General features: G+C 43.3%; 41 protein-coding genes, 1 tRNA gene and 3 pseudogenes (2 of these 45 cut by a window edge). 20 read left to right on the forward strand and 25 right to left on the reverse strand.

Annotated features, from left to right (window positions below):
* Positions 1–950: the final stretch of an amino acid permease gene (locus JCM15548_RS01625; protein ID WP_062122148.1), read on the forward strand. The gene continues 1,201 nt to the left of window position 1, outside the view; the window shows 950 of its 2,151 coding nt (coding positions 1,202–2,151); its start codon lies off the left edge, out of view; its stop codon occupies positions 948–950.
* A 28-nt stretch (positions 951–978) separates the two neighbouring features.
* Here the strand turns inward: JCM15548_RS01625 and JCM15548_RS01630 are convergent, their stop codons facing one another.
* The 4 genes and pseudogenes from JCM15548_RS01630 to JCM15548_RS26070 form a co-directional block, all read right to left on the reverse strand.
* Positions 979–2,490: a hybrid sensor histidine kinase/response regulator transcription factor gene (locus tag JCM15548_RS01630; protein ID WP_083984911.1), complete on the reverse strand. Its 1,512-nt coding sequence runs from the start codon at positions 2,488–2,490 to the stop codon at positions 979–981.
* Positions 2,385–4,670, reverse strand: coding sequence for a ligand-binding sensor domain-containing protein (locus JCM15548_RS01635; RefSeq protein ID WP_062122150.1), 2,286 nt, complete (start codon positions 4,668–4,670; stop codon positions 2,385–2,387). The genes JCM15548_RS01630 and JCM15548_RS01635 overlap by 106 nt, the downstream gene beginning before the upstream one ends.
* A 137-nt stretch (positions 4,671–4,807) precedes the next feature.
* Positions 4,808–7,048, reverse strand: coding sequence for a T9SS type A sorting domain-containing protein (locus tag JCM15548_RS22575; protein ID WP_369403664.1), 2,241 nt, complete (start codon positions 7,046–7,048; stop codon positions 4,808–4,810).
* A 113-nt stretch (positions 7,049–7,161) separates the two neighbouring features.
* Positions 7,162–9,285, reverse strand: a pseudogene (locus tag JCM15548_RS26070) (rhamnogalacturonan lyase family protein); the annotation flags it as partial.
* A gap of 261 nt (positions 9,286–9,546) precedes the next feature.
* On the opposite strand from JCM15548_RS26070, the gene JCM15548_RS01645 reads away from it, so the two are divergent.
* Together JCM15548_RS01645 and pstS are read left to right on the forward strand one after the other, a co-directional pair.
* Positions 9,547–10,068, forward strand: coding sequence for a YfiR family protein (locus JCM15548_RS01645; RefSeq protein WP_062122151.1), 522 nt, complete (start codon positions 9,547–9,549; stop codon positions 10,066–10,068).
* A 167-nt stretch (positions 10,069–10,235) separates the two neighbouring features.
* A complete protein-coding gene (pstS, locus tag JCM15548_RS01650) occupies positions 10,236–11,366 on the forward strand; it encodes a phosphate ABC transporter substrate-binding protein PstS (RefSeq protein ID WP_062122152.1) in 1,131 nt (376 codons plus the stop codon).
* 33 nt (positions 11,367–11,399) lie between these two features.
* Here the strand turns inward: pstS and JCM15548_RS01655 are convergent, their stop codons facing one another.
* The 5 genes from JCM15548_RS01655 to JCM15548_RS01675 all read right to left on the reverse strand — a co-directional run bounded on the left by JCM15548_RS01655 (position 11,400) and on the right by JCM15548_RS01675 (position 20,415).
* Complete coding sequence (locus JCM15548_RS01655) at positions 11,400–11,885, reverse strand: hypothetical protein (RefSeq protein ID WP_062122153.1); 486 nt, start codon at positions 11,883–11,885, stop codon at positions 11,400–11,402.
* A 2-nt stretch (positions 11,886–11,887) separates the two neighbouring features.
* Positions 11,888–12,448, reverse strand: coding sequence for a Panacea domain-containing protein (locus tag JCM15548_RS01660; RefSeq protein WP_062122154.1), 561 nt, complete (start codon positions 12,446–12,448; stop codon positions 11,888–11,890).
* Positions 12,449–12,650: 202 nt separating this feature from the next.
* Complete coding sequence (locus JCM15548_RS01665; RefSeq protein WP_062122155.1) at positions 12,651–12,911, reverse strand: HigA family addiction module antitoxin; 261 nt, start codon at positions 12,909–12,911, stop codon at positions 12,651–12,653.
* A complete protein-coding gene (locus JCM15548_RS01670) occupies positions 12,912–15,164 on the reverse strand; it encodes a cohesin domain-containing protein (RefSeq protein ID WP_062122156.1) in 2,253 nt (750 codons plus the stop codon). It lies immediately after the preceding gene.
* A 139-nt stretch (positions 15,165–15,303) separates the two neighbouring features.
* Positions 15,304–20,415, reverse strand: a complete 5,112-nt coding sequence (locus tag JCM15548_RS01675; protein WP_062122157.1) for a T9SS type A sorting domain-containing protein — start codon at positions 20,413–20,415, stop codon at positions 15,304–15,306.
* 171 nt (positions 20,416–20,586) lie between these two features.
* On the opposite strand from JCM15548_RS01675, the gene JCM15548_RS01680 reads away from it, so the two are divergent.
* From JCM15548_RS01680 to JCM15548_RS01710, 7 genes are all read left to right on the forward strand, one after another.
* Positions 20,587–21,699 carry a helix-turn-helix domain-containing protein gene (locus tag JCM15548_RS01680; protein ID WP_157482309.1) on the forward strand — a complete coding sequence of 371 codons (1,113 nt, stop codon included), beginning with the start codon at positions 20,587–20,589 and terminating at the stop codon, positions 21,697–21,699.
* A gap of 304 nt (positions 21,700–22,003) precedes the next feature.
* Positions 22,004–23,239: a site-specific integrase gene (locus JCM15548_RS01685; protein WP_062122159.1), complete on the forward strand. Its 1,236-nt coding sequence runs from the start codon at positions 22,004–22,006 to the stop codon at positions 23,237–23,239.
* 87 nt (positions 23,240–23,326) lie between these two features.
* Positions 23,327–24,172, forward strand: a complete 846-nt coding sequence (locus tag JCM15548_RS01690; RefSeq protein WP_157482311.1) for a hypothetical protein — start codon at positions 23,327–23,329, stop codon at positions 24,170–24,172.
* 94 nt (positions 24,173–24,266) lie between these two features.
* Positions 24,267–24,617, forward strand: coding sequence for a helix-turn-helix domain-containing protein (locus JCM15548_RS01695; protein WP_062122161.1), 351 nt, complete (start codon positions 24,267–24,269; stop codon positions 24,615–24,617).
* The gene (locus JCM15548_RS01700) at positions 24,614–26,071 is read left to right on the forward strand and encodes a YfjI family protein (protein ID WP_062122162.1); all 1,458 of its coding nucleotides are present in this window, start codon (positions 24,614–24,616) and stop codon (positions 26,069–26,071) included. Before JCM15548_RS01695 ends, JCM15548_RS01700 begins: the two co-directional genes overlap by 4 nt.
* Before the next feature lie 97 nt (positions 26,072–26,168).
* Positions 26,169–27,497, forward strand: a complete 1,329-nt coding sequence (locus tag JCM15548_RS01705; protein WP_175577321.1) for a DUF6371 domain-containing protein — start codon at positions 26,169–26,171, stop codon at positions 27,495–27,497.
* A 126-nt stretch (positions 27,498–27,623) separates the two neighbouring features.
* Positions 27,624–28,073: a hypothetical protein gene (locus JCM15548_RS01710; protein ID WP_062122163.1), complete on the forward strand. Its 450-nt coding sequence runs from the start codon at positions 27,624–27,626 to the stop codon at positions 28,071–28,073.
* An 869-nt stretch (positions 28,074–28,942) separates the two neighbouring features.
* Here JCM15548_RS01710 and JCM15548_RS01720 read toward each other — a convergent pair.
* From JCM15548_RS01720 to JCM15548_RS01725, 3 genes and pseudogenes are all read right to left on the reverse strand, one after another.
* A complete protein-coding gene (locus JCM15548_RS01720) occupies positions 28,943–29,254 on the reverse strand; it encodes a hypothetical protein (RefSeq protein WP_157482314.1) in 312 nt (103 codons plus the stop codon).
* A 144-nt stretch (positions 29,255–29,398) separates the two neighbouring features.
* A pseudogene (locus JCM15548_RS26075) lies at positions 29,399–29,539 on the reverse strand (hypothetical protein); the annotation flags it as partial.
* Between the two features lie 172 nt (positions 29,540–29,711).
* Positions 29,712–30,017, reverse strand: a complete 306-nt coding sequence (locus tag JCM15548_RS01725) for an ADP-ribosylglycohydrolase family protein (protein ID WP_157482315.1) — start codon at positions 30,015–30,017, stop codon at positions 29,712–29,714.
* 397 nt (positions 30,018–30,414) lie between these two features.
* Here JCM15548_RS01725 and JCM15548_RS01730 point away from each other — a divergent pair, with 397 nt between their 5' ends.
* From JCM15548_RS01730 to JCM15548_RS01755, 6 genes and pseudogenes are all read left to right on the forward strand, one after another.
* A complete protein-coding gene (locus JCM15548_RS01730) occupies positions 30,415–30,975 on the forward strand; it encodes a hypothetical protein (protein ID WP_062122167.1) in 561 nt (186 codons plus the stop codon).
* 995 nt (positions 30,976–31,970) lie between these two features.
* Positions 31,971–32,261 (forward strand): helix-turn-helix domain-containing protein, encoded by a 291-nt coding sequence (locus JCM15548_RS01735; protein ID WP_062122168.1) that lies wholly within the window; start codon positions 31,971–31,973, stop codon positions 32,259–32,261.
* Positions 32,262–32,263: 2 nt separating this feature from the next.
* Positions 32,264–35,509 (forward strand): helicase-related protein, encoded by a 3,246-nt coding sequence (locus tag JCM15548_RS01740; RefSeq protein WP_062122169.1) that lies wholly within the window; start codon positions 32,264–32,266, stop codon positions 35,507–35,509.
* Position 35,510: 1 nt separating this feature from the next.
* The gene (locus tag JCM15548_RS01745) at positions 35,511–38,864 is read left to right on the forward strand and encodes an Eco57I restriction-modification methylase domain-containing protein (RefSeq protein WP_062122170.1); all 3,354 of its coding nucleotides are present in this window, start codon (positions 35,511–35,513) and stop codon (positions 38,862–38,864) included.
* 193 nt (positions 38,865–39,057) lie between these two features.
* A pseudogene (locus JCM15548_RS26080) lies at positions 39,058–39,162 on the forward strand (HNH endonuclease); the annotation flags it as partial.
* Positions 39,163–39,165: 3 nt separating this feature from the next.
* Entirely contained in the window at positions 39,166–41,037 is a 1,872-nt protein-coding gene (locus tag JCM15548_RS01755) for an AAA family ATPase (RefSeq protein WP_062122172.1), read from the forward strand.
* 274 nt (positions 41,038–41,311) lie between these two features.
* Here JCM15548_RS01755 and JCM15548_RS01760 read toward each other — a convergent pair.
* Positions 41,312–41,386: transfer RNA gene (locus tag JCM15548_RS01760), tRNA-Ile, on the reverse strand.
* Positions 41,387–41,462: 76 nt separating this feature from the next.
* Between JCM15548_RS01760 and JCM15548_RS01765 the strand changes: the two genes are divergently transcribed.
* The gene (locus tag JCM15548_RS01765; protein WP_062122173.1) at positions 41,463–42,074 is read left to right on the forward strand and encodes an HAD family hydrolase; all 612 of its coding nucleotides are present in this window, start codon (positions 41,463–41,465) and stop codon (positions 42,072–42,074) included.
* Between the two features lie 2 nt (positions 42,075–42,076).
* On the opposite strand, the gene JCM15548_RS01770 is transcribed toward JCM15548_RS01765, so the two are convergent.
* The 4 genes from JCM15548_RS01770 to JCM15548_RS01785 all read right to left on the reverse strand — a co-directional run bounded on the left by JCM15548_RS01770 (position 42,077) and on the right by JCM15548_RS01785 (position 47,245).
* Complete coding sequence (locus tag JCM15548_RS01770) at positions 42,077–42,511, reverse strand: SPOR domain-containing protein (RefSeq protein WP_062122174.1); 435 nt, start codon at positions 42,509–42,511, stop codon at positions 42,077–42,079.
* Positions 42,512–42,733: 222 nt separating this feature from the next.
* Positions 42,734–43,792, reverse strand: coding sequence for a hypothetical protein (locus tag JCM15548_RS01775; protein ID WP_062122175.1), 1,059 nt, complete (start codon positions 43,790–43,792; stop codon positions 42,734–42,736).
* A 38-nt stretch (positions 43,793–43,830) separates the two neighbouring features.
* Entirely contained in the window at positions 43,831–44,814 is a 984-nt protein-coding gene (locus JCM15548_RS01780; RefSeq protein WP_062122176.1) for a hypothetical protein, read from the reverse strand.
* A 145-nt stretch (positions 44,815–44,959) separates the two neighbouring features.
* Complete coding sequence (locus JCM15548_RS01785) at positions 44,960–47,245, reverse strand: inorganic phosphate transporter (RefSeq protein ID WP_062122177.1); 2,286 nt, start codon at positions 47,243–47,245, stop codon at positions 44,960–44,962.
* Positions 47,246–47,516: 271 nt separating this feature from the next.
* On the opposite strand from JCM15548_RS01785, the gene JCM15548_RS22580 reads away from it, so the two are divergent.
* From JCM15548_RS22580 to JCM15548_RS01795, 3 genes are read left to right on the forward strand one after another with little or no spacing between them, the layout of a single operon-like run.
* Entirely contained in the window at positions 47,517–47,990 is a 474-nt protein-coding gene (locus JCM15548_RS22580; RefSeq protein WP_227625330.1) for a sensor histidine kinase family protein, read from the forward strand.
* Complete coding sequence (locus tag JCM15548_RS22585; protein WP_227625331.1) at positions 47,987–48,547, forward strand: sensor histidine kinase; 561 nt, start codon at positions 47,987–47,989, stop codon at positions 48,545–48,547. The genes JCM15548_RS22580 and JCM15548_RS22585 overlap by 4 nt, the downstream gene beginning before the upstream one ends.
* A gap of 10 nt (positions 48,548–48,557) precedes the next feature.
* Positions 48,558–49,262, forward strand: coding sequence for a response regulator transcription factor (locus tag JCM15548_RS01795; protein ID WP_062122178.1), 705 nt, complete (start codon positions 48,558–48,560; stop codon positions 49,260–49,262).
* Between the two features lie 86 nt (positions 49,263–49,348).
* Here the strand turns inward: JCM15548_RS01795 and JCM15548_RS01800 are convergent, their stop codons facing one another.
* From JCM15548_RS01800 to JCM15548_RS22600, 8 genes are all read right to left on the reverse strand, one after another.
* Complete coding sequence (locus tag JCM15548_RS01800; RefSeq protein WP_227625332.1) at positions 49,349–51,421, reverse strand: TonB-dependent receptor domain-containing protein; 2,073 nt, start codon at positions 51,419–51,421, stop codon at positions 49,349–49,351.
* A complete protein-coding gene (locus JCM15548_RS22590) occupies positions 51,334–52,236 on the reverse strand; it encodes a carboxypeptidase-like regulatory domain-containing protein (protein WP_227625333.1) in 903 nt (300 codons plus the stop codon). The genes JCM15548_RS01800 and JCM15548_RS22590 overlap by 88 nt, the downstream gene beginning before the upstream one ends.
* Positions 52,237–52,409: 173 nt before the next feature.
* Positions 52,410–53,660 carry a beta-helix domain-containing protein gene (locus JCM15548_RS01805; RefSeq protein ID WP_062122179.1) on the reverse strand — a complete coding sequence of 417 codons (1,251 nt, stop codon included), beginning with the start codon at positions 53,658–53,660 and terminating at the stop codon, positions 52,410–52,412.
* A gap of 247 nt (positions 53,661–53,907) precedes the next feature.
* A complete protein-coding gene (locus JCM15548_RS01810) occupies positions 53,908–54,492 on the reverse strand; it encodes a hypothetical protein (RefSeq protein WP_062122180.1) in 585 nt (194 codons plus the stop codon).
* A gap of 171 nt (positions 54,493–54,663) precedes the next feature.
* A complete protein-coding gene (locus tag JCM15548_RS01815; RefSeq protein ID WP_227625334.1) occupies positions 54,664–55,884 on the reverse strand; it encodes a 4Fe-4S binding protein in 1,221 nt (406 codons plus the stop codon).
* A gap of 2 nt (positions 55,885–55,886) precedes the next feature.
* Positions 55,887–56,264 (reverse strand): 4Fe-4S binding protein, encoded by a 378-nt coding sequence (locus tag JCM15548_RS22595; RefSeq protein WP_227625335.1) that lies wholly within the window; start codon positions 56,262–56,264, stop codon positions 55,887–55,889.
* Between the two features lie 3 nt (positions 56,265–56,267).
* Complete coding sequence (locus tag JCM15548_RS01820; RefSeq protein ID WP_062122181.1) at positions 56,268–57,188, reverse strand: DUF362 domain-containing protein; 921 nt, start codon at positions 57,186–57,188, stop codon at positions 56,268–56,270.
* 328 nt (positions 57,189–57,516) lie between these two features.
* Positions 57,517–57,671 carry the 3' portion of a toxin-antitoxin system YwqK family antitoxin gene (locus JCM15548_RS22600; protein WP_227625336.1) on the reverse strand. The gene runs 115 nt beyond the window's last position, so only the last 155 of its 270 coding nucleotides appear in the window; the start codon falls outside the window, past its right edge — the gene reads right to left on this strand; its stop codon occupies positions 57,517–57,519.

The following is a 57,671-nucleotide window of genomic DNA, read 5'->3' on the forward strand; positions in this document are numbered from 1 at the left end:
TTATCTCCTTTGTATTAATTATTTACATGGGGTGGATGGCTATTTTGTTCAGTGCGGCCATTGTTTTGGTGGCCGTTTTGTGGTACCGATATTATGCCAGATTGAAAGTTAAACGGGAAGGGGCTATTTTTCATTGGTTTGCCCTTTTGGGCAAATACCAGTATCCGGACATAGAGAATGAGTTCATGACCATCTTAAAGGAGAAGGGGCTCCGACAAGGCGATCCTTTTGACCAGACCATCATCAATGCCCGCATTGTCAATCTGGAACGCAAAATCAACTTTGAAGCGCTGGTGGAAGAAGTTTCCGAAGTCTTTTCGACCGAGATGCATGTCGATAAAGATGTTTTGGTGAAGGAGTTTTACGCCACTTCTCCCATTGAACCTGCACTGGTTATACCCGGGGTTTCCATCTTATATGCTAAAAACGATGGGGTGGATCATCCATCCCTGCAAATCATTATATGTAAAAATGGTATTCGAAAACCGGTCAGCAAGGGGGCCATTTCTTCTGAGGATTACATTAAGGTCTTCTTTTTTCTGGTTAATTCGTCTGAAGAGTCCCGCCAGCAGTTGAGAATGCTTTCCCGGTTGATAGACATCGTGGAGCGGGATGAATTTTTGGAGGAGATGTTGAGAATTACCAGTCACCGGGAAATGAAAGAATTTCTATTGCACAATGAGCGATATATTACTGTTCAGCTTTTACCGGGAAGTGTTCAGGGTGAAACCATTGGCAAGGCGCTGAAAGAGGTCAAATATCCTACAGACGTTTTGGTGGCCCTCATCGAAAGGGGAGGAGAAACCTTTCCGCCGCACGGGAATACCATTCTGCAAGAGAACGATGTATTAACCATTATTGGTGAACCGCGGTCGATTGCTCAATTGTTCGATCGTTTTGTACGGCTCAATAAGGACAAGGACAAGGAAAACGGGAAAGCCTTGAATTAATCCCCAGGCTGTTTAGGGCAGGCGATGGCTACTCATTGCGGCGCTCTTGCAAGTATTTGGAAGGTGAGAGGCCATAAAACTTTTGAAAGCTGCGCGAAAAGTTGCCCGGCACGCTGAATCCCACCATATAGGCGACCTGAGAAACATTGTAGTCCCCTGAAAGCAACAATTCGGCGGCTTTTTGCATGCGTACCTTCAGCATAAAGGCATGGACCGTAACCCCGGTCAGCGCCTTTATTTTTTTGTACAAAAGGGTGCGACTCATTTGCAATTCTTCCGCGAGGGTTTCGCTGGTGAAATCGGTCTGATCCAGATGGGTGTCCAAGGTTTTTACCACCTTGTCAATAAATGCCTGGTCGGTCACATTATTGGTGATATTCAGCAGGTTTAGTCCGCTGTCTCTGGAAAAAATTTCTTTGAGTCTGGTGCGGTTGATGAGCAGGCTCCGGATTTGGCTCTGGATGACTTCCAGACTAAAGGGTTTAACCATGTAGGCATCTGTTCCGCGGTCGTAGCCCTCTACGGCATCGCTGTTTTCCTGCCGGGCGGTAAGCAGGATGATGGGGATGTGACTGGTGCTGATGTCGCTTTTTAATCGTTGACATAATTCCATTCCATCCATTCCTGGCATCATGACGTCACTGATGATTAAATCGGGCAGCAACTCAATGGCTTTGAGGAGGCCTTCATGGCCATCGGCCGCCATTTTTACCTGATAGGTGGCCGATAAGGCTTCGGCCAAATAGGTGCGTACATCGGCATGGTCGTCAATGACCAAAATCAGGGGTCGCTCGGATGGACTGTCTGTTTCGGTGGAAGGAGTATCCAAGGGAGTGGATGCCGGTGGTTGAATGGCCGGGAGTTCCCCATTTGGGTATTCCTGGGGCAGGTAAACGATAAAGCAGCTTCCTTTTCCTTCTTCACTTTCAACCGTCACTTTTCCGCCGTGCATGTGGACCAATTCATGCGTGAGGGCCAGGCCTATGCCCGAACTCTTTCCTTCGGCTGGTTGGGCATCCTTTTGATGGTAAAACATTTCAAATATTTTCTCTTGCTGGTCCTTGGGAATACCTATTCCGGTATCACTGACCCGGATGAGTATTCCGGAATGCGGGTCTAAACTGTTTGTTCGCATGAGCGAAAGGCTGATACGTCCACCATCCCGGGTGTATTTCAGGGCATTGGAAAGCAGATTATAAATGACGGTTTCTAATTTATCGTAATCATATTGGGCGATGAGCGACTTTTCCGCCGTTTCAAAAGCGAAGGAAATCTTTCGATTCGCCGCCTGCATCCGAAAAGCTTCCAATATTTTGGACAGGTGGTCGGCCAGATTGTTTTTGGTGAGATGGAGCTCTGCTTTTCCGGCTTCAATCTTCTTGAAATCTAGTAGTTCGTTGATGATGTGCTGCAAGCGGTGGGCACTTCTTTGAATCATTTGCAGCGACTTCTCCCCTTTGGGCAGGTACCATTTTTCTTGCAGAATGTTCTCCAGTGGGCCAAGGATGAGCGTGAGGGGCGTTCGTATTTCGTGGGCCATTTGCGTGAAAAACTTTTCTCTGAGGCGTTAAATTCCTCCAGTTTGGAGGCTTTAAGTCGCTCATAAGTGACTTCCTGCCGATATATTATGCGTAACTCTATGGTTCTGTAAATCCAGTAAAAAACCAGAAACAACAGAATAAAATACAAGCCATAAGCCCATTGGGTTTTCCACCAGGGGGGCAATATCTGTAGGGTAAGCGTGGCTGGTTGGGGGCTCCATAAACCATCCGGATTGGCCGCCATCACTTTAAATAGGTATATGCCAGCCGGCAAGTTGGAATAGGCGGCCGACCGTTTTTTAGCGTCGACATATATCCAGTCGCGGTCAAAGCCTTCCAACATATATCGGTATTGGTTGGCGGGCGGATTGGAAAAATGCAGACCGACAAAATCCAGGGTCAGTGTGCGATCATCGTAGGCCAATGTAATGGAGTCGGTTAAGTAAAGCGGTTTTTTCAAAATGACCCGCTTATTCCATCGTTGTCCCACCCCAATTTTCTGATTCATAATTTCCAGTCCGCTCAGGTAGACGATGGGTGGGTAAGGGTTCTTTTCCAAATCAGAGGTGAAAAAGGAATTGAGTCCATACACCCCACCGAAGAACAGCTCCCCACTTTCCGGATCCCGATAGCCCGCATTTTGCGAAAATTCGTTTCCCTGCAGGCCATCAAAGTAGTCGTAAGAACTGATGGTGTTGTTGGCCAAATGTATTCTCGAAAGACCTTTTTTGTGACTGACCCATACCGAACCGGCGCTGTCACAGACCACCCCCACAATTTTGCGGTCGGGCAGTCCTTCCGCCTCCCCATAACGTTTAAATGTGCCTGTTGAGGGGTTCAGTCGGTTGAGTCCGTTGGGCGTACCTATCCAGATAAAACCCTTCTCATCCTGATCCATGCAGTAAGCATAATTGCTGCTGATGGTTTCCTCATTGAGCGGATCGTGCCAATAAAATTCCGGTACAAACTGTTCTTCACCTGCCTGATTAACCCCCCGCTTTAAAAGCGTGAGCCCTCCGGCTTCCGTGGCTACCCATAGATTCCGGTATTTGTCTTCGATGATGTCTCTGACCCGGACACTCGAAAGCGGCATGTCGTTGGACAAAGGTTGAAACCGGTCTTCCTCCCGTATGTATCTCGAAATTCCCCAAAAAGTGCCAATCCACAAATCACCCTTATAGTCCTCCATAATTTCAAAGACCCAGTTGTTGGGAATCCAACTCGTGGAGCGTAGCTGGTAGTGCCGAAATTGCTTTGTTTCGGGATTGTAGGATCTTAAACCACCCTTGGTTCCGATCCAGATTAAACCAAAGCGATCCTGGTAAATTTTTCGGATCTGATCTGAGTTTTCATCGCCTGCGCGACCATCTTCGAATTTGTAATGTTCTATGGTATTTGTTTCACGGTCGATGGCATAAAACCCGTCCTCCCGCGTGCCTACCCATAAATGCCCTCTGCTATCAGTTGCGATGGCACGTATCTCACTGGGAAAGTCGATGTCGAACTTTCTGCCAATGTTGACAATGGGTTTTTGGCGGGTGTCGGCTACGTTCAAACCCCTGCTGATGGTGCCCACCCATAAAACCTCCCTGCTGTCGAGGTACAGTTCCGTGAGTAAATCGTAGCTGATCGACCAGGGATTAAGCGGATCAGGAAGATAGTGGTGGGTGCTGCTGTCACTGCGGTTGAATTGCACCAGGGCCATCTCCTCCGCCTTTATTTGCCAGCGGTATTTTGCGGTCTGGGCCACACTTTGGACAAAGGGCCGGTAGCGGTGTAAAGAATCGATGATATCGGGATGAACATCGTCCGGATGCCATCGTGAAAAGTTATCATCTTCGAAGTTATAGCGGCAAAGCAAGTAGGCGTCGGAAAATAAAACCCAAATGTCGCCTATGGTATCGGCGTACACCTGCAAAATTCGGTTGTTTATGAGGGAAGTGCTGTCGCTTTCATCCGGGTGATAAATGGTAAAATCGTAACCATCATAGCGACAAAGACCGTTCCACGTGCCAAACCACATAAACCCATAGCGGTCCTCGGCAATGCCCATGACACCGTTTTGAGCCAGACCGTCGTTGACGGTCAGGTGGTTAAAGCGTAGCACCTTTGCTTTTGTCGGAAACAGGCCTGCGGCAAAGATTAGAATGGTGGCACACAGCACAAGACTTTTTGACATTGATTTTACCCTTAAAGTAATTCCAGCCTAAAGCTAATATTTTTTTCCTTAACGGAGGTAGGGGTATTATATAGACAGAAAGGGCAAACCCGCATGAATACTGGTCTGCCCTTTGTTTAAAAAAAAGGATTGGACTTTTATTCCAAAACCACCTTGGTCTGATATAGCTTTCCTTCCACCATCACCCACACGATGTAGAGACCCTTTTCAAGGGCGCTTAAATTGAGAGGAGCCTGGGCGACTCCTGTGTAAAAGGCGGTCATCACCCGTTGACCCAGCAGGTTTTCTACCTGTACTTGGCTGTCTGCATTCACGCGTGGCAAGGTGAGCATGAAGTGACCTTTTCCCGGATTGGGATAGATGTGGAGGCTTCTGTGGGAAGCCGGCTCTTCGAAAAGCGAAGTGGCCGCCTGAACCTTCACCGTTCCCTCTGAGGCAAAACTGCTTAAATCCCACATGAGTCCCTCTCCGGGTGTTTGCGGCTCTATGGCCGCAAATTCACCTGTGATATTGGTGGCACTCGCAATTTTAAAGGACATGCCGGCTTCATAGGGGGACGTGGTGACGTTTTCCATCACCAGCGTTCCATCGGCAGCTAAAGTGCCCGAGATGAACATGCGGTCGGCTCCCTCGTTGGTGGCATTGACCCGTACCTGCAAGCGTGCCCCGGATCTCATTTGTACGTCGGATAAGCGTATGGATGAACCGGCTGATGGATTCTCAACAGGATAGTGCCCGGTGTGCAGCGACCCGCCGGATTCGATGGTGACGGTTCCCTGAATAAGGCCGTTTCCGCTCAAAAAGGCTCCATTTTTAACGATGACCCGTGAGGTCCCTGGTCCGTTGGAACTTCCGGCGACCAAAACGCCACCTTCGCTGATGGTCAATGAGCCGCTGGATTCCAGCTTCGATGCGATGGTCATGGTTCCGCTTCCGGTCTTTTGAATATTTCCCCCGGTAATGGTACCACTGAAGGTGAAGTCCTCATTACGGCTGCCTAGCATCCAGAGACTGGCTCCCCATAAGCGCCCCGAACCGGTCAGCGCACCAATTGAAACGGTTTGGGTACGCATATCTTCAAAATATCCTTCATGGTGTAAGTCAAGCACGGCATTGGCATAGCCATGCGTGCTGAAATTGCGGAATGGGTTGCCGGTCAACAGTTGAATGGTACCGCTGAAGTTGCTCCAGTTTCCTTCAAAATCCGATCGGATCCAGGGAACACTGACCCTTAGGGTACCGCTCCCTGTTAGCGTGTTGGCATAGGTGCAGCGACCATCTGTAAAAAGCGTTCCGGTTTGCCCTTCTTCCACCACCAGCGGGTAGCCCGAATAGCTATAAGAGCCTCCGCTGTCATGATCCCGCAATATGCCCCCTTCAAAAATGACTTTTTTCCCGGGCAGGGCATGTTCACTGGTTAATTGAACCGTTCCCTCTTTTAATATAAGCTCAGAGAAGGTGTTGGCCTCCCTGAAAGCCAAATCGTGCGTGCCGGTTTTTGTAAGGTGCCCGTTCCCAATTATCAGCGCATTCCATTTGGCTGGGGCAGCTGTATGAATGGTGGCGCCATTGGCCCCAATGGTCATGGCGCGCTCTGAGGTCGAAGCCTGCGCTATCCGCAGGGTGCCCCCGTTAATTTCAAGGAGCTGAGCATTGGTCGATACCCCGCCAATGGCCCCATTTCCATCAATGGCATTGGGCAGACTGTGCACTTCAAGTGTTCCTTCTTCTACCAGAATTTTTCCGGTAAAACTGTTGACATTTTGCACCGATAACACACCGCTTCCATTTTTAGTTAAGGTGGTGTTACCTGCAATGGAGCCGCTTCCGCTTATTACAAAATCCTTGGTGTGGTTAAAGTCGAGCGATGCCGGTAGCAGGACTTCGGTTAAGTTCAGGGTTTCACTTTGGGCATCATCGTTGACCAGCACCCGGTCGCCCGTCACAAAATACGTGGCTGCCCCGTTGGCCAAAAAGTTTTCCGTCAGCGCCAAATCCCAATCACTGCTGATTTGTCCCACCCAACTGATATCCGCCGGAGCACGGGCTTCGCGTATGACCAGACTGATGTTGCCATTGCTGGCTTCGAGGGAAGCAGGCAGGGCATCCATGCCCGCCAGTTCAATTTGACTCAGGTCAAATTGGGCCGTGCCTGAACAGGAAATTAACAAGTAGGTGCCGGCTGCCGGTTGAGCTTCAGTATCCAACCGAATGGTTATCACCGCTCCATCTGTGAGTGTCATATCCCCATCAACCGTTAAGGCATCATGGGTGACGGTTTCCGTTCCATTCAAATCAAACACCAGTTCGGCCTTTTCTTCCAGCATCAGGTTGTTTTGGATGGTCAGTTGTCCTGTGCTATTTTCGCCACCAACCATCAATTGGGCACCATGCCTTAAAGTCAATCCCCCTCCCAGTGTTCCATCCGCCGCCAATTGTCCGTGCCTATTCACCCAGACAGGGCTGGAGGTGAGTTGACCACTCAGGTTCATTTGGCCGTCCCAAATTTCGGTGGGACCTGAATAGTCGTGCGTACCGTTCAGACGGAAAATCCCTGAACCCTGTTTGGTCAGATTCATACTACCGGAAAGACTGGCGCTTTCTGCCTGAAGGTCCAATTCTCCGTAAGTGACCACACTGAGCGCACCCGGAGCTACGGTCTCGCTTAGGCTCACCGTTTCCTGGGCCAGTTCCTGTCCGCTAAAATGAATGTGGCTGCCATCTTCGTAGGCCAGCGCTGCGTCGTCTTTGTTCCAGTTGAGCGCGGTTTTGTCCCAGGTTCCGGTACCTTCATAGACCCATCGACCATTGGTCATGATGGGTGGTGGTGGCACAGTTATGCCCTCTGTCTCGCCTATAAAGAAGCTCGTGTGAGGAGGCTGGTTATAGCCCACATTTTGCCAGGCAATGGCCAGTCGGTATTGCCGGTCGTGCATCAAAGAGTAGATGCCGTGTTCACTGGGATCAACCGTGGTGTAGATGCGTATTTTGGATGGATCGCTTGTCCGGTAGATCAATTCCTCCCGCCAGTCGCCCAACAAATCCGCCTGCAAGGCCGGATTGCCCTTGGACCCATTGTTGGAGTGACCGCCAGGTGCGACAAAAACGGCCTGACCGGTTGTGGGTTTGGTAACGGTGGTATGGTCGAGCAGCTCACTGAGCAAATCACCATCCCAAAAGATGCGAAAGTTGACCGAAGTGGCCAATCCCAAATGATTTAAATCCTGTTTGGATGTGGCTGAATAGACGGGACTGCAACCCCATACCTGTGCCCCTGATACTTCATTGGTCACATTGGCGGCCATGCAGCGCCCACAATCACTGTTCGATATGTGACGGATGATGATACCACCGTCGGAAGCGCCGTGGAGGACCGATCCGCCTTCACCTGATTCGAGACAGCGAAAGACTTCCAATCCTTTTCGATAGGGATCAAAATCGCTCACATGCATGGCATCCCCGTGTCCCAGTCGGTAGAATACAGCCCTGTGCCATCGTCGTCGATGGTGCAGGATCCAAAAATGATTTCATCCCGTCCGTCGCCATCCGCATCTGCCACACTCAGGTTGTGATTGCCCTGTCCGGCATAGGCGCCATTTCCAGGGGTATTGCTATCGAAAACCCAGCGGAGCGTTAGCTGGTTTCCGTCAAAATCATAGGCCGCCAATACGGCACGTGTGTAGTAGCCACGCGTCATGACCAAACTTGGTTTTTCACCGTCCAGATAGGCCACGGCCGCTAAAAAGCGGTCCACCCGGTTGCCATAACCATCTCCCCAGTCACTCACATTCCCGCGGGGAGGTTGATAGGCCACGGTGCTGAGTTCTTCTCCGGTGCGACCGCTAAAAACCGTCAGGTATTCGGGACCACTGAGTATGTATCCGCCAGAATTTCGGTAATCGGCTGTATGATTGGCCAAGGCTGCCGGGCCCTTACTGATGAAGTTGCCCAATCCGTCCTTGGTGCCCGGGGCCGTTTTGCAGGCTATTTCGGCTATGCCGTCACCATCCAGATCATACACCATAAACTGGGTATAATGGGCGCCGGCCCGGATGTTTAATCCCAGGTCAATGCGCCACAACTTTACTCCTTCAAGCGTATAGCCATCCAATAGCACGGGGGCGGTATACCCCGAATGAGAATTGTCTCTGGCCAGGGCTTCCCATTTAACCACCAGGTCAAGGGCCCCATCGTCGTTGAGATGCCCGGTGCTCATATCGCCCACCGTATAGCTGTAGCTTTCATTGGCCGGGGTTGTGCCGCCGGCAGGTAAGTCCAGACCAATTTCTTGATACTGGTTGGCCCAGACACTAACCGGATCCGAAGCAGCTTCTTCTATTTCATTGACTACCGGAGCCACCGTATAGTTGCTCCCAATCGTTCCCTCTGTATCCACAAAATTGGACACCTCCAGCGGAAGGTCGTTCAGTTTTTGCCCGTTGCGATAAACATTATAAGTCGTTTGCTGCCATTCATCTCCAGGAATTCTCCAGCTCACAAAAACCCCGGAGGTGGTCTGCACAGCCACAAGACCGCGGTCGAGCTGCTCCATGGCATGCTGGGCAAATACCTGCCCTCCGATAAACACACAAATAATCAACAGTAAAGTCTTCATTGGAATCTGATTTATTGAAATTTACAGAATGTTTGCAATGATACCAATTTCGTAGTTCTTACAGGATATCATATCGTACATTCTGCCATCAATACGTTCAGGGATGTTAAAATCTGGCTGTCTCTCTCCATGTGATTCGGATACCTTGCGGAAAATCATCATCCTAAAGAATTAGTGTTTCGTTAACAATTTCTTTCCATCATTTTACCAAGGGACCTCTATTTTTACCTGCGCTAAATTTTTAAACTAAACCGACGATTTATGAAAAATCTCAACATTTTAATTTTTCTTTTCTTTTTGGCCTTCAGTGCATCTGCCTTCTCGCAAGAAGAAAGTTTAAAGGCATTTTATACAATCAACCTCATCCGCTATGTTGGTTGGAATGGCCATTCACTTGAAGGGGATTTTGTGATTGCGGTAGTTGGTAATTCCGAGGTGGCCAAGCAACTTCGGGCTTATTCCGATGGCAAGCGATTCGGACATCAGAATTATTTGATTAAGGAATACGACGAATTAGAAAAAGTTAATACTTGTCAGGTACTGTATATTGGTAAAAACACTAAAGTATCCGGAGGACAAAGATATCTGCTGGAAAAAGCCCGGGCGGTGGGCTCTCTTATCATAGCGGAATCTGATGGCATGATTAATAAAGGTGCTGCGGTGAATTTTGTTCTTAGAAATGAAGGTTTGCAGTTCGAGTTAAATGAAAGCAACGCTGGCTATGCCAATTTGCAATTCAGTTCACGATTGGCATCAATGGCTGCTGCCATCGTTTTAAACTGATGGTTGATGTATTAGTATCAATTCGTTCAACTTCTCCCAGTAAGTAACAATCAATCTATTAACCTGTTTTAAGTATGAAACGAACATGATTGCTGGGAAACACAAACAGGCATAAGTATAGCAATCATGGAGTTCCATACGACAACGAATAATTAACTTATATACGTATGAAAAATGTAAGAAAATCAACATCGTATTCTATCATAAAGGGCTTTATAGCCATCTTCTGTTTTTACCTGTTCTTTGTGGCCTTAGATAAGCCGATGGCTCAAACCCAGCCAAGAGTTGATCTTTCAGGAGCCGGTGCCTCTTTTCCGGCACCGCTGATCGCTGCCATGGCAGAGCAATATGAGATGTTAACCAAAGGGCGTGTGACTGTTCATTATGAGTCCGTTGGCTCAGGTAAAGGGATACAGCAGTTTATGGAGCAATCCGTTATGTTTGGCATGAGTGAGGCTTTTTTGTCGGACGAGAAGTCCCGGGCCGTAAAGGAAGCAAGTGGCAGTCAAGCCTTTAATTTACCCATTACCCTGGCCGATGTAGTGCCTACCTATCACTTACCCGGAACAAGAAACGGGCTGGTTTTTAACTCAGATGTTCTCGTGGATATTTATCGGGGAAAAATATCCAGGTGGAACGATGATAGAATATTGGCCCTTAATCCCCATATAAAAATCGACTCCTTACCTATAACGGTAGTCCACCGGTCAGATGGATCCGGAACCACCCATATTTGGACAAGCTATTTCACAAAAGTATCGGATGAATGGGCGGAACTTGTTGGCATGGGGACCAGCGTTAATTGGCCTGTTGGAATTGGGGGCAAAGGAAATGAAGGTGTGGCCCAGATTGTTTTGAATACGCCCGGAGCCATTGGTTATAACAGCTTGGCCTATGCTTTGCTCAATAATATCTCTTATGGGTTTGTCATTAATTCCTCCGGTCATGTTATTGAGCCAAGCTTTGTCGCCACCACCGCCGCTGCTGATATCGATTTGCCCGATGATACCCGGATAAGTTTTACCAACACCTCTTCTCCCAATGGTTATCCGATAGCCGGATTCACCTGGATGTTGGTTTATGAGCATTTAGATAAAAACAAGGCCCTCACCAATCAGGTTCAGGCGGAAGAGTTGGTCCGATTTCTTATTTGGTGTATGACCGATGGCCAGGATTTGGCAGAGATGCTGGGCTATGCCCGTTTGTCAGAGGCCGCCATAGACAAAAACAGGCAGATGATTAAGCAGCTGAAATGGAAGGGGGAATTAATTGGAGCGGAGATTTTAGGTGGATTATAAGAGCAAAAGAAGGCCGTAATTCTTGACCATTGCTTATTTGCTTCCATCATCCAAACCAAATCTTTTCAAGATTTTTGGTGTAACCGATGGAGATTCTTTTACAGCTCCAATAATAAGCTCAAGATCGTCTTTCTTTATGGGTGAGAATGAATTCTTCCAATCAAATTGTTCTTTGAATTTCTCTATTTTTATGGGTTTTATGGAGCTACAATCAACGAAACTATTATGGCGGAGAAAATCATAATCAACTGCCGAAATCGGATATTGAAGGTCTTTTAAGCTATTGGGTAAATTACGATTGACTTTTGAATTAATTAGAAGGACCCCGATGATTATATCATTATCAAATCCAATGACAACAAATAATTTATCCCTTGTGGTTTCTCCTGGATTTTTTGGAGTTACACCCTCTTCTATAGAAAGCGTCATCTTAAATACACGACCAATATCAAGCGCTTCCTTGATTTGATTTTCTCTTTTTTCGCTATTATTTAAAAGGTCTCCAAGGGCAGGACTCATAATTAACTTAAAATAGCGTCAATCTCTGATTGTTCCTTAATGTATGCTGACATTTCATCACTTACTCCAGCAGCTCTGGCAATATCTAAAATATCCATTTTTGACGCTGGTTGTAGTTTCCATGCCTTATCCCATGCATAATCATGCGATTTATCAGAAAGTTGTTTGAAAGACAGGTCTTTACTTTCTGCAATTGATTTATTCAGACAAACCACATCAGACTTAGATAATTCATCCATATCCGGGGCTTGTTTCCCATAAATAACGTAGTTTAAATCATCCTCTCCTCCAGCAATAATTGAGTTAGCCAGCTCCTTAATTTCGTCCGTTTGGAATGCATTGGCTTTACCCTGAGCCAATTTTACAGCGTCATAAATCTTTGAAGGAACAGGGCCATTCTGTAAAGCGTAAAATTCATCTTTGATTATTGGTCTGCCATATAAAGCAAGATGCTCTTTATTTGCGAAATACAATATTTTGAATGTACGCAGGATATCAACCCCCTCGAAAGCAGAAACAACATAGAGCAATGCAGCCTTTATTTTTAAAATGTCGTCATTCATAGCGAAGTGATTTCGGGGGTTACCTGTATAACATATAGGCAATCAATAGGTTTATTTTTAAACCTATTATTTTATTTTAGGTGTGCAAAAGTAATATAAAAATATTAATTCCTTTGCAGAATGCAAGTAGTCAGGCATATATTTAAGAAAACAATTTACTATCCTGTTTTTCTCTGGATGGTATCAATGAAAAAAATCTCTTCTATTTCTCTATAAATCTGGCAATGGTTTTCTCTTTCATCCGTGCTTTATCTATTTCATATTGAGATTGAAACTTCATCCAATAGGCTGCCGGAATTTCAAAAACTTCTTCAAGCAATATTGCTATATCGGCAGTAACGGGTCGCTTCCCTTTAATAATTTCATTTAAAAAGGATGCTTTTACACCGATTTCTTTTGCTAAGTCCTTTTGCTTTAAATCTGGTCTGGCTTTAAGTTCATCTTTTGACTCCTGCGCCTTCACTTATTGGTGCTTGATGGCTTTCAACACGATTTTTCTATTGCCGGCATTAATTTCTATAAAATAAACTCCGCCTGGTCCCGGTATATCCAATTGAACGGAACGCTGATTGTTAAACCGCTTTTCAGCAACACGTTGCCCGCCAATATTGATGATGTTAATGGTGAGTTGCTTATGAGCTTTTTTCAGATCCAAGAATAGTTGGCCGGTGGTTGGATTGGGATAAATCTTAAACGCTGGATTGAGGTTGTCTTCTGTGTTAATGTCGGGCCCTAATGATACCGGGATGGGTAAGACCAATATGTTGGCCACTTTAACGGATACCCCATCAATAAGCACATTGTATTCCCATTCACCGAGTTCTTCGGGTATATCGCTTATTTGGCGGGCGGTGATTTCTAAATCTGTCCATGGCATTGTTTGACCCGGCAGGCGTTTTCGTTTTTGCCACTTGCTGATGGTACCTTCTTCGCTTTCAGGAACAATCAACTCTCCTGTGCTTTCGCCTAAATAGATGGATTTATCCTGATCGGTAAAGTGCTTTCCTTCCAGGCTTCCGCTTATTGGTTCAGGAATGGGCGCACCTTCATTAATCAGCAAATGGTGAAAAAGGATGGCGCTGCGGTCGTATTCCTTGAATCCCTCCATCAGCTCCATGGAAACATAAAAGGCAGTTCCCTTGCTGCGGAATGGGGTTGATCCGGCCAGATAGAACCTAATTCTCTGGTCAGAAATCGGGGTGATTATTTTTTGCCAACCCTCCGTTAATGAACCTTCGGTTGCAATATCCAGCACTTTTATATGGGCATTGGACACAGATATTTCACCTTCTATGGATGAAACGGCCTGACGCGCTAAGGGAACAGCATCAATCAGACAGCGTGTAAGTGTTACGCTGTTAATCCTTTCAAGGGTATCTGTCGGAAAATAGACCCGCATATCCGATACGCGTATGTTCTTTAGGGTGGTAATGGCGCCTACGGCATCCTTTACGATCAGATCCATAATTCCGCCTTCGTAGGCGATTAACCGGCCGGCTTCGTTTACGCGCGCTACGCGTTGATCACTTGTGCTCCATGTGTAAGGCTCATGGCCATTGCTTGCGGTAAACATCAATGTGTCACCGGCTACCATCGTTGCACTTGCCGGGGAGATACTTAGAATGGGAAGTATTTTGGGACTGAAGCTTCCGTTGGTTGTAAACGCCGCAATAGCCTCGTTGAACACGACATTTGAGAAATTCAGCGTCGTGCTGGCAGTCGCGCCCGGCAGCACTTTGAAGCGAAGGACCACCAACTGGTCCGAACTTGCATTTAACGGTGTCGTGGAAGCAAATGCCAGATTTAGTTGTCCGCCGGGCACTTCGCCGGCACTGATGGTGCTGTGCTCCAGTAAGGTCCCGTTTGTTTTTGCTTCGATAAATTGCAATACATCCGCGCGGTAGCCCAGTGTTAATTGTCCGGACACGACATCCAGCAAGTCAAAGCCAGTGGCATTTACGGGAATGTCAAGCTCCCATCCCTGCCATTCCTGCAAATCGCCTGGAAAGGACAGGCTGAGGGCTGTTACCTTAATAAAGTTATCCGTTGTATCTCTCAGACCGGCTGCATCTTCCACGAAAACCTTAGTCGTACCGTGTCCCAGAGCTGTGACCAGACCACTTTCTGAAACAGATGCCACTTCGGGATGGGTGACTCCCCAGCTAAAGGGCGTCGTCCCACTTCCACTCAGGTTGCACTGCAGCGTTTGCCCTATGGCCAGAAAAGCAGTATTTGGTGATAGGGCGATCACCGGTTTATGGGCTATGCTAATGCTTCCATTCTGAAAGCTTGCGGTCGGCATCCCTTCGTTTAACACGCATTCGTTGGCCATAAAGTTAAGTGCGGCATTCCCCCCTGCCAAGGCCTCGAAAGTGAGGGTGATTAGGGTGCCGCTTCCTTCTATTTGGCTTGTTGAGGCTCCGGTTAATGTTACCTTGCCGACTGGCAAAGTGTTGTTTATATTGTTAAAACTTTGCAGCTTTGTGTCGTAATGTACCTCTTTAATTTCCAGCAGACTGGCATTATAGGTAAAGGCAAAGCTGTAGGCAAGCACATTTTGAGGAGACAAATCACTGTTGACCGACAAATGGACCTCAAAAGTTTCACCTGCGGTTACTTGCAATCCGGCAGACAACGAAAAAACCGGATCCTGAGCCCGAATGGCCTGTGCGGTAAAAGCCAGGCAGCAAAGTAGTATATATATGGTATGCTTCATTTTTTTTAAGTTTTGAAGATGTTGATTTTACCAACTTCCCTCTCCCCTTGTTAAGAGGGGGGAAGGAAATCATTCTTTTTCAGCCAACCTGTTTCATCCATAAACGCTTAGTTCTGTTTGTGAATTTTGCAGCTCATCATCACTTCTTCAAAAACTTCGTTCTTTTCGTGTCCTTACCATCTGTTAGTACGATATAATACAAGCCGCTTTTAAGAGAACCGACGTTGATGCTGCTCTCTGTAACGATTAGGGTGGTCAGCTTTTGTCCCATGCTGTTGAAAATGCTTAATACAGAGCCCATACGCGCACCGCTGAGGTACAGGACCTCCTTTACCGGATTGGGATAGCAAGTGAATGGGCTACCTTGAGCGGGACCATTAACAGTTGTGGGCACATGGTATCTTACGGTTCCGCTAACAACCGTTGCTGTTGCATCTTTTTCGTTGACACGGAATAAGTTTGCTGAGATGGCTGTTTCAAAAGGGCCATTTGCCTTATCTAAAAGGCGGAAGTGCACCAGGTTCCAATCGCTGCCGGCTTGTCCGTTGGTGGATGCTGCCGCTAAATAGAGGCGACCTTTTTCGTTGTCAATGCGTACGGCCTGCATAAAGTCTGAACCGGCATGAGGAGAGACTTCTATGGCTTGTAGCAGGGAGGGCTCAAAGCTCAGCTCAATATCTACGCCAACTGAGGTTGGCGTACCCTCCAAACCCAAGGGTAAATACAAATCTAAATCTTCGCCGATATCCCCTGACCCAATCGTTAAGTATGAACCGTCAGCTGAACTGCCCATTTGCGCTGATTTCAGACCTCCCGGCATGTTGGGACGAAGTCCGGCAACATATTCTAAGATTAAAGTTCCATCATAGGCCGTGACTAATCCATCGCCGCTCACATCTGCTGCCAATACCTGATGCGGTTCAAGAACGAGCGACGCTACGGCTGCTTGTAGTACCAGTGAAGCGTCATATGCCTGTAACACACCGTTAGCGCTTACATCTCCAAGCAGGGGCTGATTGAGTCCGTTTGTTCGGAATGGTTCGAAATTTACACCGGCGCTTACAGCCTGCCTGTCTCCCGATGGTGTGGCAGCAGCTACGGGGCCTTCATCGCTGGCCCACCAGCAATCTGTTGCCTGAATGGTAAAGGATTGGTTGACATTGTTTATCGCCCGCTGGCTCTGACCTACAAAGTCGCAGCTTGTGATTACCGGATTGGATGCTCCGCCGGCCTGCACGGCATTGCGGTTGGTGTAAAATGTAACCTTAGTCAACTGAGGACTTGCGTTCGTGGTGGTAACTGCTTCGTAAGCATTTTTAATAATCACATGACTTAGGATACAATCTGCATCAATGCTGGCATCGGAAAAGGCAAGGCCATTCCAATGTGAGCCGTTGGCCAAGGTAGCACTTCCATCGGCATTGGTATCGCCGCCATAATAATCGTCCCGAATAGAGGTAAATACAATGGGGCTTTCAGCTGTTCCAATGGCTTTCAGCCAACGATTTACGGTTATGCCGCGGCCGTCCAGAAATTTACATTTTACCCCCGGCTCTATGCTCAGCTCAGCGTTGACCGTGTAGTTTTCAAAAATATAAGGCGCATTCTCCATTTCACCGAAAGGTCTTGGCGCCAGTGTAACATTCTGGTTTAAGGTTTCGGCGGCTACTTTAATTCCCTTATAGGAAGTGCCGCTAAATGTGTTGCCTGCCAGCGAAGCCGGGAAGCAGAGCAGTGAAGTTTCCAGTGGATAGGTGGTATTGTTGAATAAGGAATTTTCAATCAGGGGTGCTGCTCCAATTCCGGTCATGGATACGCCACGATCCAGATTATCGAACACGACATTATTCATCACCGGAGCGGCCGCTGTAACATTCACCCCGGTACCGTTGCTTTTTAGTATCAGATGCTGAAGCGTCCCGGCTGAGCCACTTTTAAAGTCTATAAATATCCGGTTGTGCCTGGCGTATGCTTGTGTCACGGTTCCGTCCTGGTTAAAATCGAGCGGAGAGCCATAGCTGTCTTCACGTTCATCTGTGATTACGACCTTCTTCTCTGCCGTTCCGTTAATATTCAATGTGCCCAATACATTAAAACAAGGCGTTATCGTTGATGAGCCTGCGTTGCGGAATTTGAAACTTGCGCCGGCCGGTATGGTTAAGGTTGTGCCGGCGCCAATATTTAGCGTTGAAGTCAGCCAATAGCTGATGTCTTCATGACCTGCAAAGGTATATAGCGGCAGAGTTTCTGAGGTGTTGAAGGTTTCCCCCAACAGTTCGATACCCATGATGCTGACATTTGAAGCGGTATTCTCTTCATGAAGGCTTGCCGTGGCGAAAGCATTTTTCCGCACCGGAACCTGCATGTTATTGAAAGCCGTGCGTCGTATAACGGCGTTGGAGGTTCCCTCAATGGAGACCCCTTTCTCGGAACACTGCTCTATTCTGCTGTCTTCTACCAATGCATTGGCGTTTTGAAAGCGGATGCCGTTAGCTGCATAGCTCAAATCAGTATATTTGATGCTATTATCCCCTACGGTACCGTTAAAGTTGATACCAAAACTCCATCCTGCCCAATTCCCTTTGCCCGGCGTTGTGGCATTTCCGTTATTGTTGCTGTCTCCTCCCTGGGAATCGTCGTGTACAGATGTAAGGGTTATGCGCTCTTCAGCCGTTCCATTTAACTGTAAAACGCCTTTAACGGTATAACCGTAGTAACCTCCTATGTTCTTGAATATTAATCCGGGACTAACCTGCACGGTTACTCCGCTGGCTATTTCAAGATCAGAAGTGAGATATACCGCATTTGCCGGGGTGTTGCTTCCCTCTATTCCGGTCGTTTTTCCGAGTGTGGTATTGTATTCGATTTTTCTGTCTTGCAAAAAGATCCCCTGATAGGCATTGTTGATAAGTGTCACGTTGGTGAACTGCGGTTTGGCCGACCATGTCTGCACGATGGGCATGTATTCGCTCTGCTCTATGCTTACATCAACTGCCGCTCCAACAGCTTCAGGTCCGTAGTAAGCCAATCCTTGTCCGCAACTAAATATGCTTATGTTTTCAATGTTCACAGCCGAGCGCGAAAAGGTCAGCACCCCTGAGCGTGAGGTATTGTGAAGGGTTGCGGCATTGGTTAAAGGATCCACTCCCGAAGTATAGGTATAACTTGTCCTTAGACCATCGCTTCCTCCAAAACGGAAGTCCGTGTTTTTAACCTGACTAAAGACATTGTCGCAGCTGTTGTAAAAGCATATGCCACCCCACCTCCTTGCTGCAGGCGTTGTGGCATTACCGTCACCCTCAAGGTCAGCCGGTGTGCCGAAATTATCATCCCGTCTTTCAGTAAAAGTGATGCGTTCGTCAACTGTGCCGACCGCCTTGAGTCCGCCGCGTACATGAATATGCACACCGTCATTGATTTTAATGACAACTCCCGGGTCAATCTCAACGTTTACCCCTTCAATAATCTGCCAATGGTCCAGCAACAGATAGCTCAGATTGGTGTAACCTGCATCATCCACTTTAGTGATGCGACCGGAAGTTCCGGTTTTTTGTCCCATTAGGCCCAAAGCACGGTATTTGATATTTGTGCCCCAGCTGTTATTGTCCAGTACCGGGTTGGCTGATGCGTTCAAGGCCAGTGGCGTAATTTTTATGTTTTCGAAGGAGCAGTTTTGGATAAGTGGAGCAGCAGTGCCATAAGCTTTTATGCCGTAATTACTCTCATAGAATGAGCAGTTTTGCACCGTTGGTGAAACGTCAAATATTGAAAGCGTGGCTTCCGGATACACGTTTTCGCTCAAAAAATTGACCCCATGTGGACGATTTGAATAGCTGAAATTACAATATGTAAGCATTGAAGCAGCATCTGCTGTAGGATGGAATACAATACCTCCCCATTGATTCAAGGCCGGGGCAGTCGCCACCCCATTGTTGTTACTGTCGACGGGGTCGGAGTAGTTGTCATCGTGCATGGAAGTGAAGACTATGGGCAGTTCCTCTGTCCCCTCGGCCATCAATTTTCCGTGAACTTCAATTCTTCCGTTAGTATTAACACCTTTAATGACCACGCCCGGGTCGATGGTCAGTGTCATGGTTTCAGGAATTCCAATCCAGTTGTCATTGAAATACGCAATGTTGGTGGCATTATTGAAATTCAGCACCTTTAAGTTGGCGTTGGTGTTTATATGAGCGCTTCCTATTAAGTGGACCGCTTTGTTTTGTGTTCCCGAAAAATCTATCGATGAATTGATCACATTCATGTTCCCGTCAGCCCGCATGGACAGGGGATAATCTGCGCCCCCTAAAATGCTGTTTTCAAGATGAATAGTGCCACCCGCCATTACGGATAAGCTGCGTTGATTGTTTTCAAAGGTGCAATCCTTAATGGTTACACCAACGCCATCTGCGCTCACATCTAAGGCACTTTGTCCCCAGTTGTCAGAAGAAGAAGAATAGCCGGCATAGCGGATAATGCAATGCTCCATGCGGTTTTCGGTGATTGCTCCACTCATGAAACGGATGTGGCGCCAGTTGCGTACAGCAGGTGCTGTAGCATCTTGCACCCAGGTGCCGTCTGAGTCGTCTCGTGAAGAAGTGAAGATAATGGGCTCTGCATCTGTTCCCACCGCATGCAAAGAGCCGTTATTCACATAGATTCCTCCACGGGTTCCATTGAATTTGTAAACAACACCCGGTTCAATGGTTAGTTTGGCGCCATTAGCCACAGTTAAACTGTTACCATTGTTCCAGTAGGGAATGGTTAGTTGCGGCAAAGTCATACCGCTGTTCAGGGTGCTGAATTCCATATAAACAGCGTTGTATGTGATGTTGTTAAAGGAACAGGAACTGTCTATATTCATGTTTACAGCTCCTCTGATTCTTAAAGCGTGTGTGGCATATTGAAAACTGCAATTGCTCAGGTTAGCGGTAGATCCATTGTCGAAATAGATGGCGTTCCACAAACCCGGCGTAGTGCCGGTGTTTGAAGTAAACACAACGTTATTGGCGCTCAGTGTACCACCGGTTACGCCGGCGGCTATTACCATGTATCTTCCATCTGCAAATCGAACTTCAACACCACTTTCGATGGTGAGCGTGACGCCTGCACTAACAGTAATGTGATTGGTTACTATGTAGGGACTATTGGCCAGAGTCCAGGTTGTATTTGAACTGATGGTGCCCGACACTTCAGCCGCATTCAGGCTTATGAAGCCTGTCAAGACCAGGATGAGTAAAAGTGTTTTTTTCATAGCTTTGGTTTTTTGTTAATAGACGAGGTCGTATCAAAAGTAAGACTATACTCATTTGTGGGGCTTTCAAAAGGTAAAATATGCACGACAAAAGGTAAAATATCAGCGCATTTGTGATAAATTTGAAGGTCGTACATTTTTTTGGCTGGAGGTCTTGAGATATTTGTATATATGTTAAAACTAATTCTACTTTTAAGTCCTGTTTATGTTACCCTGTTTTGGTTTTTAACGCTAAACACCAATAGGGCAAAAGGGAGTGAACCCAAGTTCTTGCTCGGCAAATTTATGGGGGTGACTTGTCTGCTTTACTTTTCGCACTTGCTTTACTTTCTTCCGCTGCCCGAATTGTATCATTACGCCGATCCCTTTTATCATTTGTTTTCACTTTTGGTTTATCCGATGTACTATATCTACATTCGTCTGTTGACTGTTGATAGAGACTTTGTTTGGAAAAAGCACGCCCTGTTTTTATTGCCAGCCTTTGTATTGTTTTTGTTTTACCTGGCAGGTGTGTTGCTGATGACAAAAGAAGCGCATCTGGATTATTTGTACAATCTGTTGCTCTCAGGTGAAAAGCTAAATGGAATTTTCCTCTACCAGAAGATGGTTTATCTGACTTCCAGGGTTGTATTTATTGTGCAGGGCTTGGTATATATGTGGCTGTCAATTTCTCTGGTTAGCAGTAATAAGAATAATGTCCAGAACTATTATGCCAACACCTCAGAAGATAATTTGAATAAGATTTATTGGCTGAACATGACACTTTTTGTAACCATCATTTTTGGCGTCATTTTGTCGGCCATTGGAAAGGAGCGATTTGTTGGCAATGAAAATTGGCTTATCCTGCCTTCTGTTGTCTTTTCCGTCATGTTCTTTGTTATAGGGTGGCTGGGCAATATGCAGCGAGCGGTATTGATGGAAAGTGGAGATCTGTATCAGGCTTCTGTTAAAGAATGTGTTGAGGATGAGCATGAGTCGGATCAGCTGGCCGACATCAGGAATAAAATCGTACAAGCTTTTGAGGAGGGGAAGATTTATCTTAACAAAGACCTTACTATATGGGAGGTGTCGCGTGTTTTGGGCACAAACCGAACCTACGTTTCATCGGTCATTAATCAGGATTTCAAACAGAATTTCTCATCCTTTGTAAACAGTTATCGTGTAAAACATGCGCAAATGCTGCGCCAAAATAATCCGGACATCTGCAAGCAAGACCTGGCCGAAATGTCCGGCTTTGGCTCCCTGGCCTCCATGAAAAGGGCTTTTGATAATTTGCAGCTTTAAAGGTGGGGAAGGGCGGTGTGATAGTTGGGGATTTGGGGTGTTACAGCGGATGAAAACAACAAAGGGCTGCATTTCTGCAGCCCTTTGTTTAAGGGGTGGGCCCAGCTGGGCTTGAACCAGCGACCCCCTGATTATGAGTCATACCCCGTACTCATATCAACCAAATAACAAATTCATATAACCACACTTCTATCCCTTATTATTGTGGGCATACAGACGATTGTTATATTAGATGGTTGTTGTTTATTTTGTCTTGTTGTGTTACATTTGTGTTACAATTGTGTTACAATGAAAAATATGAGATATGAATAAGGCAACAGCAGAGATCTATCTAGATGTTTTAAGACCCCGAGAAAATGGCCAGTGTGCCGTTAAAGTTAAAATTACCCACAACAGAAAGCGAAAGTACATTGGGATAGGGATACATTTGACTAAAGCGGAATTTGAAAAGGCCATGCAGCATGCAGGGAACGGCAAGCGCAAAACATTGGAGCAGAAACAAACCTATGATGCTATTATATACCATTTGAATAAAGCTCAACAAGTCATTAATGGGCTTAAGATTTTTACGTTCGACAGTTTTGAACAGGCTTTTTTTGAAAATAGAAACATTGCCGATAGCGTTTCTTTTGCCTTTGATAAGTACATTGATTACTTAAGAAGCAACAAACGGATTTCCACAGCGGAAAGCTATAATGGAGCAAGAAATAGCCTTGAATCGTTTAAAAAGAAAATAACATTCGCGGAAATAACTCCGAATTTGCTTCGAAAATATGAAAACTGGATGCTAGAAAGTGGTAGAAGCATTACCACCGTTGGTATTTACTTGCGCAGTTTAAGGGCTATTTATAACCAGCAAGGTATTGATTCAAGCATTTATCCCTTTGGTGAAAAGGGTGGAAAGTACTCTATTCCAACAGGTAAAAATGTTAAGAAGGCGTTGACTGTTGAGGAGGTCGCCAAGATATATAATCATGAAGTTCCGGTGAATACGACAAAAGAAATGGCAAGGGATTACTGGATGTTTCTTTACCTCAGCAATGGCATGAATGTTAAAGATTTTTGTTGGCTAAAGTGGTCCAATATTGAGGGGGATATGCTTACTTACATACGAGAGAAAACCAAACGAAAAAGTGAATCCACCCATATCAAAGTTTCACTGAAACCTGAAACTCTGAAAATTATTAATAAATGGGGACAACCCTCAATGGTTAAGGATGCTTTTATCTTTCCATACATTAAGACTGAAATGACAAGTGAACAGCAATACAAAACTGTCAAGCAATTAACAAAGACCATCAATAAGTACATGAAGAAAATAGCGCATGAACTGGGCATTGACAAAGAGATAACCACCTATTTCGCACGACATAGTTTTGCAACAGTACTAAAGCGTTCAGGAGCAACAACGGAAATGATTAGCGAACTTTTAGGACACAGCTCTGTACTGGTAACAAAGAACTATTTAGACAGTTTTGAGGATGATAAAATTAAAGAACAAACCAACGTATTAACTTTAGGATTTAGCCAGGCGAATTAATTATTAAGGCTATCGGCATCGATATGTATAATATTATGAACTTAGTCCATCTGCCACATCACCCTTAAAAACAGCATTATGCTTATTATGAATACACTACAACGAATAAAAAAAGAGTTTATTTCGGACAATTGGGAGAATAGTAGTATTGCTCAGTTTAGGTTTAACCCAAGCGAAATCTGGTATCAAGTAGCAAGTTATCACTGGAAAGATGATAAGCTTAATAAAATCCATCCCGACCATGTTTTAGACACAGTGAACTTCCCCGTTATTATCAAAGGATTCACGGCATATCTGCTGCATTATTTAGGCGATGAAAATGAACAAGTAATAATCGATAGGTATTACAAGATGAGGCTGAGGGAATTCAGGGAAGCAGAGGATAAAAAACCTGGGTCATCCATGCGTAATTTGGATGCGGAATTTTATCACTTTCACATTTCACATGAAAAAGAGTTTGTGGTTTTTTCCAAACAAATTAACCCTTACATAAATAAAGACGATATTGAACTCATTCAACAATACACTGAAGCATATTTTAATTACATACAGCAGGTTTATTCACCAAAAAATAAAAAGGACAGACAACTTAGTGTGTCTGACTGGAGCATCGTTTTTTATTATCTGGATGAGGCTAGTTCACAGGAAGGTACTAAAACAGAAAGGATGATAAAGTTTATTCAAGAGAACAACGTAGTCAATATAGACGGAGATTTAACAACCTTTAATTTTCTAAATAAAGAATACCACAAAATAAAGAAACGGATTAATCTTAATGACGAAAATTCTAATAGCTCGATGAGTAATAAAAACCCACAAAATCCATTACCCCCTGAAAGAATTAAAAATATTTTGCCTTTTCTGAAAAAAAATGAAAATGCTTATGAAACTGCTGATAATGACAGACAATACTTAACCGATTTAATAGAATAAAGTTAAATAAATACCTAAAAAAACTGAGTGTTACCGGTTACGTTACCGGTTACGTGAATCTAAGTTGCAGCTATTATTTAAAAATATAATAGCTATGAAACAAACATTCACTTTTGATCAGCTCCCTCTGGCGATAGCATTGCTAACAGAAGAAGTTGGCGAATTAAAACGCCTGTTAATTGAAAAACAGGATGTACTCCCCACCGAGAAAACCGAGCAACTCCTAAATGTTCAGGGCGCAGCAAAGTTTCTAAATCTAACAGTTCCCACAATTTACAGCAAGGTAAGTAAGGGCGAATTGCCATATATGAAGCGTGGCAAACATCTCCATTTTTCCAGTAGTGAGCTGATGGCATACGTCAAGGGTGGGCGTAAAAAAACAAACGTTGAAATAGAGCAGGAAGCTGCTGCGTATTTGTCAAATAAAAAAAGGGCTGAGTTATGAAAAACAACTTTTCAAAAACCAACCCTTTACACAAATTCCAAAGTAAAGGTAGTCAAATAAATCCAACTTTTGAAGATCTTAATGATCCAGATGCCCTCAACAATCATTTGAATGTCTTCCTCGAAGCATTTGAAGCTGAGCAGAAAGCAAAAACAAACGCCTTCCCAATTGAGGTGTTTCCGAAGACCGTACAGGAGATAATTACAGCCACAAATGAAAGCTTGAAATTTCCTGTGGACTTTATAGCTGTTTCAATGTTGTACGCTGTTTCTGTCTCAATAGGGAATACCCACCGAATTGAAGTAATGAAAGGTTGGGAAGAAGGGGCTGTTCTATATATTTCAATTGTTGGTCGTGCCGGAACAAATAAAAGCCACCCGCTTCGGTTTGCATTAAAACCAATTCAGAAGCAAGACGATCTTAAATTTCAGAAATTTCAGAAAGAAATGGATGAGTACAATGCCATTGCAGCACTCAGCAAAAATGAAAGGAAAGAACAAGGCTATGACGATATGATTAAACCTGTTTGGGAGCAGTACTTAGTTAGCGACTTTACTCCAGAAGCGCTTGCAGACGTTCATAGGATAAACAGGAGAGGTCTTGGTGTATATGCTGATGAGTTAGCAAGTTGGTTTAAAAATTTCGATCGGTATAATAAAGGAAGTGAAGAACAATTTTGGTTAAGTGCCTGGAGCAGCATCTCGATTACGATAAACCGAAAAACAACTGAAAGCACTAAAATACAATCTCCTTTTATTTCTGTTATTGGAACAATTCAGCCTGGAGTGATTAATGAATTGGCAGCCAATAGAACTGAAAACGGCTTTTTAGATAGGTTGCTGTTTGTTGTTCCTGACGACTTGAAAAAAAGCTATTGGAGTGAAAAAGATTTAGACTCAAATGTAATTGAGAATTGGGAAAATATTATCTCAAGCCTTTTGAATATGCCAATGAGTCAAGACGGAGAAGGCAATCCAATGCCTATGCTTTTAAGGTTTACACCTGAAGCCAAAAAGCGTTTATCCCAATGGCAAAGACAATTAACCGACCTGAGTAATAAACCAGAAAACGAATCAGTGTGCGGTATTTTTGCAAAAATTGAAGTGTATGCTATTCGTTTGGCCTTATGTCTGGAAATGATGCGATATGCTTGTAATCAGAGTGAAAGGCAATATGTCAGTTTGGAATCGGTCGATGGGGCTATCCAGTTGGCTGAGTACTTCCAAAGATCAGCACTTAAGGTGCATGCCATTGTGTCAAATACCAACCCATTGGAGAAACTACCATCTGATAAGCAAAACCTTTACAATGCCTTGCCAGAGGCGTTTTTAACAAATGAAGGCGTAGAGGTTGCTAAAAATATGGGAGTAGCTGAAAGAACTTTTAAGCTTTTCATAAGCAATAAAGATCTATTCAACCACCTGAAAAGAGGCGAATACGAAAAACGGTTTTAATAAATGCACGTTGCACTTATAGCATGCATTGCACAAAGAAATTTAACTGATGCAACTAATGCAACTTGTGCAACGTGCAAATCCTAAATGCTAAAAAATGAATGATTATAGATATTTATTAGACAAAAGCAGTAGGAAGTTTGTTTGTCCCGACTGCAATAGGAAACGGTTTGTAAAATATATTGATACGGAAACAGGACTTTATTTACCAGATCAATACGGAAGATGCGATAAAGGAGACGGCCATTATTTTTTAAATCCTTATTCAGATGGCTATGCTAGAAATGTTGAAGAACAGAAAACGGGTAACGCAACAAATTTTATAAGCTCCTCGAGACCTCATCGGAAACCTCAACCACAACCCGAACCCGTTTATTTTGATTTTGAAACATTCAAAAAAACATTGCAGCCGGAACGTTATAAAAAAAACACCTTCATTCAGAACCTTTTACATAAAGTTGCACACCCATTTAATGCCAAGGATGTTACAAAAGTTATTGAGCTGTATCGGTTGGGAACGGTTGCGAAAGGTGATTGGATGGGAGCAATCACCCTACCTTATATTGATATAAGAGATAATGTAAGAACCATTCAAGTAAAGAGGTTTGATAATGAAAACCATACCACCCGAACAGGCAAATTGGATAAGGTTATTTTATCTGGGTTAAAAATGGAAAACAGAACACCCCCGGGATGGCTGACAAGTTATATCGAGTATGGAGACAGTCAAGGTTATTTCACCTGTTTATTTGGCGAACACCTTTTAAGCAGATACCCAAAGAATCCTGTTGCATTAGTGGAAGCACCAAAGACGGCTATATATGGAACATTGTATATAGGCTTGCCTAAAACCGATAAGGATTTATTATGGTTGGCAGTTTACAACAAAAGCAGTTTCTCCTTTGAGAAAACAAAAGTATTGGATACCCGAAATGTAATTGTGTTTCCTGACTTATCTGAAGATGGAAGTACTTTTAAGGAATGGGATACAAAAGCCAAAGAATATCAAAAGAAAATACCCAAAGCAAGGTTCTATACCTCTGACTTCCTGGAGCAGTTGGCAACAAAAGAAGACAGAGCTGCCGGCAGCGACCTTGCAGATATCTTAATAAAAAATGATTGGAGAAAATACAGAAAAAATATTCGGAAGGAGCCACAGGCTCCCACATCTATTGAAGGAACAAGAATAACCGAAGCTACTAGCTCATCGACAGTAGAAAAGAGTGTATTTAGCCATCGCGTAAATGAGAATGATGGCAGCTTTAAACTTGAAGCACACAAAGATTATACAAGAGCTCAAATATTGCAAGCCATTGCTGATATCCAGCCAGAGAAAGATTCAAAAGCCCTGTTAGCAGAAATGATAAGTGATAACCGACTTCATTGGTGCAGCACTACAGAAGTTATTTATTACATACCATTTTAGGCTCGCAGGGAATTTTGAATCTATTCTAATAATTGAAAGGGTGTTATGTTTTTCAATTTTGCCACAGTTTGGTGGGTTATTATAGGGCGAATCGATATTGTCAATTAAATATTAAAAATAACTACAATGATTACAACAGGAAGAGTAAATATGGATAAGGCAAGACGCAATGAAATCAAAGAAGTAGTTTATGCGTATCTATCAAATAAAATGAATGATGAGGAAGCTCTTCGAGCAGCCGCAGAAAAAGCTACCGTGATAATGGTAGGAGTGGAAGCTAATTCAGGAGTAAAAAACTCTAAGAAGGACATTGTGTTATACACAGCAATCTACTCAAGCATAATAAAGTTCGATCAGTATAGGGCTCAAATCAATCAGGACTTTTTTGAAGCAGTCCAGGATGATGAAATGTTTAACACGATGTTGAGATTCATTCAATTATCAACTCAAAAATTACTTCCAAAATTAAATAACATATATATCGAGTGGGTAGTGATGAAACAAGGTGTCTTTGAGCAGTATAGAGTACAAGACCTAGACCTACAGACATTAGAAGTTACAGAGATACTAAAATAAGAAATGGGACCTTTGATTGCCGGAATTGAAGATCACTTGAGGTCATTGCACCAAAACGAGAAATCCATAGACAACCCGTGCAAATTCGATTGCAACATCCTCGTGCATCCAAGTGCCTTGAGGAATATTACTTACAATACCACCTCAACAGTTGTATGTGTCTGGAAATCAACAATACCAGATTTCCTGGTATTGGTAAAAGCCGCTTATAGGTTTTTTCATTGTTTTAGTTTTAGTATAGTGTTTATAGGGCATTTTAGGCAACATATATTAATTGTCAATACTTTGTCTATACTATTTTAATGAAATGATTGCAAGTTGTTGTGAATCAATGATGTAAATTTACAGGCGAAATATAAAGGAGTAGTGTTACACGGTGTAAGTCGCAACTATTTTCCCCACTGTTGATGTAATATCCTGGCTTTTAGACAATGGCAGTGCTTCGAGAGCAATGAAGTGAACACGTGAATGTTACAGCTTCACACCCTGTATATACACCCCCCTGTTACACGTTATACAGGCTGCCTATACACAATTTGTTTGGATAAAAACCTTTATTCTGTTTCGGTTCCTTAAAATATCGGATTTAGTTATAGAAAATAATCTAGAATTTTACACTGATGGAAAAGAAGAAAAGCTTGCCATTATTAAGGAAGCAAGCATTAATGGGGTTAAGCCCACCCTGGACATGCATGGCATTTATCCAGCCTGCATACAGCATCAAACAAACTCTAGTTCAGGAGCTCTGGAAATTTCTGGTCATTGGCAATAAGTGGTATAGTTTTCGATTGAAATGTGGACTACTTCCTAATTAATATTTACAAATTGCTAAGTGTTTTACTCACAATACATGCCCAATAATCAGCGTATCAGTCCTCACCCCTAGAATAAGTCCTGCCTCCATGTTTCTGATATTTAACTTTTTGGAAATCGAATTTCAGTACTTCCGATAATCGGAATTTGTAAACCTTGCCATCGGTCGGCTCGGCTGCTAGTGTGCCGGACTTTACGTGACGGATGATTGTTCGAGCAGTGGTTCCGTGAATGTTTGCGACTGTTTTGGCATCCACCATGACATTGTAAAATCGGTCGAACACTTTCCCTTGTTCCTCCGTCACAAATTCCGCTATTACCTTGCGCAAGTCACTCTGAGATACTTTGTAAATAATTTCACATTCCATGATTTTAGATTTAAAGTTAAAATCCAGTTTCAATAATTTTCAAGTTGCTTTAAGTCCGGTTTCATCCAGGATAAACCAATTAAGATATTATTAAAGCTGTATCTTTTTTTCAAAAGACTCAATGACATCTATAAACTTCTGAGGTTAATGCTCTGCTGTTCTAGAGTTTATCTCCTTTGACATGTCCTGATAAAATGCGTAGGCAATAGCTCCGGCAATATTGGCAATGGTATCACTGTTTCTCCCTATTGATACGGCCAGGTGGATAACATCCTCATAATTGTGTCCGTGATAAAAAGCCTAGGCAGCATGGGTGATTACAGTCTTGGCATGTAAATCTATTTCATGCAGCCGGTTAAGCTGATCTATTAACACATTGGGTTCTACCATAACATCACTACCCAGAACATGTTTTTTCATGGTTTGATTTCGGTCTTTACAACTTAATGACCGAGCTCTATAAACCATTCGAGCTATTTTCCCTGCAGAAACAAACCCCCTCGCCTGTTCTGTGTGTAGTAATGGCAGATGCATCCGTAGCAGAAGAAATTGCTTCCATGCTATTAAACCAATATGCAACAGGAGGAATTCTCATTGAAGCACCACTACCATATGACTGCATTGCATCAAGAGGAGCGTAACTGTTGCTATTTTCCCAAGACATAAATAAGTATCCATAGCCAGCATCGAGATATCTAAGTGCATACTCTTTTAGCACCACTTCATATGGAGTGCCAGTCAATAACGCATCGGCAATGGCCATTGTTAAAACGGTATCATCAGTATATCTACTCGACTTCCCGAACAACCGGAAAATAATCCTTCTGGTATTGAATGATTGAAACCTTGAACCTATCACTTCCGGCGATCCCGCCAAATAATACTGGAACGTTCATAGTTTACAGGTTATCTCCAGTGGGGCCCAATATCCCTTACCCTCTCACTGCATTTCTTTCATAATGATCACCTTCCTTGAAATAGACATCATGGACAGCTGTTCAATTATTAATTGATTTCTCGATTCAAAATTTATTGATACATTTACTCCACGCGGGGGTGTATAATAATATAAAAATTCGCTAACAGCTGCATAAACGCAATTCTCGTACCTTTTGTGTAGTTTATGCTTACTTAAGCAGCAATTTCAAAAATACATGCATATGGATAAAACTGAACTTTTAAACAATTTGATTTCTGAAGGAGAAAGATTAACCTCAACAATTCAATTTGTTCCTTCTCCACCTAATATTATCAGAATGTATTCAGTTTATCATACAACAGAAGGGGAAAAATATCAAGATTGGCTGTCAACTACGCAGAGATTTATAAAAACATATTTTCCGAGTGATTTACCAGAAGTAAAAGGAGCTACACAAAAATTAAGTCCTGACAACCATCAAACAATAATTGGGATCCTGAGAGCAATAAAATTGCTTCCTGATGAACCGAAAATGAGTGAGATAAATAACCCGACAGGCACAAACATTGTAATTAACAATACACAAAAAGTAGTTTTAAATTTATTCACAGAAGCTATAAAAGATGAAATTTCTGGTAAAGATTATAAAGAATTAAAAGAAATATTGAAAAATTATGAAAAAGAACCAGACAAGGCTAAAACTAAATTAATTGAAAAATTAAAAGGATTTGGCAGTGATATTTTAACGAACATTGTTGCCAATATAATGACTAATCCTAATTTTTATAGTGGCTTATTTTAATTCAATTTCAAATGGCTATTGAAAAAGCAGACTTTTATAGTATTTTTCAAGAAGAAGGACATCCCTTTTATAATGATTTGCATAGTATAAATCAAGACCATTTTAACGAATGGATAGCTAATAAATTCCAATTGAAACTATAAATTCATTTGAGGAAGTTGCTCCATCACCTGAGATAATAGATACATTTATCGGAATTGGTTATAAACATAGATCATCTCAATGCCATTATTCTGCAAAAGCTATTGTTTCAGCCCCCTATATTTTAAGACTCGATTAGTGACAGAAAACACCAATTTTGAATATGGCACATATTAAGCGAACTTGAAGTGGCGAGAAAAAGGAATCGATGCTCAAAGACATTGAAAAGATTGGCATTATTAAGGAAGCATTAATGGGGTTAAGCCCACCCTGGAGAAACATGGCATTTATCGATTCTCCTAATATTCTTTGAAATAAGAAGTTTGAGGCCATGGGGGAAGAGTGTTTGACACTTTTCTATGAGAAGTACAATAATCAACAAATTCACAACTCCACAATGCACCTATCACCAAGGGTTATTTGATCGCAATGGCGCATGGGTAATGTAAAGATAACCGTCAATGAAAAGAAATGAACCTCCAAATTTAAACTGCTGGTCCCATACCTACAACCGTCGGTTGTTCTTTGACGATGCAAATATCGGTAGAAAAGTTTAAGGGTGCTGACCTCTGTAACGATGACCCGCTTAGTAGGGGGCCTGACCAAGAAGAACTCCGCTCAATTAGGATGGGATCAATAAAGCCAAAATCCTTCAAGTGTTGAGGGGTCAGCAGACTCCGGAATATTCAAGTAATATCTTCGCTATCTTATTGAGGAAGATATATTCACCCTTAAATCACATTTTGGTTTTGCTATTACATAGTTTAAAGAATTTGATTTTTTGTCAACGCTTGGACGACACAATCAAAAAACTTTATTAAGTTTGAAAATTAAGTCCAAATAAATACGACAAGATGAATTCTTTTGGAGAATATTTACGAAACAAACGGGAACAACTGGGACTTCCACTTAGAAAGGTTGCTGCCGAACTAGACATAGACACTTCTATCTTAAGCAAGATTGAGAGAAATGAACGAGTGGCGACTACAGAGATGTTGCCAACTTTGGCTAAGGCCTTGGAAATAAAAGATAAGGAGATAGAGGTTGAGTTCATCAAAGCGGTAATTTTATCAGACCTGGGAGAATTAAGATTTTTAAAAAATGGCTTGGAAGAAACGCTTAACAGTCTAAAAAGCCGCGAATAAAGATGAGTATAAATAGTAAAATAGACCAAACCGACTTGACCTTTTTCACAAATGAAGAAGGACATACTTTATTGAGCCGCTTTAAATCAACACTTAAAGACACACATTTTTTTGATGTATTAGTCGGCTATTTCAGGGCAAGCGGCTTTTATCAATTGTATGATGCTTTAGAGCCTATTGAAAAAATTAGAATTTTGGTTGGGTTAAGTATTGATAGGGATTCATACGATATGATGCAATACCATCAACAGAATGGAATAATCGACTTTGAATCACATCAAAGAACCAAAAAGAAATTTCAGGCAAACCTAAAAGAGGAAATTGAAAACAGTGAAGAGAATGAAAATAGACTGGAATTGGGCATTCGCAAGTTCATTGAATTTCTGCAAACCGATTGCCAAGATCCTACAATGGAAAAGGATTTTAATGGAAACGGAAAGAAATTAGAAATCCGGGCTTATCCTTCCAAAAACATTCACGCTAAAATATATATCGGAAAATTCAAGCCGGAGGACCGAGATTATGGTTTTGTTATAACTGGTTCTAGTAACTTTTCGGAATCGGGATTTGTGGCCAATCGAGAATTTAATGTGGAATTACGAACCAAAAGTGACGTGCTTTTTGCTGAAGACCAATTCAATGCACTTTGGAAAGAATCAGTTGACATTTCGGATGACTTTATTGATACTATTCAAAATAAAACTTGGCTCAACGACCAAATTTTACCATATGAATTGTATTTGAAACTCATTTATGAATACTTGGAAGAGGACATTAATTTAGCAGATGAATTTGAACCTTTCCTTCCAGATGGTTTTATGAAGCTCAAATACCAAAATCAGGCAGCTATTCAAGCAAAGAAAATTCTGGAGACCTACAATGGTGTTTTTTTGGCAGACGTAGTTGGTTTAGGAAAAACCTTTATCACAGCCTTATTGCTTCAACAACTGCAAGGACGAACATTGGTTATTTGTCCGCCCGTATTGAAAGACTACTGGAAAGATTCACTTTTCGATTTTGGAATCAGAAGGTTTGAAGTGGAATCATTAGGCAAGTTGGAGCATATCATCAAAAAAGGTTTAGAACGTTACGATTATATTGTGGTAGATGAAGCCCACCGTTTCAGAAATGAAAGTACTCAGTCCTATGCCGATTTGTTGGACATCTGCCGTGGTAAGAAAGTGATTCTGGTAACAGCCACCCCGCTCAACAATACGGTTGATGATATTTTTGCACAATTGAAATTGTTTCAAGCACCTAAAAACTCAACTATTCCCGGAATTCCTAATCTTGAAAAATACTTTGCCGGGTATAGAAATAAGTTGAATAAACTTGAGAAGACCGACCCTGAATACAAAAAGCTAATCAAAGAGGTCTCAAACGATATTCGAAACAGTATATTAAGGTATGTAATGGTTCGCAGAACCCGAGTAGATGTAATGACCTATTTCAGGAAGGATATGCAAATGCAGGGATTGACTTTCCCTGATTTGGCCAATCCGCAAAAAATAATTTACAAGTACGAAGGCGAATTGGAAACCATTTTCAACAAGACCATTAAAAATCTTCAGGAGTTTACTTATGCCCGATACACACCTCTACTTTTCTACATTGGGAACAAAGCCTTAAGTGAGTTTGAAAGACAGCAACAAAGAAACGTGGGTGGATTTATGAAGGGTATTCTGGTAAAGAGATTGGAAAGCAGTTTCCACGCTTTTCGCCAAAGTGTTGACCGATTCATTACTTCTTATGAAAAGTTTATTGAAATGTTTCACGGTGGAACGGTTTACATCAGTAAAAAGGTGGATGTCTATGACCTGATTGAAAGCGACAATATTGAGAGACTGGAAGCCTTTGTGGAGGACGAAAAAGCCCAAAAATATGATTCAAAAGATTTCAGAAAAGAATTTGTCGATAAGTTGGAATTTGACTTGGATGTTTTACGTGAAGTAAAAAAACTTTGGGCAAAAGTAGATGCCGACCCCAAGTTGGACCAGTTTATTCACGATTTAAAAAACTTTCCTGCTTTAAAGAAAAATAAGCTGGTCATCTTCACCGAATCAAGAGAGACAGGCAATTATTTGTATGAAACGCTATTGGATGAGTTTCCCGGAAAAGTTATGTTCTACTCAAGTACAGGAGGAAGACACTCCGATAAAAAGTTGAACTCAAACCACACCGTTTCTAGAGACATTATTGCATCTAATTTTGATCCCAAGCACAAGGAGAAAAGAGACGATGTAAAAATCCTGATTGCTACAGATGTACTGGCAGAAGGTATAAACCTGCACCGTTCCAATGTGCTAATCAATTATGATTTGCCCTGGAATCCGACAAGGGTTTTGCAGCGTGTAGGTCGTGTCAACCGTTTAGGGAGTAATTTTCCGAAAGTGCATATTTTCAACTTCTTCCCTACTACGCAGTCAGATGAACACCTTGGATTGGAAGTGAACATCACTAACAAAATCCAAATGTTTCACGATATTTTGGGAGAAGATGCCAAATACCTGAGTGATGGCGAAGAATTTGGCAGTCAGCAATTATTTAACACTTTGAATAGCAAAACGGCCTACACTGGTGAAGATGGTGAAGGCGATTCTGAATTGAAGTATCTGGAAATGATGCGTATAATCCGAGACGAACAACCCGATTTATTTGAAAAAATTAAAAACCTTCCTAAAAAGGCACGTTCAGGATTCAAAAAAGAAAAACTGGAAGCCGACCAATTGGTAACCTTCTTCCGAATTGGAAAACTCAAAAAGTTCTACATCAACGAAAACGGAAAGTCAAGTGAGATCACCTTTTTTGATGCTGTGAAAGAATTAGAATGTGAGCCTGATACTATACGTGCCAACATTCCAAGGGAATACTACCATTTATTGCAAACCAACAAAACTCGCTTTGAACTGGACACCTCCGTGAGGGATGAAGGATCGAAAGGTAGCAGTGGACGTTCCAATGCCAATTACATTGAAAACAGATTTAAAGACAAATCATTCAAATACTTTAAAGGATTTACCGATTCCAATGATGAGTTTATCAATGGTGTAAAAGAAATGCTGGCACAAGGGACGATAGCTAAGAAAACAGCACAGCTGATTAAAAACGAATTGGAAAAAACCATTGATCCGCTTCAAGTATTGCACATTCTTGAAAAACACATCCGTTTTGTGGCAATAGAAGGGTCAAAGAATGCCAAGAAGTTTCAAAAACGTGAAGTAATCCTTTCAGGATATATAACCAAGTAATATGGACAAGAAAACAGCTCAAATACTGATAGAAAATACGTTCAATGATTCGTTTAATGAAGAACGGTTCATGATTTTTGTGAAGAACTTATTGAATGACTTAGAACCAAAAAGCAATTTTTACAAAGGAAACTTAGTTTGGGACGACTACAAAGAGCATATCAATACTTACAAACGCATAGGGAAATACATAGATCCCGAAGGCGAAGCACTGGACGTGCTGATTGTAGAAGTGAAAAGCGTCGCCAAACTGGAACGGGCAAGAACAGCCCTGCGAAATTTTGTCATCAAGCATCTGAGCAAATTTGGGAAAGATTTCGCTTTGGTGGCCTTTTACAGTAAAGAAGACGAAGGAGCAGATTGGCGTTTTTCATTTATCAAATTAGAATACCGCTCGGAAATTGACGAAAGAAAGGGCAAAGTGAAAACCAAGAAAGAATTTACTCCTGCCAAACGGTATTCATTTTTAGTCGGCAAATACGAAAAAGCACATACCGCCAAAAATCAGTTGCTGCCTTTACTTAAAAATATTTCCAATAATCCTACATTTGAAGAGCTGGAAGCAGCGTTTAGTATTGAAAAGGTTACCGATGAATTTTTCCAACAATACAAAGACCTGTATATTAAACTATTTGAGCATTTTGAAAAGGACAGCCGGGTAAAAGCAGAACTCGATAAAGCAGGCATTGATAATGCCCGATTTACTAAAAAATTATTGGGCCAAATAGTATTCTTGTACTTCTTACAGAAAAAAGGTTGGTTGGGTATTGCTCAAAACGATCGCTGGGGAACTGGAAAAAAACGCTTCATTCAGGATTTGTTTGAACAAGCTCAGAAAGAGAAGGTTAATTTCTTTAAAGACAAATTGCAATACTTGTTTTATGAAGCTCTAGCCAAAGAACGGGACAATGTAAACTCCTACTACGAGCGCTTTGATTGCCGTATTCCCTTCCTGAATGGTGGTTTGTTTGAAGCCAATTACAATTGGAGAAGTGCTAACATTGCCATACCAGAAGCACTCTTTCGCAACGAAGAAAAAAACAGGTCAGGCGATATAGGCACAGGAGCATTAGACGTGTTCGACCGTTACAACTTTACCATCAAGGAAGATGAACCACTTGATAAGGAAGTGGCTGTTGATCCAGAAATGTTGGGTAAGGTGTTTGAAAATATGCTCGATATTTCCGAGCGTAAATTCAATGGTGCTTTTTATACCCCAAGGGAAATTGTGCATTATATGTGTCAGGAAAGCTTGATTCATTATTTGTTCAATACTTTGGAAGGGAAGGTTGATAAAACAGCTTTTGAAACTTTTATCCATGAAGGGCATTTTGCTCTGGAAAACGACGAAAGAGTTGCTGCCAAAGGTGAATCTAAAACCTACAAGTACCAACTGCCCGAAATCATCCGCCAACATGCCGACTTAATAGACCAAAAACTTAGCGACATCCGTATATGCGATCCTGCTATAGGTTCGGGAGCTTTTCCGGTGGGTTTGTTGCACGAATTGGTGAATGCTATGTTGGTGCTGAAACCGCATTTGAGTTACGACTATCTTACTAAAAAACTTAAAGGCTTTGGCTTTGAACACCGGGAAAGCGTTAACGATAGCCGCTACATTTACCGCCTGAAGCGCCATATTATACAAGAAAGCATTTATGGTGTCGATATAGATGCATCTGCCATTGATATTGCTCGCCTGCGTTTGTGGCTCTCTCTGGTGGTGGACGAAGACGACCTGGATCCCATTGAAACCCTGCCCAATCTAGATTATAAAATTGTGTGTGGCAACTCCCTAGTTGGTTTGCCCGATACCGCAATGAAAAGCTATAAGGTTGAGGAAGAGTTGGAAACCTTAAAAGAAAAGTTTTACGACATTACCGACGAAAAAGAAAAGAAAGCCTTACGCCAACAGATAAACTCCAAAATACGCGAACTGCTCGATTCTGCCGAACAGTTTGCGGGGTACAATATAGACTTTGACTTCAAGCTTTTTTTCTCTGAAGTATGGCGGGAAAAGGGTGGCTTTGATGTGGTGATTGGGAATCCGCCTTATGATGTTTATCAAGGGAATAAAAATGATGAACTTGAAGTTTTAAAGTCAATCCCATTGTTTAACAATGCAAAAGGAAGGAAATTAAATGCATTTGAGCTTTTCTTATGCTTAACTCCTACATTGTTAAGTCGAGAAGGATTTCAATCCTTAATTTTTCAAAACTCTTTCCTTGCTGACACTTCATCAAAGCTGCTTCGAAAGTATTACTTCGATCATCTTGATATTGTTTCAATTGATTCTTTTCCAGAAAGAGACGATATTAGAAGAAGGGTCTTTGAGTCTGCCAAAATGAGTGTCTGTATTTTACAAACCTTCAACAGGCAAGTTCCTGATAACACCTTTGTTTTAAGAATCTGGAAAGAGAGATGGATGGAAACTTCAACTGCAATTAATATCAAAGCCTCTGACATTTTAAAACTTGATGCTGAGTATTATTCAATCCCATCTATTTCAAAAGATGAGTATTTGATCTTAAAAAGATTCCAAAAGTTTAAAAAGATTAAAAATATTGGCCATTGTTATGAAGGAGAAATTAACCTAACTACTTGTAAGCCTTATTTAAGTGAGGATAATAATGTTGGTTTTTATCGCATGATTAAAGGTGCCTCTGTTCAAAAATGGTTTATAAAAGAAAAGATGAGTCAGGGAAAAAATGAATTTTTATCTCCAGATTATATAATAGGAAAATCAGCCAAATCAAAAGCTTTTCATTACAAGCACTCAAGACTAGTTCTTCAGGGGATTACGGGTGTAGATGAAAAATATCGACTAAAAGTAGCTGTCCTTAATGAAGGTGTGTTTTGTGGAAATAGTGCTAATTATATTCTATTTGACAATAACAAACAAAACATTTACTCAGTTGCTTGCTATTTAAATTCAGAAGTTCCAAACTGGTTTTTCAAATGCTATAGTACAAACAGTAATGTAAACGGTTATGAAGTTGATAATTTACCAATCCCTCATAATTTCCCTTTAAGTCTTGATAGCATATATAAATACCTCAATTTTATAAGCATCCTTGACTTTGACTTAATTTCCTTGAATTTCTTTCTGGAAGTAGTCAACTCGATCGTCTATGAATTGTTCTTCCCCGAAGAAATCAAATCAGCAGGCAAAGAAATCCTAAAGCATTTGGGAAATTTGAAGCCCCTCAATGATGAGATGAGCGATGAAGAAAAGCTCGCCATCATCCAAAGTGAGTTTGAGCGTTTGTACGACCCCAACCACCCCGTACGTTTTGCTATTGAAACCTTGGACAGTGTTGAGGAAATAAGGATAATTAAAGAAGCGTTGAAATAAAATTAAAAAGTATGTCATTTAACCCAAAACCAGAGTATGTGCTAGTACCAAAGATGTTAATTATCAAATATTTACACGAGTACAAAGCAGATTGTGTAACACGACCATCTTACCAAAGAAAAGTCATATGGTCTAAGGGCAAAAAACAATCTTTAATGGATAGTCTTTTCCGAAGGTACTATATACCAATCACGCAGATCATGTACTCCCTCATTCTAAAGGTGGCAAAACAAATATAGAAAATGGTGATCTTCTTTGTGTTTATCACAACCAATCGAAGGGAGCAAAAACAATATAGAAAATGAAGATTCAAAACGTTACAGTAAATAAATACAAAGCTTTTACCAAGAAAGAGAAAATTCCAATTGGAGGTTCTAATATTTTTATTTATGGAGAAAACGGCAGTGGAAAGAGTTCATTTTACTATGCGTTAAAAGACTTTTTTCAGTCAAGCGTTGAAATAGTAAAAATGTCTGAACTGAGAAATTTCAATTTGACAGACAGTGGAACTGATTGTTCAATAGAAGTTGAATTTGATGGAGGAGCAAAAAATATACTTAACGAGACAACGAAAAATACCAATATCACCCAAATTATAGACGCCAATAGACTAAAAAGCTTTTTGACCTACAAACATTTGTTGGGCGTGCATAACGTAAAAGTTACTGAAAAACTTGATGTTTTTAACCTTGTAGTAACAGGGGTCCTTAAGCATTATAAGTCTGAATTAATTACTGGTCAATATGAATTAGGGGAATTGTATCTCAATACTGTTTCAGAAAGCAAAAAAACTATAGGCAAAGGAAAGGACTTTTATACTGCGAGGCAAAAAAGTGCATCAGTTACCCAGAATGCGAAGTTGTTCAATGTGGCATTCAAAAAACTATTTGAGAAACCTGAAGAAGGTGAAACTAATCCGGATTATTTGGCACCAGAAATAAATTACTTCCTTAAAAAAATATATCCAGAGTTAAGTATAGATTTTAAGCGACAGACAATAAGAGTTGATGATAGAGGCAATTTGAATGGTGGTAAGTTGTTCTTGGACATTATTAAAGGTAATGACTCAATAGATAGCAGGTCACCACATTTTTCATTGAATGAAGCCAAGTTATCTGCAATTGCTATTAGTATTTTTCTTGGAGCAATTAAACGACAAAGTATATTTTCGCCTGACTTGAAACCGCTTTTTTTGGATGATATTCTTATTGGATTGGATAATGAAAACCGACTAAAGTTACTCAACCTTCTCAAAGAAACAGGTGTCTCGGATGAAGACAAGGTTTTTAAAGATTTTCAAATATTCCTCACCACTTATGATAGACATTGGTATGAAGTGGCTAAACTTAATTTACCGAGTTGGAAGTTTATCGAGTTTTATAAAAGTGAAGATGGTCCTCAAATCATTCATAATGAGAAAACATATTTAGAAAAAGCGAGATGCTATTTTGAAGCATTTGATTTTCCAGCAGCAGGTCAATATTTAAGGAAAGAATCTGAACGATTATTGAAAAGCAAACTTTTAGAAACTTATACAGTTGGAGAAGGGTTTAAAGGATTAGTTAAGCCAATCAATTTAGAAACTTTAATCGATCGTTTAAAATTATATTATATAGACTTAGGACTTGAGCCTCCAAGTGACTTGATAGGCAATTTACAGAACTATAAGAGCATTTTGTTCAATCCAATGTCACACAGTGAAATAGAAAGTCCAATTTATCGAAACGACTTAGAACTTGCCTTTAAGACAATTGATGATTTAGAAAGAATTGTTTTACCTAAAAGGACCGTAATTATTGAAAAGGGAACTCATTTTAACCTTTCATTACCTGCTATTAACTACAAAGCACAAGTTGAAATAGCAAAGGACATTTATATGGTAGAGCACAAGGACGTAAAAACTGAAACTGCAATATGTTTCTTCTTTAAAACTTGGACTAGAGCAGGTGTTGAATTTGCCGGTCCAACCGGTATTCCTGCAAGAGCAGTTTCAAAAATTGAACTATTAGATAAAATCAAATCAAACCCATACTCTTTAGAAATTGTAGTAAAAGAATTAAATAAGACATTTAAAGATAGGGGAGTCCCTGAAATAAACATTTTAGACTTAAAATCTTCTTTGACATTAGCAGGAGGAGTATTCCTTAATGATTTATTAGAGAATTCAAAATAATGAAGCCTATACTAGACAGCCACAAGGGCAAGAAGTTAGTAAGAACAAAGGCGTAATAAACAATGGATCAGATTGTTTATTGCAACCCAAAGGATATCTGCATACTCTTGTGATACTAATCCCTCAATGGAGGAGGTTCAAAGAACCTCGTGAACTGAGAGCATTACGAACTGGTCACCGACACCCCCTGCTAAAACAATATTTGTGTTACAATTGTGTTACAGTGGATGAAAATAACAAAGGGCTGCATTTCTGCAGCCCTTTGTTTAAGGGGTGGGCCCAGCTGGGCTTGAACCAGCGACCCCCTGATTATGAGTCAGGTGCTACTAACCAACTGAGCTATGGGCCCTGAATACGAAACAAAGTGCTATCTTTGTTAGGCGGTGACAAAAATACAAAGAAATTGTAATTATCAAACATCTTACATGAGAATATTGAACATCATTTTTGATTTAGGGGGCGTTATTGTTGATTTAGATATGTCGCGGACTTTTCATGCTTTTAACCGGTTTTTTGGTGAGTCGGCTGTGGAATTGGAAAATGGCTATCTGAAAAGTAAGGTGCTGCGGCAATATGAGACGGGGGCCATTGATACGGAAACCTTTCTGAGCGAGTTGCTTCAGTTGGCCAAAAATGGCGAGAGCCGAGGTGATATTGTGGCGGCCTGGAATGCGATGTTGGTCAGAATACCCGAGGAAAGGCTGAGGATGCTGGAGCAGTTGCGACAAAGCCACCGTATTTTTATACTCAGCAATACCAATGAATTACATGAGGATTATTTTGAGAAGATGGCGCCGGGGTATGATCGGCTGAGCGACTTGTTTGAAAAGGCTTATTATTCGCACCGCATTGGTTGTCGGAAACCGGACAGTGATGCATTTAAGGCTGTGCTGGCCGACAGCGGGCTAAGGGCCGAAGAAACGCTTTTTGTGGACGACCTGGCGGATAACATTTCTACGGCTAAAAAATTAAACTTCCAGACCTTACATATAACGCAAGGCATGGAAGTTTCAAATATTTTAAAAACGTTTTTGTAATCCTATTTTCTGACCAGGAGCCAAACGCCTTCTTTGCCGGGGGTGCTGCGCTCGTTCTCCAGGGCGCTTAAGGCTTCTTTCCAATCGTTGAAGCCCATGTAAGACACCTTGTAGAAATCGCTGTTGGGACCTTGTTCCCGCTCAATGATTTGTGAATTCATGCCCTGGTTGGCCAGGTTGCGTTGCATTTTCTCCGCATTGCTATATTCCAAAAAGCTTCCGGAAATTAGGAAGTATTTATCGGGAACCATGGGTTGTGCTTCAACAACGGGTTCTTCTTCAACAACGGGTTCTTCTTCAACCACTGTGGTATCCGGTTTTTGTTCCTCTACTACAGCTGTGGCTGGTTTTTTGGCCGGGGCCGCTTTTTTGGGTTCGTTTTTACAACCTGCTAAAACTATTAACGCCAGAATTGTAAATAGAGTTATACGTCTCATGGGCAATTTTTTTGATGTCTGTTTTGAATAAACAGGGGCAATATAGGACTTTTTTCGCGATAAAGTCAAGTGTTTATAACACTTTACGGGCTTTTTTATCGCAAAAAATCAGGACTGTTTTCCGGGACTTCTTTTCAGACGTCTCTCCATCAAATGCAGAGAGGCCGCTTGGTTGAAGCGGCCTCTCTTTCGCAATTTGCTTATTGCCAATGTGATGTCTGTTTATTCCTCTTGTGCTTGCTCTTCAAGTATGAGCTTATATGCTATTTCGTTTTGATAGCTGAAGAGTCGGATGTAAAGGTAGCCGGTGGGACTTTTAATATCACCAAACAGGGCCTCGTTTTCTTCGGGTTCGATGCGATTCTCTTCCGCCTGGTAGTTCTTGGCAAAGGGCTGGTAAGAGAGCCACACCTGAACGTACTCCATAATGGCAGCGGGCAGATCGTATTGTGGATCAATGATCTGCACGGTTAACTGGTAGGTTTTGGCGGTATCCACTTTCAGGTAGAGGAATTGTTCTGCCTTGTAGGTTTCTTTAGAGATCAGTGTGTCTAATGTGCCGAAAAGGGTATCATTGAGAATCATCAGATCCGGGTTCAGCAAGGAACCCGGTATCGAGTCGGCGCTGTGCACTTCATTTTCAAAATCCACGAGTTTGCCCTGCTCTCCATCTTCGTCGAGGAAGGGATCTTCGGCCATTTTTTGAGCGTACCAAATTTGGGCTTCCCCGTCAATGGTCATGTTCATGGTCAGTTGTTGGCCCTTAAGCTCAATGAGGGCGACATGGATTTCGGAGCTCGCTTCATCCTCTGTGAATGACAAGGTTTTGCCGGCTAACTGGTAGGTGCCTGAATGGACGGTGGTCACTTTTTCCTCCTCTACCATGAAATATTCATAGGTAATCATGCCGAAACGCATGTAGCCCAAATCTGCTACCGGCTCCGTATTATCTCCGTCCGTTGTCTCATCGCCATTGTCTCCTTCGGCTTTAGCCGGGGGACTACCTGCTCCGGCCTCTCCTTCTCCTTCAGAAGTATCACCGTCAGAAGTGTCTCCTTCGGTGGTGTCTCCTTCGGTGGTGTCATCCCCGGTGGTTTCCTCCTCCGTGGTTTCTTCAGTGGTCTCCTCTTCTACAGGTACCACTTCAATTTCCGTAATTTCCCACAGGCCATTGAGCACAATGGTGTCCGGTCCCTCGTCATCGCCACCACAGGAGGTGAGTGCTAAGGAAGTGCCGATTGAAAAGGCAAGGATCGCTAGAATATGTTTTACTTGATTCATTGGTTCTTTTTATGGTTATCAATTAGGCGTTCAAAGCCTTATTCCTGGGTTCCGGATAAATCCTCCACTTCAAACAGGAATTTAACCCCTTCCTGGTAACTGAAAAATTCGATGTACAAACAGCTGGTGGTGGTGAACAGATCAAACTGCAGTTGTTTTTGGCCATCCTCTATTTTAGTGGTGTAGAGGACCTGGTCGGTTGAAAAGGCATCGGTGACATGAATGGAGGTGTATTTAAATAAATTATGGACATCGGCATAATCTGTAAGGAGGTCCTTAAGATGTATGCGGAAAGCCGTATAGGGCTCAACCTGCAGATAGAATTTGGCTTCGTGACCGTTTTTGCCATCAATGGCATATAGCGAGTCCGTTATTTCTACGCCGGTTTCAATTAAAATGGGGTTCAAAGACGAGCCATAGGGGGCATTTTCCGTATCGTGGTAAATGGCGCAACCGGTCACCTCTTCTTCATCCGGATTTTCAGGTTCTTCATTTTCTGAGGGTGCCTCCTCCAGGAAAGGATCGCCCACCACTTTTTCCGCGTAATAGAAAATCTCTGCTTCGCTGTGGGTCTCAATCATGATGAGCTGTTTGCCTGTGATTTCGTATCCGAGGATGCTGGTGGATGGCTCAGTGGATTCGGTGGTGATTTCATTGTTGGCCAGCGTGTAATTGCCTGTTTCCCGTGTGGTTGTGTCGGCCGTTGTGACCTCAAAATACGTGTAGGTAGAAGTGCCAAACCTCAGATAGGGCTGCACGCCGTCGACATCCGGGTAGAGGGTGGAGGGATCTTCCGTCTCCACTTCTTCTTCATCGGCTTCCGCCTCAGAAGACGTTGCCTCCTCGTCCTCAGCAGCAGGCGCCTCCATGGGAACGTATTTAAGCTCAGTCAGGCGCCATAGTCCTTGCAACGACTCATTGGGTGTGGCATTTTTATCGTCGTCACTGCAAGCGGTGGTGGTAAATATCAGTATTCCCAAAACTGTCAGTGCCAGGGAAAAAGACTTGTAAATGTTCTTCATCTGATTTAAAATTCTTTAAGGTCGTGTGGGTGCGTTAAATGCATACTTATTAATATTACCGTTCAATACGACAAAGGCGTAGCAAAGGTTTTAAATTCTTTGTAGAAAGTTAATCAGGAAAGTTGTTTGAAATGGCTGTGTGCCCCTAGCGAATGGGCTTTTTCGGCGTTTGATAGTAAAACTCGCGGAGGGCTTGAAACAGGTTGAGTGAATAAATGAGTATGTTTTTTGTTTCACCCATCACTTCCATATAAATCACATTGACCCTGGTGCGTCCCTGTCCCGAACGGATGCGTCTGATTTGTTCCAGACGGTATTCCTCCAGGAGCTTGAGCACCACGTTTTGTTTGTTCTTTAATTCATGAAGGGCGTCAAAGCGCTTCTCTTTTTCAAAATGAATTAAAAAGTTGAGGAAGGCGGTGGTTTCTTCCAGAATACCAGAAAGGTCCTCTTTTTGGGCGGAGGAAAGTCCTTTGTGTTGGTTTTCGAGATGTTTGAAAATGGGCGGTGCCATAATACCGATGGTATTCGACATCTCCGTTAAATAATCGAGGGCCTGGACAAAAAGGTGACCTGAATCCTGGACTTCTTCGGGCAATTTACTATAGGTTCTGAACAGTTCTATCTTGTAGTTTTTGATGCCCTGCTTCAAGTATTCGGTTTTTTCTATGGCTTCCCGCATCTGTCGCAGGTCCTCATCCATGAGTCCGTCAATGATCATGAAATAGATCTTGGAGCTTTCCAGCAGAAACTTTCTGATTCTTTCCCGCCCTGTTTCCCGCAGCCATTCAATACCCTCTGTTTTTTCGTGGTGAAAGGTTTTATTCAGTTCTTTTTCTTTTTCCCTTTTTCGATGGTGATACTTGTTGGTCTGCCATAAGGTCACCAGGACGATGAGAAACAGGACCAGAGCCACGGGCCAACCACCCCAATGCAGGGCCAGGGAAAACAGGAAGGCCCCTATAAAACCGCCTGAGGCGGTTATAAACCATCCCCCCAAAATCGAAAGCACCCCGGAGAGCCGGTAAACAGCACTTTCACGGCCCCAGGCCTGGTCGGCAAAAGAGGTCCCCATGGCCACCATAAACACCACAAAAGTAGTGGATAGCGGAAATCTTAAATAGGTGCCGATGGAAATGAGCAGGCTGGCAATCACCAGGTTGACGGAAGCCCGGACGGTGTCGAAATAGATGACTTCATCGGTGGCCGGCTGACGATGCAGGGGAAGGGGGGCTTTAAACCGATCGGAGATAAAGGCATGCACCCGGGCGGGCAGCAGTTGCTCTGCTTTTTGGTAGACATTGAGAAAGCTGCGGACCAGTACTTTTGACAGGGGTGAAGGTTCAAATCTTTCCTGGCCGGCCGACTGGCGGCCGAGGTAGACTTCTGTTTCTGTTACGGAATGGAGCTTTTTTGACAGGAAAAGCGTTACCACCATGACAATGCCGGCCATTAGGAAGAAGCCCACATACACGGAATCACGAAAGTGAAGGGAGCGTTCCCAATCGGTATTTAAAAATTGCAGGGGAAAGTGGCTGAAGGAAGCGTTGGGGGTGTTGAGGTATTCTTTGATGCTTTCAATGCCTGTCAGGGGCAGACCAATGAAGTTGACCAAATCATTGGAAGCGAATGACAGGGCGAGGGCAAAGGTGCCAAAAAACACCACCAGCCGGGGAATGTCGATGTGAAAAAGCGTCGCCAAACCCCATAAGCTTAAGGCGGAACCCCAAAAGACGCCCATCAGCACTTTTTGGGTTCCCAGATTTTGCAGCCACTGAAAATTCTCTTCCCAGAACATGCCACCGATGCCCTTTTTTATAAGCAGGTAAAAAATGGTGGTTATGGCCAGGGCGCCTATGATTGAAAAAAGAAGGTTGTATTTCCCCTGATGTCGAAAGGTGAAAAGGAGGCGGGTGAAAAATTGAGCCATAGCGCCCGTTATAAATGCGAAAAGGATGGAAGCAAGTATGCCCGCGAAAATCATAAAAACCCGGTCCGTATTGATAAACGCCGAATAGCCCTCCAGGCCGTCTGGCGTATTTTGCTTGATGAGCACAATGGCCAGCGCAGCGCCGATGAGGCTAAAAATAACGGATATGGTGGTGGAGGTAGGAAAGCCCGCCGTATTAAAAGCGTCGAGCAGCAAAATGTTGGCCACCGTAACGGCTACAACAATGATCAATAATTCGTGCAAGAGAAAGCCTGAGGGGTTGATCACGCCATTGCGGACGACTTCCATCATGCCGCCTGAAAAAAAGGTGCCAATAACCAATCCGCTACCGGCCAGGGCCAGAATCACCTTGCTGGACGCTACGCGTGAGCCGATGGCTGCATTCAAAAAGTTTACCGCGTCATTAGAAACACCGGTTACCAGGTGAAAAACAGCCAACAGAACAAGTAAGATGACGGTGAACCAGATGAAAATGTCCATTCTGTTTATTTTGAGTAGCCAAAAGTAGTGTTTCGCACCTTCAGAATAAAATCTGCGAACATTAATTTTATGTTAGGAATTATGCTTAGCTTTTTTCAAATTTACGTTTAAATTGGTTCATTTACAGGATAAAACAAAAGTTTACATTAACTTAACATAGGTAAAAGTGGCGCATGTCAGCTATAAAGTTACAAATTCGGTTAAATTTGTCGTGAATCAGAATGCAAATTCCACCCGATTTGGCATCGGGTAAACCATAATTGTTGAATAAATGAAGCCCGTAGCACCTCAACGCATAGCCGGATATATTACTTTGAGTTTTTTGGTATTGGCGATGCTGTTTCTGTTGGTCAACAGTCTCTTTACCAACGGTTGGCTGGCGCTAATCATTGCAACGCCTGTTTTCACCATATTGATATTTTATCTGGTCAATTATTTCCTCAATTCTTTTATATACGCCAAGATAAAACCCATTTATAAAACCATCCATAATTTTAAAGCTTCGCTGAAGGACACATCTTCTTTTAACGAGGATGTTTTTTCGGAGGTGAACCGGGATGTGGCTGAATGGATGAAGGGAAAGGTTCAGGAGATTCAGCAATTGCGCCAATTGGAGCAATACCGGAAAGAGTACCTGGGCAATGTTTCGCACGAGTTGAAAACCCCCATTTTTAATATTCAGGCTACATACTCACCCTTTTGGAGGGGGGCATTGATGATCCCAACATCAACATGCTTTATTTGAAACGTACCGAAAAGAGCATTGATCGTATGATCTCCATTATCAGCGACCTGGAGGCCATTGCCAAGTTGGAATCGGGCGAGCTGGAAATGCAAATGGAGAAATTTAATCTCTACAATCTGGTGGAAGATGTTTTTGATTTGCAGGAGGTCAGGGCCAAAAACCGCAAGGTGGTGCTGCGCTATGGAAAGTCGATGGATAAAAACACCCTGGTGAATGCCGATAAGCAGCGCATTTTTCAAGTGCTCAGCAATCTCGTGGTCAATGCCATCCACTATGGCTTTGAAGGAGGGCATGTGACGGTCAGTTTTTACGATATGGACAAGGTGATCCTGGTTCAGGTCCGGGATACCGGCGTAGGGATATCGCAGTCGGAGTTGCCCCGTATTTTCGAACGTTTTTACCGCGTGGACAAGAGTCGCTCACGCGAGCAGGGCGGAACCGGACTGGGTCTGGCCATTGTCAAGCACATTATTGAAGCGCACGGACAAACCATTAATGTTAATAGTTCACCCGGTAAAGGCACTTCATTTACTTTTACCTTAGAAAAAGCCAAATAATAATTCCAATATGAGTGATTCAGAGAATTATCGGATTTTACTGGTTGATGATGAACCAGACATCCTCGAGTTTTTAGGTTACAACCTTAAGAAGGAAGGTTTTGTGGTACAAACGGCCCAAAACGGACGTGAGGCCATTCAAGTGGCTTTGGAGATGCTTCCCCATTTAATCATACTGGATGTGATGATGCCCGGAATGGATGGCATCGAGACCTGTGAAGAAATCAAGAAGCAGCCATCGTTAAAAAATTCGCTGATTGCCTTTTTAACCGCCCGTGGGGAGGATTACTCTCAAATAGCCGGCTTTGATGCAGGTGCCGATGATTACATCGGTAAGCCCATTAAGCCGAAAGTCCTGGTGTCGCGTGCCAGAGCACTTCTCAAGCGCTACCATTCGGGCGAGCCTGAAGATAGCACTGGTTCTAAAACGACGACCGTTATTATTGGCGATCTGGAGATTGATAAAGAGCGCTATGTGGTGACTTCAGCCGGTAAAGAGCTGTCCTTGCCCAAAAAGGAGTTTGAGCTCTTATTGTTGCTGGCCTCCAAACCCGATAAGGTGTTTACCCGCGATGAGATTTACAATTCGGTGTGGGGCGATAGCATTATTGTCGGGGATCGTACCATCGATGTGCACATTCGCAAGTTGCGGGAGAAGATTGGACAGGACCACATACGTACCATTAAGGGGGTTGGGTATAAATATCTGGAGTAAAAAAGGAAGGCCAACCCATCTGTTACGAATAAAAAAGCCGGTTTTTAACCGGCTTTTTTTATGGGTGGTGCTTTCTGGTGGCAGAATTAGAACTTATGGCTCAATCCAATACTGAAGGATCTGCCCGGGCTTCTTCTTTCTTCCGTCTGGTTGGCGGCTTTGTAGGATTCGAAATAGCTCAATTCCTCCTGGCCCAGGATGTTGGATACTTTGAAATCCACCGATGTTCTTTTTTCCTCTCCAAATTTCTTGTTGATACTCAGGTTTAGGCTGTGTAAAGGTGCCTGATAAACGTCCGGGAGTATGCCCGTTCCCACAATTAAAAGTGTAGGTCCCTTTACATTATAAAATAAACCCGCGTCCAATCCGGTTTCCGGATCGCCATAAACCAGTCCGCCATTGATCACGTAGGGGGATTGTCCGGCCATGGCCCTGGTGTTTTGTATGTTTTCACCGGTTCTTTCCTGGTTTTTACGGGAATTGAACTCTGTTTCAGTCATTTCTACCTCCGACTTAACCAGCGTGATGTTTCCGTTCAGGTTCAGGTTTTGTAACAGGGGAGAGAGCATTTTCAGGTTTTGATTGAATTCAAATTCCAATCCATAGAGCTGGGCATCTCCCACATTTCTGGGTTGGATTTCGGTACTGGTCAGTGCCTGGGGTATCCGGACTATTTCAATGGGGTCGTTGAACTGCTTATAAAAAACACTGGCCGATACGTTCTGGCCCTGTTCCATGAACAGCTCCCAGCGCAGGTCATAATTGTTGATGTAAGTTTCGGTCAGCTGGCCATCCCAGTCGGGAAGATAGGGGTACAGCCCCCCATTGAAAATGATGTTGCTGATCGGATCCAGAATCTGTGCATACGACAATTCTTTAAAAGAGGGGCGCGCAATGGTTCTCGCGAAGGCAGCTCTCAGATTTTGATTGTCTGTCATTTCAAATATCAAATTCGCGGTCGGAAACAGATCCAGAGAGTTTAAGACCTCACTGTTGTCGAGGTTATTTCCGTCTGAACTACCCCGTGCGAAGGCCTGATCGCGACCGGTATGGCGCTGAACAAAGTTTTCGGCACGAAGCCCCAAAATGGTTTTGAGTCGGGCGAAAGGATACAATTCATTGGAGACATAGAAGGCTGAACTGTTTACATTTGAGCTATACTCATTGGGGTTGGGATTGGGATTGCCCGATTGGTAATAAATGCCGTTGGGACGGTTGGGATAAAGGTTGGATGGGTCCAGGACTTTCGAGATGTCGGCATCGGGCCAGGATTGGGTGTTGGCAAATTGTATGTCGAAGAAAAGGATTTCATAATCCCGCATTTTGTAGGTGTGGCTGGTCCCGAATTTTATTTGGGCCTTCTGATCGTTGAATTGGTAATCTTTAGAAATGTCCAATCTTGCAGTGGCATTGATTTCTGTCAATTCGCGCCATATTCTCGATGGATTGCCACCAGCACCGGCACTAAAGAGTTGGCGACCACCGGGTTGTTCCGTAAAAGCTGTTTTACGAAGATCCGGATCATCTGAAGTGGAATAAGTGGGGGAGATGCGCCAGTCTATTTCCCAACCCGAATCCTGAAGGGTGTGTTTGCCATTGATTAACAGGTTGGTCAAAGATCGTTGGTTGTACTCAAGGTTGTCTGATTGAGCGATGTACCCGGATTGACCTACAGCAGCGCCGTCATTTTTAATGTTGAATTGGGCGGCCCTGCTCTCTCCGTTCTGGAGGCGCATAACCGTCATTCTCACTTTGTTGTAGTTGTTTTTATAGGCCAGGCCTCCCAATAAACCGATCAGGACATTCTGCTCGCCCATCTGGCCATTCTGCACGGTGGCGTAGCGCATTTCATAAACATCTGCATCCTCGTATTTTTGATAGGATCCATATGCGACATCATCATAGTATTTGTAATCGGTTTTATAGGAGAGGGAAAATATATAGCCCAGTTTAGAATCACCCTTGCTGCCCACATTGAGTTGATCACCTATAGAGAAACTGGCACTGTAGTCTATCAAACTGTTTCTTCGTTGTGCGCCTAATTGTGGGTTGAAGCTTTGAACAAAACGGGTCACTTCAGCATCTGAGTATCCACTGTAGGGTAAGGGTATTCTATCCCCGCGAGCGGCAGTCGGTAAGGCTCGGGTGCCATCATCCATCCCCAAAAAATCCAGTTTCCCGCCATCATAGGCAGGTAGTCCGGATTGAAGTGCATGTCGGGATTGTAGGAAGTACTGACCGAAAGGTTCAGGATTTTCTCCTCAGGAAAATCTTTGGTTTCCACATTCATCAGTCCGCCTGTAAAATCGGCTGGCATGTCGGCCGTAAAGTTTTTACTCACCATCATGTTCTCGATGAGGTTGGTAGGAAAAATATCCATTTGCAGACTGTTCCGATCCGGGTCTAATCCCGGAATATCCACGTTGTTGAGGGTGGTCTTGGAGTAGCGATCGCCCAGACCCCGTACATAGATGTACTTTCCCCCTTCAATGGTTACACCCGTCACCCGCTTGGCCGCCTCCACGGCTGTGGCATCACCAATTAAGCCTATTTTGGCTGCGGATATGCCATCCAGCATCGCTGATGAGTTTCTTTTGATGGTTTGCAGGGCGGCTTCGGTATTGCGCAAGGCTCTGGCGGATACCACCACATCCTGAAGTTGAATGGTGCTTTCGTTAAGTTCAATGTTGTTAAGCAAGGTGACTTCACCTGGTTTTACCACCACGTCGCTGATGGTAATGGGTTGAAAGGAGATGAATGAGATCTGAAGCCCATACGTTCCGGGATCCACATCTATGGAGAACTTTCCATCCAGATCGGTAGAGGCGCCTGTGTAGGTCCCTTCAAGAATCACACTCACGCCCACCAGAGTTTCTCCGGTACTTCCTTCATATACAGTCCCCCTGATCGTTCCCTTCTGTGCGTAGGTGAAGGTGGATATCAATAAGAGAATTACAATTCCTATGTGTCTCATCGTGCAAAAATTTGTTGCTGTGTGTTTTTGGTTGCGATGTATGAATAATGACATCGTTGGGTGATTGAAAATGATGACTTTTTATGGTGGTAATTAAATGGAAAGGAACAGACCTGCGCATGGCAAGCCTGTCCTTTTTTGGCCACGGCCAGTTTCCTATTAGGTGGATTGAATTAAAGAGTTGGTATAGCACCTGCCTGGTTGGCCCAGGTCCAGCTGAAAACGCTCAGGTCAATGGCTGAAGCATCGGCTGGTGCAGTGCCGGCTGAAAAGCCTTCAGGAACAACACTTTCTGGAAAATGACTTCCCAAATTGGCAGCATCCACATCAAAAACGATGTTGCTGAAAGAAACAGCTCCTACCGTGTGTTCTACGCGGTTAACCATTTGACCGGCTTCAATCGCTGTGAAGAACAGGTTATCAAAGGTCACACTGGTATTATCGTCGGTGTTGATGAGGTCGCTTGAGTAGCGCTCCTGGTCTTCCACGTCGGTGAAATTGGCTACAATCACCCCATTTTTAATGGTGTAGGCGCCATAATCGGCGGAACCTTCGGGACCATCCAGTTCAAAGTTGTGGTCGCCAGGTGCGATAACTACAAAATTGTCAAGGGTGCCGGTCCAGGATTGATCCGCATCAATGGCATCATCACCTGTGTTCCATACCACGGCATTTTTTATGCTTACGTTTCCGCCAAACCACTCAATACCGTCGTCCTGATTGGCAATAATTTCAACATTTTCAATGATGGTTTTAGAACCTACGCCACCTAAGGTCAGTCCGTTGATTTCGTTACCAGCTCCAATGTTGGCGCCACCGTGACGAATGGATACATATTTAATAACGCCTGAATTGTCTTCTTCCTCACTGCCACCATAAAGTCCGTTGGGATCTGATGTAGGGATACCTTCTATCTGAACTTCACTAACATCTGCTTTGGTGTCCTTATTTGAAGCAGAGATGGGGGCTTTTCCCATAATTAAGATACCGCCCCAAAGGCCGTTGGCATCCGGGTCTAAGTTGGGACTGGCAAAATCACCGGCTGCGATGTCTTCAGGGGTAATCTCATCTCCAACGGTGGTAAAAATAATGGGCAATGTGGCTGATCCTTCAGCCATTAATTTTCCGCCGCGGGCCACTAAAAGGGCGGTGGCATTGGCACCGGTTCCCATTTCTCCTTTGATGACGGTACCCGGGTCAATGGTCAGCGTTGCGCCATCCAATACAGTAATGCGACCAGCCAACTGATAAATGTTATCGGCCGTCCATCTGGTGTCTTCCGAAATGTTCTGGGTCACAACGACATTGTCATTGTCCTGATCAATGGGCTCCGGATCGTTGCCGTCATCTTCATCACAAGCCGTAAATGTAAAGGCCATTCCGAATGCTAATAGTAAGCTAAATAATTTCAAATGCTTTTTCATGTCTTTATCGTTTTTGTTTTAAATTGCTTTGTTGAATAATCCTGATGAAATTCCAACGCGTCTTTTTGTTTTTGTTTACAATGCAAAGGAAGAGTTATAGAATTGCCTGAACTTTAAGGGAGTCTTAAATAACCATTAACAAAGCAAAATGGGGATTAACGCTGAATTAACATGGGTCGCATCCGGGCATAAAAAAAGAGGTTGACAGCATAGCTATCAACCTCTTTAATCACATGGGGACTGCTTTTTAGCCCTCTTTTAATTTCTGTATTTCTTTGTGGTGCTGAACCACCAGTGCTTCATATTTTTGACGCGACCGCTGGCGGTGATCTTCGAATTCATTCTTCATTTTTTCCAGTTCTTTTTTGACTTTTCTGGAGGACATGTTGCTGCGCTGAAGCATGAAAACGGCCATGCCTGTAACGGCCAGAAGTACGAAGAAGATAAATATGACAATGCTGATGAACAGTGATTTGGGCATGTTCATGCCCAAAAAAGTAAAGGCATCTTTTTCACTGATGGTTTGTTGTAGTTCCCTATTGGTTTTTTCCAACTGATTGTTGAGTGCCGTAATGGTGGAATCCTTGGATACAATGGTGGACTCTAAACGGGAAATGGTACTGTTCTTGTCCTCGATGGTATCATTGATGTTGGTTTTCAGACGCGAAAACCAGGTGTCGAATATCATAACATATTGCTGCCAGCTGGAGGCTTCATTCTCGACAAATTCAAGTTGTTCTTCAATACTGGCGTCACTGATGTATGGCTTTTGGGCGTTGATGGTGCCATTGGCAATAAGCAATACCAGAACGGCAAATAGGATTCTTCTCATGCTGTATCGGTTTTTTTGGAATGATGTAATAGTTATTTAACGACGGGCCTTTATTCTTTATTGCAAGATAAGGAGAAAAATAGAAGAATGGGAATTAAAAGTGGTCCCTAAAATAGAAACCACCCAAAAGCAGGAGCGCTTTTGAGTGGTTTCTGTCTGAGGAGGCTTAGATTAGAAGGGAAAATCTTCCTCGAAACTGACCCCTTCGTTTTTTTCCTGTTTTGGTTTTTCGGCCAGTTGATGCTGGCCGTGGCCGTTGACATATATGGCTCTGTATGGAGGGAGCACCGGACAAGGATATTCACAGGCCCCGCAGCCTATGCAGATGCTCTGGTCCACTTCCGGAATCAGCAGGCCGTTTTTGTAGGGTACCATGTCCACCGCCTTGGTGGGGCAGTGTTCTGAGCAGGCGCCGCAATCTGTGCCGTCGGTATGTACAATGCAGTTTTCTTTCAAAAACACCGCCACACCCAATTGGGTGAGTTGTTTTTCTTCGATGGGCAAGGGCAAAATGGCGCCAGTGGGACAAGCCTCTGCACATTTGTGGCAGTCGAAATTGCAATAGTTGGTTTCATAGTCCATAAAGGGCTGCATGAAGCCACTCAAGCCGTACTGGGTAATGGCTGGCTGCAAAACGTGGGTGGGACAGGCGGAAACGCACACGGAACAAGCGGTGCAAATATTGTTAAAACGACTCACGCTGCCGGCGCCCGGAGGGGCCGGGTAGTAGTCCCTGTCATTTAAAGTCAGATTTTGCTGCGTCGCACTGAGTTTGTTCTTCTTTAAGGCATAAATCCTGGAACCGGCCATGAGTGCCGCTCCGGTTATGAGTAGTTTTCGACGGTCATTGTCGGTTTTGTGCACCTGACTGCTCACGGGTTTTACTTCCGTCGGCTTTATTTTGGCTTTGGGTTTAATAAAACCAAAATTGAGGGCGGCATCGGGACAAACGTCCAGACAATTGAAGCAAGTCACGCAACGGCTAACATCGACCGCCTGATTCTTAATACTGATGCACTCACTTTTACAGACGGCGGCACATTTGCCGCATTTGGTGCAATTGGCCGTGTTGAAATTTACTTTGAGCAAGGCGGCTTTGGCGCCCAGGCCTAAAAATGTACCAACGGGACAAATCACGTTGCAGTAGAAGCGTCCTCTATTCCACGACAGTAGGGCAATGAACAGAAAAAGTCCAAAAACAATGGATGTTGGCAGCCATGCTGCATGATATAATTTCACATGGTGCAAGGTATAATTACCGGTGCTTTGCATCCAGGTAGCCAGGATGTTGTTGATACCTGTAACGATGGGTTCCAGCAGGTAGGAAAAGGATCTTCCGGCAATGCTGTAAGGATCGAGCCAGGCTACTATAAAGCCGAAGCCCCCCACCATGGCTACAGCATGATGCCCAAAAAGGCATAGCGCCAGATGGGATGACCCTTTTTGTATTTGAAGAAGACCTTCTTTTTCGAAACCTTTTTGGCCAGGTAGTTGATGACGTCCTGAAGGATGCCGAGCGGACAAATGGTGGAACAATAGAAGCGGCCCATGAGTAAGGTCAGCAACAAAACAATAATAAATCCTCCGGCCGTAACCAGGGATAGGGTTTGCACAAACTTTAATAGGGAGGGTACAAATTGCAGGTAGAGAATTTTTGAAAAGGTGGACTCTTCAAAATATTCATAGATATCTATAAAAAGAGCCAGGGTAAGCAATAGGAAAATGATTCCTAAGGCTACCCTGAGCTTTTTCAGGATGGAAAATAGTTGCATTCTTTAGCTGATTCTGATTCTGTTTATAGACAAACTTTCAAGATTGGTGGTGCCAAATCCCATTTCCTCAGCAATTCTGATATGGGCAATGTCCTGAGGCTTTGAGCCAAACATCAAAGTAGCAGCCGCATCCACTGCCACAATATCCGTCCCGGCCACGAGGGCCTTTAAATCCACTACGTCATCCATAGAAACGCCGCGCGGACCATTGCGGGTCATCATTCGGTAACCATCAACGATGTTTAGGTCGGGCTTGCGATACAGCAGAAAATCAGCAATACACTGGCTTAAATCGTTGCCATGGTAAAAGCGGCGATCCCAAACAACCCCCATTAGGTTTTTCATAGAAAGGGTGACGGTGGTAGAACCATGGTGCTTCAGTACCGGGACGTTGATAAATACGTCAGTGCTGAGCAACAGCTCGTGCACTTTGGTTGTTTTGAGTGATTTGCCGCCGGGGATGGTCACTTCCTTATAGTTCTGTTCGTTGTTGCCCGGAACGATGGTGCCACCGTTGGCTTTTACGGCTTCTTCAATTTGGCTGTTTTTATAGCAGCGATCCCACTGGTCGCAGGTATGGTCAAACACAAAGACATCGGATGCACCTGCTTCAAAGGCCGATTTGACAATCCTTCCGACTAACTCGGGGTTGGTGTTGGCTGCTCTTTCAGGAACGTTATCCCAGCCTATATTGGGCTTCACAAGTACGCGCTGTCCGGCTTTAACGAAACGTTTCATCCCACCCAGCGCCTCAATGGCTTTGTCGAACATGGCTGCGGGCTCGCCGCCTCTCACAGCTGCCATGTCGTAAATGCCGTCTGTTGCCGGTTTAGACGCCAATGCGTCGAAACTGCCAAATACCGGCGCCAAGGCACCTGCCAATCCTATACCTACACTTTTGGTTACAAATTCTCGTCTCTTCATATCCGTGCTTTTTGTCGTTTTAAACTTTTGTCCGTAAACAGGACTTGTATGTCCTTATATATGTGGACATTGTCTAAAAATACAATAAAACAGTTGCTTGCACCAGTACACATCCTTATTTGTAGTTGGTTTAAATAAGATTTGACTGTAAGTTTCAGTATTTGAGCTGATTATAGCATGTCTAGTTGGTTTTGCGGGCCGTGTTAATGGCTTGTTAACGGGTGGCCGCTAACCCATTATCCTTTTTATGAAACAAGGTGATAGGCAAAAGCCGCCCCCTTAATATCCTTATTAAGAGGGCGGCTCGAGATATCGGAAGAATCCTTTTTTAGTATTCCTTTTCGTCCATTATTTCACCGGATGCATCGCGGATGATCCAGGTGCCTGATTTTTTCCCCTGATCGTAGGTCATTTCGTAGCGCTGTATGCCATTCTCATCCCAAACGCCCCAAGTGCCGTGTTTGACGCCATCCAGGTAATTGG

The organism is Geofilum rubicundum JCM 15548 (genome assembly GCF_000974365.1).
Classification (GTDB): domain Bacteria; phylum Bacteroidota; class Bacteroidia; order Bacteroidales; family Marinilabiliaceae; genus Geofilum; species Geofilum rubicundum.

Excerpts from the sequence above, each read along its gene's own strand:
- JCM15548_RS01710 (WP_062122163.1), top strand. The coding sequence starts at position 27,624 with ATGATTACAACAGGAAGAGTAAATATGGATAAGGCAAGACGCAATGAA.
- JCM15548_RS01675 (WP_062122157.1), bottom strand. The coding sequence starts at position 20,415 with ATGAAAAAAACACTTTTACTCATCCTGGTCTTGACAGGCTTCATAAGC.
- JCM15548_RS01635 (WP_062122150.1), bottom strand. The coding sequence starts at position 4,670 with ATGTCAAAAAGTCTTGTGCTGTGTGCCACCATTCTAATCTTTGCCGCA.
- JCM15548_RS01780 (WP_062122176.1), bottom strand. The coding sequence starts at position 44,814 with ATGAAGAACATTTACAAGTCTTTTTCCCTGGCACTGACAGTTTTGGGA.
- JCM15548_RS01685 (WP_062122159.1), top strand. The coding sequence starts at position 22,004 with ATGAATAAGGCAACAGCAGAGATCTATCTAGATGTTTTAAGACCCCGA.
- JCM15548_RS22590 (WP_227625333.1), bottom strand. The coding sequence starts at position 52,236 with ATGAGACACATAGGAATTGTAATTCTCTTATTGATATCCACCTTCACC.
- JCM15548_RS01820 (WP_062122181.1), bottom strand. The coding sequence starts at position 57,188 with ATGAAGAGACGAGAATTTGTAACCAAAAGTGTAGGTATAGGATTGGCA.
- JCM15548_RS01680 (WP_157482309.1), top strand. The coding sequence starts at position 20,587 with ATGTTAAAACTAATTCTACTTTTAAGTCCTGTTTATGTTACCCTGTTT.
- JCM15548_RS22575 (WP_369403664.1), bottom strand. The coding sequence starts at position 7,048 with ATGGTTGGTGGCGAAAATAGCACAGGACAACTGACCATCCAAAACAAC.
- JCM15548_RS01655 (WP_062122153.1), bottom strand. The coding sequence starts at position 11,885 with ATGAGTCCTGCCCTTGGAGACCTTTTAAATAATAGCGAAAAAAGAGAA.
- JCM15548_RS01755 (WP_062122172.1), top strand. The coding sequence starts at position 39,166 with ATGAAGATTCAAAACGTTACAGTAAATAAATACAAAGCTTTTACCAAG.
- JCM15548_RS01805 (WP_062122179.1), bottom strand. The coding sequence starts at position 53,660 with ATGAAAAAGCATTTGAAATTATTTAGCTTACTATTAGCATTCGGAATG.
- JCM15548_RS01745 (WP_062122170.1), top strand. The coding sequence starts at position 35,511 with ATGGACAAGAAAACAGCTCAAATACTGATAGAAAATACGTTCAATGAT.
- JCM15548_RS01720 (WP_157482314.1), bottom strand. The coding sequence starts at position 29,254 with ATGGAATGTGAAATTATTTACAAAGTATCTCAGAGTGACTTGCGCAAG.
- JCM15548_RS01815 (WP_227625334.1), bottom strand. The coding sequence starts at position 55,884 with ATGGTGGGGGGCTTCGGCTTTATAGTAGCCTGGCTCGATCCTTACAGC.
- JCM15548_RS22580 (WP_227625330.1), top strand. The coding sequence starts at position 47,517 with ATGAAGCCCGTAGCACCTCAACGCATAGCCGGATATATTACTTTGAGT.
- pstS (WP_062122152.1), top strand. The coding sequence starts at position 10,236 with ATGAAAAATGTAAGAAAATCAACATCGTATTCTATCATAAAGGGCTTT.
- JCM15548_RS01690 (WP_157482311.1), top strand. The coding sequence starts at position 23,327 with ATGAATACACTACAACGAATAAAAAAAGAGTTTATTTCGGACAATTGG.
- JCM15548_RS01660 (WP_062122154.1), bottom strand. The coding sequence starts at position 12,448 with ATGAATGACGACATTTTAAAAATAAAGGCTGCATTGCTCTATGTTGTT.
- JCM15548_RS01810 (WP_062122180.1), bottom strand. The coding sequence starts at position 54,492 with ATGAGAAGAATCCTATTTGCCGTTCTGGTATTGCTTATTGCCAATGGC.
- JCM15548_RS01670 (WP_062122156.1), bottom strand. The coding sequence starts at position 15,164 with ATGAAGCATACCATATATATACTACTTTGCTGCCTGGCTTTTACCGCA.
- JCM15548_RS01705 (WP_175577321.1), top strand. The coding sequence starts at position 26,169 with ATGAATGATTATAGATATTTATTAGACAAAAGCAGTAGGAAGTTTGTT.
- JCM15548_RS01770 (WP_062122174.1), bottom strand. The coding sequence starts at position 42,511 with ATGAGACGTATAACTCTATTTACAATTCTGGCGTTAATAGTTTTAGCA.
- JCM15548_RS01735 (WP_062122168.1), top strand. The coding sequence starts at position 31,971 with ATGAATTCTTTTGGAGAATATTTACGAAACAAACGGGAACAACTGGGA.
- JCM15548_RS01800 (WP_227625332.1), bottom strand. The coding sequence starts at position 51,421 with ATGGATGATGGCACCCGAGCCTTACCGACTGCCGCTCGCGGGGATAGA.
- JCM15548_RS01795 (WP_062122178.1), top strand. The coding sequence starts at position 48,558 with ATGAGTGATTCAGAGAATTATCGGATTTTACTGGTTGATGATGAACCA.
- JCM15548_RS01740 (WP_062122169.1), top strand. The coding sequence starts at position 32,264 with ATGAGTATAAATAGTAAAATAGACCAAACCGACTTGACCTTTTTCACA.
- JCM15548_RS01775 (WP_062122175.1), bottom strand. The coding sequence starts at position 43,792 with ATGAATCAAGTAAAACATATTCTAGCGATCCTTGCCTTTTCAATCGGC.
- JCM15548_RS01725 (WP_157482315.1), bottom strand. The coding sequence starts at position 30,017 with ATGGCCATTGCCGATGCGTTATTGACTGGCACTCCATATGAAGTGGTG.
- JCM15548_RS01765 (WP_062122173.1), top strand. The coding sequence starts at position 41,463 with ATGAGAATATTGAACATCATTTTTGATTTAGGGGGCGTTATTGTTGAT.
- JCM15548_RS01645 (WP_062122151.1), top strand. The coding sequence starts at position 9,547 with ATGAAAAATCTCAACATTTTAATTTTTCTTTTCTTTTTGGCCTTCAGT.
- JCM15548_RS01630 (WP_083984911.1), bottom strand. The coding sequence starts at position 2,490 with ATGGCCCACGAAATACGAACGCCCCTCACGCTCATCCTTGGCCCACTG.
- JCM15548_RS01700 (WP_062122162.1), top strand. The coding sequence starts at position 24,614 with ATGAAAAACAACTTTTCAAAAACCAACCCTTTACACAAATTCCAAAGT.
- JCM15548_RS01785 (WP_062122177.1), bottom strand. The coding sequence starts at position 47,245 with ATGGACATTTTCATCTGGTTCACCGTCATCTTACTTGTTCTGTTGGCT.
- JCM15548_RS01695 (WP_062122161.1), top strand. The coding sequence starts at position 24,267 with ATGAAACAAACATTCACTTTTGATCAGCTCCCTCTGGCGATAGCATTG.
- JCM15548_RS01730 (WP_062122167.1), top strand. The coding sequence starts at position 30,415 with ATGGATAAAACTGAACTTTTAAACAATTTGATTTCTGAAGGAGAAAGA.
- JCM15548_RS22595 (WP_227625335.1), bottom strand. The coding sequence starts at position 56,264 with ATGCAACTATTTTCCATCCTGAAAAAGCTCAGGGTAGCCTTAGGAATC.